The organism is Marinobacter sp. ES-1, from assembly GCF_000475255.1.
Lineage (GTDB): Bacteria > Pseudomonadota > Gammaproteobacteria > Pseudomonadales > Oleiphilaceae > Marinobacter > Marinobacter vinifirmus.
In genome coordinates this window covers 1-57,671 of the sequence record NZ_AXBV01000063.1, presented here as the reverse complement: position 1 = coordinate 57,671, position 57,671 = coordinate 1, and the positions used below count along the sequence as shown (strand labels likewise).

General features: G+C 57.8%; 54 protein-coding genes, 1 tRNA gene and 1 pseudogene (1 of these 56 running past the window's edge). 13 read left to right on the top strand and 43 right to left on the bottom strand.

The features are described 5' to 3' along the window. Nucleotides 1-601 carry the 3' portion of an ArsA family ATPase gene (locus tag Q668_RS12145; RefSeq protein ID WP_022989879.1) on the top strand. 434 nt of this gene lie to the left of the window's left edge, so 601 of the gene's 1,035 nt are visible here — the last part of the coding sequence; the start codon falls outside the window, past its left edge; the stop codon is at nt 599-601. A gap of 81 nt (nt 602-682) precedes the next feature. Then, a tRNA-Met gene (locus Q668_RS12140) sits at nt 683-759 on the top strand. Nucleotides 760-956: 197 nt separating this feature from the next. Here Q668_RS12140 and Q668_RS12135 read toward each other — a convergent pair. The 16 genes from Q668_RS12135 to rpsB form a co-directional block, all read right to left on the bottom strand. Beyond that, on the bottom strand, nt 957-1,835 hold the full coding sequence (locus tag Q668_RS12135) for a DMT family transporter (protein WP_022989878.1): 879 nt from the start codon (nt 1,833-1,835) through the stop codon (nt 957-959). 1 nt (nt 1,836) lies between these two features. After that, nucleotides 1,837-2,439 (bottom strand): ribonuclease HII, encoded by a 603-nt coding sequence (gene rnhB, locus Q668_RS12130; RefSeq protein ID WP_022989877.1) that lies wholly within the window; start codon nt 2,437-2,439, stop codon nt 1,837-1,839. Further along, complete coding sequence (gene lpxB / locus Q668_RS12125) at nt 2,439-3,617, bottom strand: lipid-A-disaccharide synthase (protein WP_022989876.1); 1,179 nt, start codon at nt 3,615-3,617, stop codon at nt 2,439-2,441. Before lpxB ends, rnhB begins: the two co-directional genes overlap by 1 nt. Before the next feature lie 14 nt (nt 3,618-3,631). Beyond that, nucleotides 3,632-4,423 (bottom strand): acyl-ACP--UDP-N-acetylglucosamine O-acyltransferase, encoded by a 792-nt coding sequence (gene lpxA, locus Q668_RS12120; protein WP_022989875.1) that lies wholly within the window; start codon nt 4,421-4,423, stop codon nt 3,632-3,634. Beyond that, nucleotides 4,423-4,857 carry a 3-hydroxyacyl-ACP dehydratase FabZ gene (fabZ, locus tag Q668_RS12115; RefSeq protein WP_200861362.1) on the bottom strand — a complete coding sequence of 145 codons (435 nt, stop codon included), beginning with the start codon at nt 4,855-4,857 and terminating at the stop codon, nt 4,423-4,425. The genes lpxA and fabZ overlap by 1 nt, the downstream gene beginning before the upstream one ends. A gap of 17 nt (nt 4,858-4,874) precedes the next feature. Beyond that, nucleotides 4,875-5,900, bottom strand: a complete 1,026-nt coding sequence (lpxD, locus tag Q668_RS12110; protein WP_036219878.1) for a UDP-3-O-(3-hydroxymyristoyl)glucosamine N-acyltransferase — start codon at nt 5,898-5,900, stop codon at nt 4,875-4,877. A 39-nt stretch (nt 5,901-5,939) separates the two neighbouring features. Beyond that, the gene (locus tag Q668_RS12105) at nt 5,940-6,437 is read right to left on the bottom strand and encodes an OmpH family outer membrane protein (protein ID WP_022989872.1); all 498 of its coding nucleotides are present in this window, start codon (nt 6,435-6,437) and stop codon (nt 5,940-5,942) included. Between the two features lie 42 nt (nt 6,438-6,479). Continuing rightward, nucleotides 6,480-8,798, bottom strand: a complete 2,319-nt coding sequence (gene bamA / locus Q668_RS12100; protein ID WP_036219876.1) for an outer membrane protein assembly factor BamA — start codon at nt 8,796-8,798, stop codon at nt 6,480-6,482. Between the two features lie 45 nt (nt 8,799-8,843). Then, nucleotides 8,844-10,193, bottom strand: coding sequence for an RIP metalloprotease RseP (rseP, locus tag Q668_RS12095; RefSeq protein WP_022989870.1), 1,350 nt, complete (start codon nt 10,191-10,193; stop codon nt 8,844-8,846). A gap of 49 nt (nt 10,194-10,242) precedes the next feature. Further along, nucleotides 10,243-11,427 (bottom strand): 1-deoxy-D-xylulose-5-phosphate reductoisomerase, encoded by a 1,185-nt coding sequence (ispC, locus tag Q668_RS12090; protein WP_022989869.1) that lies wholly within the window; start codon nt 11,425-11,427, stop codon nt 10,243-10,245. Further along, on the bottom strand, nt 11,424-12,275 hold the full coding sequence (locus Q668_RS12085; RefSeq protein ID WP_036219900.1) for a phosphatidate cytidylyltransferase: 852 nt from the start codon (nt 12,273-12,275) through the stop codon (nt 11,424-11,426). Before Q668_RS12085 ends, ispC begins: the two co-directional genes overlap by 4 nt. Before the next feature lie 19 nt (nt 12,276-12,294). Beyond that, nucleotides 12,295-13,065, bottom strand: a complete 771-nt coding sequence (uppS, locus tag Q668_RS12080) for a polyprenyl diphosphate synthase (protein WP_022989867.1) — start codon at nt 13,063-13,065, stop codon at nt 12,295-12,297. A gap of 62 nt (nt 13,066-13,127) precedes the next feature. After that, nucleotides 13,128-13,685 (bottom strand): ribosome recycling factor, encoded by a 558-nt coding sequence (gene frr / locus Q668_RS12075; protein ID WP_022989866.1) that lies wholly within the window; start codon nt 13,683-13,685, stop codon nt 13,128-13,130. Between the two features lie 18 nt (nt 13,686-13,703). After that, the gene (gene pyrH / locus Q668_RS12070; RefSeq protein WP_022989865.1) at nt 13,704-14,432 is read right to left on the bottom strand and encodes a UMP kinase; all 729 of its coding nucleotides are present in this window, start codon (nt 14,430-14,432) and stop codon (nt 13,704-13,706) included. 181 nt (nt 14,433-14,613) lie between these two features. After that, entirely contained in the window at nt 14,614-15,483 is an 870-nt protein-coding gene (tsf, locus tag Q668_RS12065; RefSeq protein ID WP_022989864.1) for a translation elongation factor Ts, read from the bottom strand. 95 nt (nt 15,484-15,578) lie between these two features. Beyond that, entirely contained in the window at nt 15,579-16,328 is a 750-nt protein-coding gene (rpsB, locus tag Q668_RS12060) for a 30S ribosomal protein S2 (protein ID WP_022989863.1), read from the bottom strand. A gap of 303 nt (nt 16,329-16,631) precedes the next feature. Here rpsB and map point away from each other — a divergent pair, with 303 nt between their 5' ends. From map to dapE, 6 genes are all read left to right on the top strand, one after another. Beyond that, nucleotides 16,632-17,402 carry a type I methionyl aminopeptidase gene (gene map / locus Q668_RS12055; protein ID WP_022989862.1) on the top strand — a complete coding sequence of 257 codons (771 nt, stop codon included), beginning with the start codon at nt 16,632-16,634 and terminating at the stop codon, nt 17,400-17,402. Next, nucleotides 17,403-20,048, top strand: a complete 2,646-nt coding sequence (locus Q668_RS12050) for a [protein-PII] uridylyltransferase (RefSeq protein ID WP_022989861.1) — start codon at nt 17,403-17,405, stop codon at nt 20,046-20,048. Next, nucleotides 20,045-21,241 (top strand): succinyldiaminopimelate transaminase, encoded by a 1,197-nt coding sequence (gene dapC, locus Q668_RS12045; protein WP_022989860.1) that lies wholly within the window; start codon nt 20,045-20,047, stop codon nt 21,239-21,241. Before Q668_RS12050 ends, dapC begins: the two co-directional genes overlap by 4 nt. Nucleotides 21,242-21,461: 220 nt before the next feature. Continuing rightward, on the top strand, nt 21,462-21,803 hold the full coding sequence (locus Q668_RS12040) for an ArsC family reductase (RefSeq protein WP_022989859.1): 342 nt from the start codon (nt 21,462-21,464) through the stop codon (nt 21,801-21,803). A 136-nt stretch (nt 21,804-21,939) separates the two neighbouring features. Beyond that, the gene (gene dapD / locus Q668_RS12035; protein ID WP_022989858.1) at nt 21,940-22,968 is read left to right on the top strand and encodes a 2,3,4,5-tetrahydropyridine-2,6-dicarboxylate N-succinyltransferase; all 1,029 of its coding nucleotides are present in this window, start codon (nt 21,940-21,942) and stop codon (nt 22,966-22,968) included. Nucleotides 22,969-22,978: 10 nt separating this feature from the next. Further along, complete coding sequence (dapE, locus tag Q668_RS12030; protein ID WP_036219873.1) at nt 22,979-24,109, top strand: succinyl-diaminopimelate desuccinylase; 1,131 nt, start codon at nt 22,979-22,981, stop codon at nt 24,107-24,109. Between the two features lie 92 nt (nt 24,110-24,201). Here the strand turns inward: dapE and Q668_RS12025 are convergent, their stop codons facing one another. Further along, nucleotides 24,202-24,420 (bottom strand): SlyX family protein, encoded by a 219-nt coding sequence (locus Q668_RS12025; RefSeq protein WP_022989856.1) that lies wholly within the window; start codon nt 24,418-24,420, stop codon nt 24,202-24,204. Between the two features lie 156 nt (nt 24,421-24,576). On the opposite strand from Q668_RS12025, the gene Q668_RS17680 reads away from it, so the two are divergent. After that, nucleotides 24,577-25,119 carry a cold-shock protein gene (locus Q668_RS17680; protein ID WP_022989855.1) on the top strand — a complete coding sequence of 181 codons (543 nt, stop codon included), beginning with the start codon at nt 24,577-24,579 and terminating at the stop codon, nt 25,117-25,119. A 69-nt stretch (nt 25,120-25,188) separates the two neighbouring features. On the opposite strand, the gene Q668_RS12015 is transcribed toward Q668_RS17680, so the two are convergent. The 3 genes from Q668_RS12015 to Q668_RS12005 form a co-directional block, all read right to left on the bottom strand. Further along, on the bottom strand, nt 25,189-25,563 hold the full coding sequence (locus tag Q668_RS12015; protein WP_022989854.1) for a hypothetical protein: 375 nt from the start codon (nt 25,561-25,563) through the stop codon (nt 25,189-25,191). Beyond that, nucleotides 25,535-26,941 carry a hypothetical protein gene (locus Q668_RS12010; RefSeq protein ID WP_022989853.1) on the bottom strand — a complete coding sequence of 469 codons (1,407 nt, stop codon included), beginning with the start codon at nt 26,939-26,941 and terminating at the stop codon, nt 25,535-25,537. Before Q668_RS12010 ends, Q668_RS12015 begins: the two co-directional genes overlap by 29 nt. A 163-nt stretch (nt 26,942-27,104) precedes the next feature. Beyond that, complete coding sequence (locus tag Q668_RS12005; protein WP_022989852.1) at nt 27,105-27,545, bottom strand: VOC family protein; 441 nt, start codon at nt 27,543-27,545, stop codon at nt 27,105-27,107. 58 nt (nt 27,546-27,603) lie between these two features. Between Q668_RS12005 and Q668_RS12000 the strand changes: the two genes are divergently transcribed. After that, complete coding sequence (locus tag Q668_RS12000) at nt 27,604-28,503, top strand: DUF1853 family protein (protein ID WP_022989851.1); 900 nt, start codon at nt 27,604-27,606, stop codon at nt 28,501-28,503. Between the two features lie 63 nt (nt 28,504-28,566). Here the strand turns inward: Q668_RS12000 and Q668_RS17240 are convergent, their stop codons facing one another. From Q668_RS17240 to Q668_RS11980, 4 genes are all read right to left on the bottom strand, one after another. Further along, on the bottom strand, nt 28,567-29,643 hold the full coding sequence (locus Q668_RS17240; protein WP_022989850.1) for a hypothetical protein: 1,077 nt from the start codon (nt 29,641-29,643) through the stop codon (nt 28,567-28,569). Continuing rightward, nucleotides 29,640-32,960 carry a toxin VasX gene (locus Q668_RS11990; RefSeq protein ID WP_022989849.1) on the bottom strand — a complete coding sequence of 1,107 codons (3,321 nt, stop codon included), beginning with the start codon at nt 32,958-32,960 and terminating at the stop codon, nt 29,640-29,642. The genes Q668_RS17240 and Q668_RS11990 overlap by 4 nt, the downstream gene beginning before the upstream one ends. Beyond that, on the bottom strand, nt 32,957-35,077 hold the full coding sequence (locus tag Q668_RS11985) for a type VI secretion system Vgr family protein (RefSeq protein ID WP_022989848.1): 2,121 nt from the start codon (nt 35,075-35,077) through the stop codon (nt 32,957-32,959). Before Q668_RS11985 ends, Q668_RS11990 begins: the two co-directional genes overlap by 4 nt. Nucleotides 35,078-35,258: 181 nt before the next feature. After that, on the bottom strand, nt 35,259-37,274 hold the full coding sequence (locus Q668_RS11980; protein ID WP_022989847.1) for a CocE/NonD family hydrolase: 2,016 nt from the start codon (nt 37,272-37,274) through the stop codon (nt 35,259-35,261). A gap of 193 nt (nt 37,275-37,467) precedes the next feature. Here Q668_RS11980 and Q668_RS11975 point away from each other — a divergent pair, with 193 nt between their 5' ends. Then, nucleotides 37,468-38,352, top strand: coding sequence for an EAL domain-containing protein (locus Q668_RS11975; RefSeq protein WP_022989846.1), 885 nt, complete (start codon nt 37,468-37,470; stop codon nt 38,350-38,352). Here the strand turns inward: Q668_RS11975 and Q668_RS17120 are convergent. The 18 genes from Q668_RS17120 to Q668_RS11885 all read right to left on the bottom strand — a co-directional run bounded on the left by Q668_RS17120 (nt 38,285) and on the right by Q668_RS11885 (nt 54,999). Further along, on the bottom strand, nt 38,285-38,566 hold the full coding sequence (locus tag Q668_RS17120) for a hypothetical protein (RefSeq protein WP_152521785.1): 282 nt from the start codon (nt 38,564-38,566) through the stop codon (nt 38,285-38,287). The two genes, Q668_RS11975 and Q668_RS17120, sit on opposite strands and share 68 nt — an antisense overlap. Before the next feature lie 35 nt (nt 38,567-38,601). Then, nucleotides 38,602-39,000, bottom strand: coding sequence for a hypothetical protein (locus tag Q668_RS11970; RefSeq protein ID WP_022989845.1), 399 nt, complete (start codon nt 38,998-39,000; stop codon nt 38,602-38,604). 2 nt (nt 39,001-39,002) lie between these two features. Then, the gene (locus tag Q668_RS11965) at nt 39,003-39,377 is read right to left on the bottom strand and encodes an STAS domain-containing protein (protein WP_022989844.1); all 375 of its coding nucleotides are present in this window, start codon (nt 39,375-39,377) and stop codon (nt 39,003-39,005) included. Beyond that, nucleotides 39,368-39,796: an ATP-binding protein gene (locus Q668_RS11960; RefSeq protein WP_022989843.1), complete on the bottom strand. Its 429-nt coding sequence runs from the start codon at nt 39,794-39,796 to the stop codon at nt 39,368-39,370. The genes Q668_RS11965 and Q668_RS11960 overlap by 10 nt, the downstream gene beginning before the upstream one ends. Nucleotides 39,797-39,798: 2 nt before the next feature. Beyond that, entirely contained in the window at nt 39,799-42,042 is a 2,244-nt protein-coding gene (locus Q668_RS16635) for a GAF domain-containing SpoIIE family protein phosphatase (protein WP_227498353.1), read from the bottom strand. Nucleotides 42,043-42,128: 86 nt separating this feature from the next. Continuing rightward, the gene (locus Q668_RS11945) at nt 42,129-43,244 is read right to left on the bottom strand and encodes a peptidoglycan-binding domain-containing protein (RefSeq protein ID WP_161628528.1); all 1,116 of its coding nucleotides are present in this window, start codon (nt 43,242-43,244) and stop codon (nt 42,129-42,131) included. A 206-nt stretch (nt 43,245-43,450) separates the two neighbouring features. Then, a complete protein-coding gene (locus Q668_RS11940) occupies nt 43,451-45,244 on the bottom strand; it encodes a hypothetical protein (protein ID WP_022989839.1) in 1,794 nt (597 codons plus the stop codon). Next, entirely contained in the window at nt 45,237-45,506 is a 270-nt protein-coding gene (locus Q668_RS11935) for a hypothetical protein (protein ID WP_022989838.1), read from the bottom strand. Before Q668_RS11935 ends, Q668_RS11940 begins: the two co-directional genes overlap by 8 nt. Then, nucleotides 45,503-46,213, bottom strand: coding sequence for a tetratricopeptide repeat protein (locus tag Q668_RS11930; protein ID WP_022989837.1), 711 nt, complete (start codon nt 46,211-46,213; stop codon nt 45,503-45,505). The genes Q668_RS11935 and Q668_RS11930 overlap by 4 nt, the downstream gene beginning before the upstream one ends. 40 nt (nt 46,214-46,253) lie before the next feature. Then, nucleotides 46,254-47,126: a type II secretion system F family protein gene (locus Q668_RS11925; RefSeq protein ID WP_022989836.1), complete on the bottom strand. Its 873-nt coding sequence runs from the start codon at nt 47,124-47,126 to the stop codon at nt 46,254-46,256. Beyond that, a complete protein-coding gene (locus tag Q668_RS11920; RefSeq protein WP_022989835.1) occupies nt 47,119-48,036 on the bottom strand; it encodes a type II secretion system F family protein in 918 nt (305 codons plus the stop codon). The genes Q668_RS11925 and Q668_RS11920 overlap by 8 nt, the downstream gene beginning before the upstream one ends. Continuing rightward, a complete protein-coding gene (locus tag Q668_RS11915; protein WP_022989834.1) occupies nt 48,033-49,226 on the bottom strand; it encodes a CpaF family protein in 1,194 nt (397 codons plus the stop codon). The genes Q668_RS11920 and Q668_RS11915 overlap by 4 nt, the downstream gene beginning before the upstream one ends. Before the next feature lie 3 nt (nt 49,227-49,229). Beyond that, on the bottom strand, nt 49,230-50,420 hold the full coding sequence (locus tag Q668_RS11910; protein WP_022989833.1) for an AAA family ATPase: 1,191 nt from the start codon (nt 50,418-50,420) through the stop codon (nt 49,230-49,232). Nucleotides 50,421-50,433: 13 nt separating this feature from the next. Next, on the bottom strand, nt 50,434-51,612 hold the full coding sequence (locus Q668_RS11905) for a type II and III secretion system protein family protein (protein WP_022989832.1): 1,179 nt from the start codon (nt 51,610-51,612) through the stop codon (nt 50,434-50,436). Continuing rightward, complete coding sequence (gene cpaB / locus Q668_RS16630) at nt 51,602-52,546, bottom strand: Flp pilus assembly protein CpaB (RefSeq protein WP_081697598.1); 945 nt, start codon at nt 52,544-52,546, stop codon at nt 51,602-51,604. Before cpaB ends, Q668_RS11905 begins: the two co-directional genes overlap by 11 nt. A 56-nt stretch (nt 52,547-52,602) precedes the next feature. Next, complete coding sequence (locus tag Q668_RS16625) at nt 52,603-53,088, bottom strand: TadE/TadG family type IV pilus assembly protein (protein ID WP_022989830.1); 486 nt, start codon at nt 53,086-53,088, stop codon at nt 52,603-52,605. 55 nt (nt 53,089-53,143) lie between these two features. Next, nucleotides 53,144-53,368: a Flp family type IVb pilin gene (locus Q668_RS11890; RefSeq protein ID WP_022989829.1), complete on the bottom strand. Its 225-nt coding sequence runs from the start codon at nt 53,366-53,368 to the stop codon at nt 53,144-53,146. A 269-nt stretch (nt 53,369-53,637) separates the two neighbouring features. After that, nucleotides 53,638-54,999 (bottom strand): hypothetical protein, encoded by a 1,362-nt coding sequence (locus tag Q668_RS11885; protein ID WP_022989828.1) that lies wholly within the window; start codon nt 54,997-54,999, stop codon nt 53,638-53,640. 133 nt (nt 55,000-55,132) lie between these two features. Here Q668_RS11885 and Q668_RS11880 point away from each other — a divergent pair, with 133 nt between their 5' ends. Further along, nucleotides 55,133-55,750 (top strand): hypothetical protein, encoded by a 618-nt coding sequence (locus tag Q668_RS11880; protein WP_022989827.1) that lies wholly within the window; start codon nt 55,133-55,135, stop codon nt 55,748-55,750. Here Q668_RS11880 and Q668_RS16620 read toward each other — a convergent pair. Next, on the bottom strand, nt 55,729-57,252 hold the full coding sequence (locus tag Q668_RS16620; RefSeq protein ID WP_161628527.1) for a GGDEF domain-containing protein: 1,524 nt from the start codon (nt 57,250-57,252) through the stop codon (nt 55,729-55,731). The genes Q668_RS11880 and Q668_RS16620 overlap by 22 nt on opposite strands. A gap of 238 nt (nt 57,253-57,490) precedes the next feature. Here Q668_RS16620 and Q668_RS17115 point away from each other — a divergent pair. Beyond that, nucleotides 57,491-57,671, top strand: a pseudogene (locus tag Q668_RS17115) (hypothetical protein); the annotation flags it as partial.

Below are 57,671 nucleotides of genomic sequence, written 5' to 3'. Positions count from 1 at the left end.
CCTGCTGATCTTCGACACCGCACCTACCGGCCATACCCTGCGCCTGTTGACCCTGCCGGAAATCATGGCGGCCTGGACCGATGGCCTGCTCAAGCACAACAAGCGTTCGGAAAAACTCGGCAAGGCGCTGTCCCACCTGACCCCCGGCCGCAGCCTGGACAACCCTCTCAAAAGCCCGGAAGAAAATCCGGTGGAAGACATGGACCAACGCAGCAAGGAACTGACCGAGACCCTGCTACGCCGCCAGCGTCTGTTTCAGCGCACCCGCCGCAGGCTGAACGACGCTGATCACACCGCCTTTCTGTTTGTGATGACCCCGGAGAAACTGCCGATCCTGGAAACCGGCCGCGCCATCGCTGCCCTGGGCGATGCCGACATCCCGGTTGCCGGCGTGATCGTTAACCGGGTGATGCCGGAGACCGACAACAACAGCTTCTGGCAAGCCCGATACGAGCGTCAGAAACGCCATCTGGATGGGATAAACACCCTACTGGCAGACCGCCCACAGCTCAGGCTGCCCTTGATGGAAGATGATGTAAGCGGGCTGGACGCCCTGGGGGCCTTCGCCGGGGTAATGATAAACAACGAAGGCCGCAAATAAGATTTGACAAGCATCCTACCCAGCTGTATTATGCGCACCTCGTTGATCGGGGCCAACCCCGAAGCCAATAACCAGTTTTGATGCGGGGTGGAGCAGTCTGGTAGCTCGTCGGGCTCATAACCCGAAGGTCGTAGGTTCGAATCCTGCCCCCGCTACCATAAAAAAGAAAGGCAGATCAGTCACTTACTGGTCTGCCTTTTTTGCGTCTGGGGCAACCAAATTTCCCTGTGACGTATATGTGACATATCCTTGTAACCCCTATTTGGGTGGCTAGGTGACATTGACCGTAAGTCTGCCACGCTTGCCACATCCTCGATCACCGCAATGCTGATCGTTTACTCCGCCTTACCGGTCTTCACGTCCGCACTGGCTCAGGAGGCGCCTCCCGCTGGGACCAGACCGCCTGCACCACGCCCGAGACGATGATCAACGCACCACCGGACATTTGCAGCAAGTTCAGGCTTTGGTCAAACAGCAGCCAACCCAGGATAATCACCGTAATCGGCTCCAGGTATGCGAGAGTGCCGTAGGTGGCCGCCGGCAATGCCTTTAACGCCACCACCGCCAGCATAATCGCCAGGAAGCCGGGCAGCACGCCGGCCGCCGCCAACCAGCCCCATTGCCCGGCCTGAATGGCCTCATCCTGCATGAGCATCAGCGGCAGCATGCAAAGCGCCCCGGCCAGCATCTGGTACCCGCTTCGGGTCAGTACATGCACCCGTTCGTGAATCAAGCGGTTGGTCAGGATAAACGCGGCGTAGCAGAGCATGGCGCACAGGGCATAAAACAGGCCTGCTGCCTCTTCCGCCCGGCCGGAGAGGTTAAAGTTGAATTCCATCATCATGGCAAAGCCGAACAGCGCCAAGGCGATCAAGGCTGCACCCAGGCCCGACAGCCGCTCCCCCATGAAAAAATGCGCCACTATCGACGCGGCAGCCGGGGCCAGGTACAGCAGCATCACGGCGTTGGCCATGCTGGTGTAATTCATGGCCATTACGTAGAACACCACAAAACCGGCCAGGAATGCCCCGGTTACCAGAACCTTGAAACCGGGCCAGGTGAATACCTTTGCTCGCTGTCCAGTCAGCAGGAGAAACGCGGCCATTAATGCCGCGCCTATAAACAAGCGATAGAAGGTGACAGTTTCCGCGCTGACACCGGCATACACCGAGATGGCGCCAATGGTGCCCATAAAAACTGCGGCAAACACGGCGGCAAGTATGTGCGAATTCATTTTACAAACACTCCCGGACGGGACGAAACGACCGCCGGTGCTCCGGTGTTGCACCTAACCGCTTCAGCGCTTCCAGATGCACGGGTGTGGGATAACCTTTGTGCTGGGCCAGTCCGTAGCCGGGATATTGCTGCTCCAGCATCTCCATTTCCCGGTCGCGGGTGACTTTGGCGAGGATAGACGCGGCGCTGATGGCCTCTACCCGGGCATCGCCCTTCACCACCGGCTCGGAGGGCCAGCGCCAATCCGGGCAACGGTTGCCGTCTACTAATACGTATTCAGGCTCGATAACCAGGCCTTCCACCGCACGGGTCATAGCCAGCATGGTGGCCTGGTAGATATTGATCTGGTCAATTTCCGCTGCCTCACACCGGCCCAGGCTCCAGGCGGCGGCCTTTTCGAGGATCTCGTCGTAAAGCTTCAAGCGGCGTTTTTCAGTGAGCTTCTTGGAATCGGCCAGGCCCTCGATGGGCCGTTCCGGGTCCAGTATCACGGCCGCAGTCACCACTGCACCAATCAGCGGGCCGCGGCCCACTTCATCAACCCCTGCCAGTAACCGACCCTTGTAGCTGCACTCAAATGGTGGAAGGTCTTTTGCGGCCATCAGCGCCGGCGCTCCATTAATTCGGAAATAGCGGTTGCAGCGCGTTCGTCCGCATTCTGGCGCAGGCTTTCGTGCAACTCGGTGAAGGCTTGCTGCAACTGCTCGCGCTCTTCGGTGTTTTCCATGCGCTCCAGCACGGCGGCGCCCAGGGCCTCCGGTGTGGCGCCATCCTGCAGCAACTCCGGCACCAGGCCTTGTTGCGCCAGCAGGTTCGGCAGGGCCACCCAGGGCACCTTCACCAGACGGGACAGCAGTTTGTAGCTGAGATCGCTCAACCGGTAGCCCACCACCATAGGGCGCTTGAGCAGCATGGCTTCCAGGGTTGCCGTGCCGGATGCCAGCAACACCACATCGCTGGCGGCCATCACTTCCCGGGAACGACCGCGTACCAGGGTAACCGGCAGCTTCACTTCCAGCGCCTCTACCAGCCCCTCTACCTGCTTCTCCCGATCACGGTTGACGCAGGGAATCACCAGCTGGATATCCGGGCGGCGCTCCTGCAGCCAGCGGGAGGCCTCCAGAAACAGGGTGCCAAGGCGCTCAACTTCCCCACCCCGGCTGCCGGGCAATACCGCCAGAACCGGCTGGTCGGGCTTCAGCCCAAGTGCCTTGCGGGCCGCCCCTGTATCTGGCTGCATGGGAATTCTGTCAGCCAGCGGGTGCCCCACAAAGGCCACCGGCACATTGTGCTCTTCGTAGAAACGGGCTTCGAAGGGAAACAGGGTGAGCATCAGGTCGACAGACTTGGCAATCTTGAAGATTCGCTTCTGGCGCCAGGCCCAGACCGAGGGGCTTACGTAATGAACCGAGGGAATACCGGCTTCCCGGCAGCGGCGTTCAATCGCCAGGGTGAAATCCGGGGAATCGATACCGATGACCACATCCGGCGGTGTGGTGAAGAAGTATTCCAGCAGGCGGGCACGGATACTGAACAGCTCGCGAATGCGCCCGAGCACTTCCACCAGCCCCATCACGGAAAGCCGTTCCATGGGCACCAGAGAGTGAAAGCCTTCGGCGATCATTTCGTCGCCACCGATGCCCACAAAGCGGGCTTTCGGATAGCGTTTGCGCAACGAGCGAATCAGCCCGGCACCGAGGATATCCCCCGATGCCTCGCCGGCGATGATTGCAATGGTTACCTTGCGGGAGCTGACCTGCCCGGTTTCAGCGGTTGCCACCAGGGCCTCCTGGCTCAGCGAATGATGCCGCGATCCGCTCCCCGGAGCGAGTCAATCAGCGGGCGGACTTCCGGCACGTCATTAAAGGACTTCTCAAGCTCGTCAATCGCCTGCTCGGTGGTCAGGCCCTGACGGTAAATCACCTTGTAAGCGCGGCGCAGGGCCATCAGCACGTCTTTGCTGAAGCCACGACGCTTCAGGCCTTCCACATTCATGCCATGGGGCTGGGCAGACTGGCCAGACGCCATCACATAGGCGGGAATGTCTTTGAGTACGATGCTGCCGCCAGCCGCCATGCTGTGGGGGCCGATGTGGCAGAACTGGTGCACCATGGTGCCACCGCCGAGAATAGCGTGGTCGCCTACGGAAACGTGGCCGGCCAGGGTGGCGCAGTTGGCCAGGATGGTGTTGTCGCCTACGATGCAATCATGGGCCACGTGCACATAGGCCATCAGCAGGTTGCCGCTGCCAATGCGGGTTTCGCCCCGGTCCTGAACCGTGCCACGGTGAATCGTGCAGTTTTCGCGGATAACATTGTTATCGCCAATCACCAGCGTGGTGGGCTCGCCGGCGTATTTCTTGTCCTGGCACTCTTCACCGATGCTGGAAAACTGAAAAATGCGGTTATTGCGACCGATTACCGTTGGGCCCTTGACCACCACGTGGGAGAGAATCTCGGTACCTTCGCCGATCTCCACACCGGGGCCGATGTAACTCCAGGGGCCTACGGTTACGTTGTCTGCCAGTTTGGCTGACGGGTCTACAATCGCCTGAGGATGGACACCCGACCAGTCATTTGTCGCCATCAAGCTTCTCTCTCAGCGGTCATGATTTCTGCCACGCACACCACTTCGCCATCAACGAGTGCCCGGCAATTGAATTTCCAGATACCGCGCTTGGCGGAGACAAATTCAGCCTCCATATCCATGCGGTCTCCCGGCACCACGGGGCGCTTGAAGCGCGCTTTGCTGGAGCCAGCCAAATATTGTATCACGCCATCAGAGGGTTTCCGTTCTACAGTCACAAAACCGAGAATGCCCGCCAACTGGGCCATGGCTTCGATAATCAGCACGCCGGGCATAATCGGGTTATCCGGGAAGTGCCCGGTAAAGAACGGCTCGTTGAAGGAGATGTTCTTGTAGCCTTTGATCGACTTACCTTTCTCCACATCGGTAACCCGGTCTACCAGCAGAAACGGGTATCTGTGTGGCAGGTACTCAAGAATCTCATCAATCTTCATCTGCATGTTGATCGGCCTCAGCCCTCTGATTTCTTTTCCAGTTCTTTTATGCGCCGGGCCAGGCTGTCCAGTTGCCTGAAACGCACGGCGTTCTTGCGCCAGTTCCGGTTAGTGTCGGCACTGGTGCCGGAAGAATACACGCCCGGCTCTCGGATATCACCCGTTACCAGCGTCATGCCGGTAAGATGTACCTGATCCCCGATCTCCAGGTGCCCTGCCACCCCGGAGGCGCCACCAAACACACAGTGTTTGCCGATGCGGGTACTGCCGGCGATACCGACCATGGCAGCCATGGCGCTGTGATCACCGATATGAACGTTATGGGCGATCTGGATCAGGTTATCCAGCTTCACACCGTTGCCAATGACTGTGCTGTCGAGCGCGCCACGGTCGATGGTGGTGTTGGCGCCCACTTCCACATCATCACCCAGCACCACACCGCCAAGTTGGGCAATGCGGTGCCACTGGCCCCGCTCGTTGGCAAAGCCGAAACCGTCTGAACCGATCACCGCACCACTGAGGATATGGCAACGCTGCCCCACTACAATGTCGTGGGCCAGGGTAACCCGGGGGCGGATAATCGTGTGGTCTCCGATGCGGCTGCGTGCGCCGATGACGGTGCCGGCGCCTATTACAACGTGGGCTCCAAGATACACACCGGCTTCGATGACCGCGTGGGGCCCCACGCTGGCAGTGTTGTCTATGCTGGCGCTCTCATCTACCACAGCGGTGGGATGAACACCGGCTGAGGCCACCGGCGCAGGGTCAAACCAGTGACTGAGGCGAGCATAGCCCATGTACGGGTTGTCCAGTAACAGGACATTGGTAGGGCAATCATCCGCGGCTACAGGTGAGAGGATAACCGCACCGGCCCGGGTATCTTGCAGGTATTTGCCGTAGGCCGGATTGGCCAGAAAGCTGATCTGATCCGGGCCGGCGGCCTGCAAGGTGGCCAGGCCGCTGACCATGATATCGGGGTCTCCCCGGAGACTGGCTCCCAACGCATCGGCTATTTCCTGGAGCCGATAGGACTTCTGTGACATTGCCTTCTCCAAACACCGGGGCGGGGAGCCCCTTGTTCTTTACTTGTTCAGTTTGTCCAGCAGCTGGGACGTCAGATTCATTTCCGGCTTCACGTACACCACCGCTTCGCTGGGCAGGATCAGGTCCAGGTCATGCTCTTCCAGCAGTTCTTTGACAGCCACATCCACTTCCGGGCGGGCATTTTCAAGGAACTGCTGTTTGCGCTGGTTAACCGTGGCATCGAGGCGTTGCTTGAGGAAGTTGAACTCCTGCACCTTCTCCTGGAATTCACCCGCCACCTTGTTACGCTCGCTTTCGTTCATCATGGAGCCGTCTTTTTCCAGGCGGTCTTTCAGCTTGCGGGCTTCTTCCTGGGCCTGGCGAACCTTTTCTTCATCTCCGGCGAAGTCCCGCTGCAGCTGCTGGCTGAAGGTCTGGGCATCATCCGAGGCAAACAGGGCCTGGCGCAGATCCACCACACCAATGCGGGTTTCGGCAGCTGCCTGGGCCGAAAAGGCCAGCAAGGCGGCACCAATCAAAGCAGTCACACGGTTCATCTTCAATCTCCTTTGTTTCATCCTTTATTTTTTATAGTGGCGTCAGAACGTCTGGCCCAGAGAGAACTGGAATACCTGGGTATCATCACCTGATTTGTCATTAAGCGGCTTGGCCAGACTGAATGCAAGCGGGCCCACCGCGGTAATCCACTGGAAGCTGACACCAGCGGCGGTGCGCACTTCTGTCAGTTCCGGATCAAATCCACGCTCGGTGTCGAACACCTGCCCGGCATCCAGGAAGAACGAGGTTCTCATGGAGCGGGAATCCCCGGCGAACGGTGTCGGGAAGATCAGCTCAAGGCCCGCCTCGGTGAGCAGGTTACCGCCGAACGGATCTTCATCGGAATAGTCGTTTGTTGCATTCTCGGCCAGGTTACCCAGCGAGTTCGCGCGGTAACCGCGCACCGAGCCATAACCACCGGAGTAGAAATGCTCGAAGAACGGCATCTGGGTGCGGTCACCATAACCGTCCCCGTATCCGATTTCTGTTCGGGCCCTCACAATCCAGTCCTGTGCATCAGTCACCGGGAAGTAGAAGTCGGTACGGTGTGAAGCCTTGTAGAAGGTCAGGTCACTGCCCGGTACCGCGACATCCAGCGACAGCGAATGGCTGTAACCGTCGGTTGGCAACACGCCCCGGTTGAGGGTGCTGCGGCGCCAGTTACCAAACAGGAAGTAGTTGGTAAAGGAGTCACCTTCCTCCGCCACGAAGTCACGGACTTCCTGGGCAGAGAACACCCCGGGCTTGATATCGGAACGAGTAATGCCGGCGCCAAAACTCAGGCGGGTGATAGAATCTGTCGGATAACCGAAGGTCAGGCGGCCGCCATATTCATCCAACAGGTAGGAGGAGATATCCTCTTCCTCGTAGTCGGTTTCCCGGGCAAACAGGCTGAAGCCGCGGCTTACGCCATCGACGGTGAAGTAAGGGTCCAGGTAGGAAACGTTGGCGCTCTTGACCGAGTCACTCACGTTTACACCGAACGACACCCGTTTGCCGCTGCCGAAGAAATTGTTTTCAGACACCGAGGCACCAAGGATCACACCGGAGTTCTGGGAGAAACCCACAGACGCCGACAGGCTGCCGGTCGGCTGTTCCTGCACGCTGTAGTTCACATCCACCAGGTCATCGGTGCCGGGTACCGGGACGGTTTCCACATCCACCGTCTGGAAGAAGCCGAGGCGCTCAAGGCGGGTCTTGGAAAACTCGATGCGGTCAGACGATGCCACGCCACCTTCCATCTGGGTCATTTCCTGGCGCAGCACTTCGTCCTTGGTGGATACGTTGCCTTCGAAATTGACCCGGCGCACGTAGGCCCGCTTGCCCGGCTCGATGAAGAAGGTCACCGCGGCGGTATTGTCCTCGCCCGGTTCCGGCACGGCGTTCACGTTGGCAAAGGCATAGCCCTCACGCCCAAGGCGGAACGACAGGGCTTCGGAAATGGCGGTCATCTGGGCCCGGGAGAACACATCGCCCTCTTTAACCGGGATCAGCTTGCGCAATTCCTCTTCTTCAACAATCAGGTTACCGCGCAGGCGGATGTCAGAGATGGTGTACTGGGGGCCTTCATCCAGGGCGATGGCGATAAACACCTGCTTCTTGTCCGGTGAAATGGACACCTGGCTGGATTCGACGCTGAAATCCAGGTAACCGCGGTTCAGGTAGAACGACCGCAGAGATTCCAAATCACCACTCAGGCGTTCCCGGGCGTACTTGTCTTTGTTGGTCAGTGAATTCCACCAGCTGCTGGTGCGCAGCTCGAACAGGTCGATCAGCTCTTCGTCGCTGAAATCCTTGTTGCCGATGATGTTGATGTGCTGGATGGCGGCTACCGAGCCTTCGTTGATATCCAGGCGCACCGCTACCCGGTTGCGGGGCAACTCTTCTGCGGTCGCCTTGACCCGGGCGTTGTATCGGCCCTGGGCAATGTAGGAGCGCAGAATTTCCAGCTCCAGGCGCTCCAGCGTAGCCCGGCGGAACACCTGCCCTTCTTCCAGGCCCGCCCCGGCCAGGGCGTCCATCAGCATATCGGTTTCGATGTTCTTGTTGCCTTCGATCTCGATCGAGGAAATCGATGGCCGCTCCTTCACCGTCAGAATCAGCACGCCACCATCACGGCTGGCCTGGATATCGGTAAACAATCCGGTGCCGAACAGATCCTTGATGGCGCCCGCCAGGCGGGTTTCGTCAATCTGCTCACCAATATTGACCGGGAATCCGGCAAATACGGAACCGGCGGATACCCGCTGCAGGCCTTCTACCTCGATGTCCGCAACCGTAAATTCATCCGCCAGCGCTGGCTTCATACCGGTTGCGGTAATGGCGAGGCCAACGGCTACAGCTAGAAGGGAACGTCTCATTCAGTTTTATCGCCTGGTTAATGTGCGGTAAGGAGCCCGCAATTCTCACAACCGCATCAGGTCGTTGTAAAGAGCAAACACCATTAAACTCAGAATCAAAGCCATACCAATTCGTAATCCCAGCGCCTGCGCGTGCTCCGACACCGGCTTCCGGCGGATGGCTTCGATGGTGTAATACACGATGTGGCCACCGTCCAGAACCGGAACCGGCAGCAAGTTCAAAACCCCGAGGCTGACACTCAGATACGCCAGGAACCGGACAAAATCCTCGAATCCGGAACTGACACTGGCTTCCGCCACCCGGGCAATGGTGATCGGCCCGCTCAGATTAGTGGGCGACAACAGGCCGGTGACCATCTTCTTGATGGCCACCAGTGTCAGCCGGGTGTCGGCCCAGGTTTCTTCAAGCGCATTGGGAATCGCCGCCAGCGGGCCGTAGCTGATCTCACGAAGCACACTATCCGGCCAGCTTATGGCCTGCACCCCGGCGCCCACAAAACCGATGTCCTGGCCGTCTTCCAGCGTTCTGGTGGCCGGCGTTACCGGAACATCCAGAGTCTGCCCGTTCCGCTCCACGGTTAACTGCAGCTGCTGCTCCGGGGACTCGCGAATGATATCTACCAGCGCGAACCAGTCCGCCACCGGCTCACCGTCTACAGCGGTAACCCGGTCATCGGGCTGCAACCCCGCCATGGAGGCGCGGCCGTCTTCACTGATCTGACCCAGCACCGCCGGTACGTCCGGGCGCCAGGGGGTGATGCCGAATTCCGCCAGCGGATTGGGCTCATCGTTGCTGAGGTTCCAGCCGTTCAGCGGGGCTGAAAAGGTACCACGGGCACCATCACGGGAAACTTCCAGCGAAATGGGGCCCTGCTCCCCCGCCCGCTCCAGCAGGCGCATGTTCACGTCGCGCCAGGACGTCACCTGGCGGCCATCCACCCCCAGAATTTCCATACCTTCCTGCAGGCCCGCGCGCTCGGCCACGCTGTCTGGCGCCACTTCGCCAACAATCGGCGCCACCGTGGTCACTCCCACAACACTGATCAGCCAGTAGGCGAAGATAGCGAAAATAAAGTTGGCGACGGGCCCTGCTGCCGCAATGGCAATGCGCTGGGACGGTGGCTTGGAGGTGAAGGCCTGGTCTTCGAGTTCGGCCGGCACAGGGCCTTCCCGGGCGTCCAGCATTTTCACGTAGCCGCCAAGAGGGATGGCGGCTACGGCAAATTCGGTGCCGTGACGGTCGTACCAGGAAAACAGCGGCTTGCCGAAACCCACAGAGAAACGCAGCACTTTGACTCCGCAGCGGCGAGCGACCCAGAAATGGCCGAACTCGTGCAGCGTCACCAGAATACCGAGGGTTAGTGCAAGTGCCAGTACGCTTTGAATAATCTGCATAGACTGTCCGGTTGATAACTGAAAGCCGGCGCAACACGCCCCGCCGGAATCAGACCGATAAAAGGCAAATCTGTTCCATTGCCCGTTCGCGGGCTTCGGCGTCTTTCCGGAAGATGGTATCGAAACTGTCCGCCGATACCACTTCGGTGGCCGCCAGTGTTCGCTCTATGATAGCGGGGATGTCCGCAAAGCACAGCCCGCCTTCAAGGAATGCCGCCACGGCCACTTCGTTAGCGGCGTTGAGGACAGCTGGCGCGGTGCCACCGGTGGCGAAGGCTTCAGCAGCCAGCCTCAGGCACGGAAAACGCTGCAAATCCGGGCGCTCGAAGTGAAAGCGGCCGATGGCGAACAGGTCCAGGGGAGCGACCCCGGCTTCAATGCGCTCGGGCCAGGCCAGGCCATTGGCGATCGGAGTTCGCATATCCGGGCTACCCAACTGCGCCAGCACCGAGCCGTCTGCATACTCCACCATGGAATGGATGATGCTTTCGGGGTGAACGTGCACCTCCACCTTGTCCGGCGAGGTATTGAACAGCCAGCAGGCCTCGATGAGCTCCAGGCCCTTGTTCATCAGGGTGGCGGAATCGACGGAAATCTTCTGGCCCATGGACCAGTTGGGGTGGGCACAGGCCTGGGCAGGCGTTACCGAGCGCAACTGTTCGGCCGGCAAAGTGCGGAACGGCCCGCCGGAGGCGGTGAGCAGAATGCGGGTAATGCCAGCCGCTTGCGGATCACGCACCTTGTCTGCCGGCATGCACTGGAAGATGGCATTGTGTTCCGAATCGATAGGCAGCAATTCAGCACCGGATTCAGCCACGGCATCCATAAAGAGCTGGCCGGACATCACCAGGGCTTCTTTATTGGCCAGCAGTACTCGTTTGCCAGCGCGCACCGCCGCCAGTGTCGGCGCCAGCCCGGCAGCCCCGACAATCGAAGCCATTACGGTGTCGGCCTGTTCGGCTGCTGCCACGTCGATAAGCCCTTGCTCGCCACTGAGCACGTCAATGTCAGGGCAATCAGCGAGCAGGCCAGCCAGTTCCTCTGCCGCCCGAGCATCCGCCATCACCGCTACCCGGGGGCGGAATTCACGGCAAAGCGCGGCTAATTCCGGTGCACGAGTGCCCGCCGTGAGGGCGTGAACCGAGAAACGCTCCGGGTGCCGCCGAATAACATCCAGGGTACTCAGGCCAATTGAGCCTGTTGCTCCCAGTACCGTAATGCTGCGTGTGATCATAGATTCCAGACACCCGTAGACAACCAGCCCAGCAGCGTGATCATCAGGGCAAAGACGGGAATCGCGGCAGTAAGGCTGTCAATACGGTCCATAATGCCACCGTGCCCGGGCAGCAACTGGCTGCTGTCTTTGATACCACGGAAGCGCTTGAGCATGCTTTCCAGCAAATCCCCCAGCACCGATACCAGGCCGGTAACGAGGCTTGCCAGCACCAGCAGAACGGTTTGCACGGCACCAGCACCGGCAACCAGGCTGGCCGCCACTGCCAGGGCAGCAACCGCCGCCAGGCCGCCCCACACGCCAGCCCAGGATTTACCGGGGCTCACTTTCGGCGCCAGCTTCGCCTTGCCGAAGGCCCGGCCGGCAAAATAGGCGCCGATATCCGCTACCCAGACCACCAGGAAGATATAGAGAATGGCCAGCAGGTTATTGGTCAGCTCACCGAACTGAAAGCTGCCGGTACGCAGATGGTTCAGCCCTACCCAGGCGGGAACCAGCACAAACAGCCCCATCAGGGCCCGTAGCGGCACGGCACCCCAGCGATCGGAGCCCGCCGGGTAACGGCTTACCAGCCCGAAGCACACCAGCCACCAGAGCAGGGCGAGCCAGAGAACTGTTATGGCCGGCACCTGCAACTGCCAGATCACGGCCAGAAGCCCCGCCATGATCAGGGCATAAATCACGCGCCCCGGCTGGCCTTCGATACCGGACATATTGGCCCACTCCCAGGCGCCAAGGGAGATAATGGCACCAGTAAACAGGGCGAAGCTCGCCGGAGGCAGGAAGAAAATTCCGCCAATCGCGATAGGAGCCAGGATAAGCGCGGTAATAATTCGGGTTTTTAACACGGTGTTGGTCGCTATATCGTTATTGTTTTGTGGCGCGGGCGGCGATCTGGTCATCGGTTTGCCCGAACCGGCGCTTGCGCCCGGCGTAGGCTTCCAGTGCCTTCTGCATTTGATCGGCCTTGAAGTCCGGCCAGAACACCTCAGAGAAATAGAACTCGGTGTACGCCAGGTGCCACAACAGGAAATTGCTGATGCGCTGCTCGCCAGCTGTACGGATCAGCAAGTCAGGCATGGGCAGGTCACCGATACTCAGGTGCTGCTGGATCAGGTCATCAGTGATATCTGAAGCTTCCAGCTCGCCAGCGCGCACTTTTTGGGCCACTTGCCGGGTGGCCTCGGTGATATCCCAGTGGCCGCCGTAATTGGCGGCGATCACCAGGGTCATGGCGGTATTGTCACGGGTGAGCGTTTCGGCCCGCTCCATGTGTTCCTGGAGGGTCGAATTAAACGCGGAGCGGTCGCCGATAATGCGAAGGCGAATGTTATTCCGGTGCAGCTTGCGGACTTCCCGTTCCAGGGCAATCAGGAACAGGCGCATCAGCGCCGAAACCTCGTCTTTCGGACGACGCCAGTTCTCACTGGAAAACGCAAACAGGGTGAGCACTTCCACACCTTGCCGGGCACAGGTTTCTACCACGGCTTTCACCGCATCCACGCCGGCCTTGTGGCCTGCCACTCCCTTGAGCCGGTGCGCCTTGGCCCAGCGGTTATTGCCATCCATGATAATGGCCACGTGCCGGGGGCGGCTGTCTGCCTCCACCGGAATTTCTGCGGTTACTTGTCCCGTCATGAAATCCTCTGCGCGGCGGACATCCAGCCGCCGCTCATTCTGCTCTGAACAGACCCGGGCGATTATACCGCCATCAGGTCCTCTTCCTTCACCTTCAGCAGCTTGTCGACTTCAGCGATGTGCTTGTCGGTCAGCTTCTGGATTTCTTCTTCGCCGCGGCGCTGGTCGTCTTCACTGATGTCCTTGTCCTTCAGCAAATCCTTCAGCATGCTGTTGGCGTCCCGACGGGCGTTACGGATAGAAACCCGGCCGTGCTCGGCATCGGCCCTGGCCTGCTTGACCATTTCCTTACGGGTTTCTTCGGTCAGCATGGGCATGGGTACGCGAATGGCGTCGCCATTGGTGGACGGGTTCAGGCCCAGGTCAGACATCATGATGGCTTTTTCGATGGTCGGTACCAGGTTCTTTTCCCAGGGCGCCACCAACAGGGTACGGTTATCTTCTACGTTCACGCTTGCCACCTGCTTCAGGGGCGTTTCCTGGCCGTAGTAGTTCACCATTACGCTGTCGAGAATGGCCGGATGGGCACGGCCGGTACGGATTTTGTTAAACGCCGAACCCAGAGCCTCCAGGCTCTTTTTCATTTTCTTTTCGGCTTCTGCTTTGATGTCGTTAATCACGTAAAAATCCTCAATTCGTTATTCAATCAGTGTGCCTTCTCTCTCACCCGTCACAATGCGGGTAAGAACGCCGGGCTGGTTCATGTTGAAAACCCGCAGCGGCATACCGTGGTCCTGGGCGAGGACGATGGCTGTCAGATCCATCACACCCAATTTCTTTTCCAGAACCTCATCGTAGGTCAGGTGGTCATATTTTACTGCGGTAGGATCAAGATTGGGATCGGCAGAGTATACGCCATCCACCTTGGTGGCCTTGAGCACCGCATCTGCTTCGATCTCGATACCGCGCAGGCAGGCCGCCGAATCCGTGGTAAAGAACGGGTTACCGGTGCCGGCGCTGAAGATCACCACGTCGCCTTCTTTCAGGTCGCGCACGGCGCGGCGGCGGTCGTAATGTTCAACAATACCACTCATGGGGATGGCAGACATAACGCGGGTACGAATGTTGGAGCGTTCCAGGGCGTCACGCATGGCCAGGCCGTTCATCACCGTGGCCAGCATACCCATGTGGTCGCCGGTTACGCGGTCCAGGCCGGCAGCGCTCAGTGCGGCGCCACGGAACAGGTTACCACCACCAATCACCAGCCCCACCTGAACACCAATGCCTATCAGGGCACCGATTTCCAGGGCCATGCGGTCAAGAACTTTGGGATCAATACCGAAATCGTGCTCGCCCATCAGGGCTTCACCACTGAGTTTGAGCAGAACGCGCTTGTATCTGGGCTGGGTTTTTGAAGATGTCGACATGGTGATCCCCTTCTCGTCTGTTGGCTATCCGGTATCAAACCCGCTGCAGGCTTGTATCTGACATACTCCTCGAAAAAGGGGTATCTCAGATACAAGCCCGCCACGAAAGCCGGGAAAACCCGGCTGACGTGGCAGACTCAGGTAGCCCTGCCGCTTTGCGCGACCGGGCCGGGAAGAGGGATCAGGCCTTGCCTGTGCCAGCGGCAGCAGCCACTTCAGCGGCGAAATCCACTTCTTCTTTCTCGATGCCTTCACCCACTTCCAGGCGAACGAAGCCAACCAGGTCGCCACCGGCGGCCTTGATCAGATCACCCACTTTCTGGTCAGGGTTCTTGACGAACGGCTGCTCAACCAGGCTGTTCTCAGCCAGGAACTTCTTGATACGGCCACCCATCATCTTTTCAATGATCTCTGCAGGCTTGCCTTCCATGTCCGGCTGGGCCTTAATGATTTCCTTCTCTTTTTCCAGCTCTTCGGCAGGCATTTCGTCCGGCTTGCCAACGCGCGGGTTAACAGCAGCAACGTGCATGGCGATGTCGCGGGCCAGCTCTTCGTTACCGGCGCTCAGAGCTACAACAGAAGCAATCTTGTTGTTGCTGTGAACGTAGCCACCTACAACCGGGCCTTCAACCTTGATGATACGACGAACAGTGATGTTCTCGCCGATCTTCTGAACCAGCGCTTCACGCTTGGCTTCCAGATCGCCAGCCATCAGGGCTGCAACGTCGGTTTCGCCTTTTTCGAAAGCAACGTTCAGAACGTCGTTAGCGAAGCCCATGAAGTTGTCGTCACGAGCAACGAAGTCAGTCTCGGAGTTCACTTCCAGAATGTAGGCAACGGTGTTGTCGTCAGACACTTTTACCAGAGACACGCCTTCAGCAGCGGTACGGCCAGCCTTCTTGGCGGCTTTCAGGCCGGAAGACTTACGCAGCTCTTCGATTGCAGCGTCAACGTCGCCACCCGCTTCAACCAGTGCCTTTTTGCATTCCATCATGCCAAGGCCGGTACGCTCACGCAGCTCTTTGACCATTGCAGCGGTAATTGCAGCCATGTTCAATCCTCTTAAATCGTTTCCGAATTCGGTGGGGAGGTATGCCCGGATAAACAGGCGGGCATACCTTACAACTCAAACGTGAAGTTTAAGTGTTACTCGGCAGCCGGAGCAGCGCCTTCGGCGTTCTCGCTGACTTCAACAAACTCGTCAGCACCGCCTGCAGACTGGGAAGCTTCCAGACAGGTATCAGCAACAGCCTTCACGTAGATCTGGATGGCGCGGATGGCGTCATCGTTACCCGGGATCACGTAGTCAACGCCGTCCGGATCGCTGTTGGTATCAACAACGCCGATTACAGGAATGCCCAGCTTGTTGGCTTCCTTGATGGCGATACGCTCGTGGTCTACGTCGATAACGAACAGCGCGTCAGGCAGGCCGCCCATATCCTTGATACCACCAATGGAACGCTCGAGCTTGTCCATTTCACGGGTACGCTCAAGGGCTTCTTTCTTGGTCAGCTTGTCGAAAGTACCGTCTTTGCTCTGGGCTTCCAGGTCACGGTAGCGACGGATAGACTGACGGATGGTCTTGTAGTTGGTCAGCATGCCACCCAACCAGCGGTGGTTAACGAACGGCTGGCCGGAACGCTCGGCTTCTTCCTTGATGATCTTGGCGGCAGCACGCTTGGTGCCAACGAACAGGATCTTGTTCTTGTTCTCAGCCAGGGACTGAATGAAGTTCAGGGCTTCATTCATGGCCGGAACAGTCTGCTCCAGGTTGATGATGTGAATCTTGTTGCGGGCACCGAAAATGAACTTGCCCATTTTCGGGTTCCAGTAACGAGTCTGGTGACCAAAGTGAGCACCTGCTTTCAGCAGGTCACGCATATTTACCTGAGCCATGATATTTACCTTTTAGCTTCGGGTTAGACCTCCACGCGTCCGATTGCCCCAACCAGTCTCTGCAAGCGCATTATGTGAGCTGCTAGCAGGTACCGGCACCCTGGGACAACGTGCTGACACGTGTGTGAATTTGCCGGATTCGTTTCCAGCGGGCGCGTTTATACCACAAAGCACCTGCCGCACGCCATTATTTTTGCCCCGCAACTTAACCGGGAGCTATGGCATCCATAGCACCACCCCGCCTTGTACCTTACCCCCATGCCCCTTAAAATGGCTGTTTGACGCAAATCAACAGGAAGTCCGATGCAGGTATCTATCAAGACCCCCGAAGAAATCGAAAAGATGCGCGTAGCCGGCCGCCTGGCTGCTGAAGTTCTGGAGATGATCGGCGAGCACGTGAAGCCCGGCGTAACCACCGAAGAACTCGACCGCATCTGCCACGACTACATTGTGAACGAGCAGAAAGCCATTCCGGCCCCGCTCAATTACAAGGGATTTCCGAAGTCTATCTGCACCTCGGTCAACCACGTTGTCTGCCACGGCATCCCTTCAGACAAGAAAGTACTGAAAGACGGCGACATCATTAATATCGACGTGACGGTTATTAAAGATGGCTACCACGGCGACACCAGCAAGATGTGGGTTGTCGGCAAGCCCAAGCCCGGCACCGAGCGACTGATCCAGATTACCCAGGAGTGCCTCTATAAAGGTATCGAACTGGTCAAGCCGGGCGCACGCCTGGGCGACATCGGCCATGTGATCCAGCAGCACGCCGAGAAACACCGTTACTCGATCGTTCGGGATTACTGCGGCCATGGCATTGGCGCGGTATTCCACGAAGAGCCACAGGTGATGCATTACGGTAAGCCCGGAACCGGCCTGGAACTGAAAGAAGGCATGACCTTCACCATCGAACCCATGCTAAACCAGGGCAAGTACCACACCAAGATGCTGGCCGACGGCTGGACCGCCGTGACCAAGGACCACAAACTGTCTGCCCAGTGGGAACACACCATCCTGGTAACTGCCGATGGCCACGAAGTACTGACCAAGCGATCGGAAGAGTCCTTCTAAGTGGACCGGAGTGAGCTGGAGTCCCGCATCAGCAACGACCGCTCACCGGTCTCCGCGGCCCGGCAATTACTGCGGGAGAGTTACGACGCCGATGCCGATGCATTCCGCGAGGGCGCAGACGTCCGGGCCCTGGTTCGCTCAAGGGCCGACACCGTAGACACCGTACTCCGGCTGATCTGGAATCGATATCCGTTCGCCCGCTCCGAAGACATCGCCCTGATTGCCGTAGGTGGCTACGGCCGGGGCGAACTGCACCCCCACTCCGATATTGACCTGCTGATCCTCACCCGCGAGGGCATGGCGCCCGAGTGGCAGGACGATCTGGGCGCCTTCATTACCCTGCTGTGGGACCTGAAACTCGATATCGGCCACAGCGTGCGCAGCATGGACGAATCCATCTCCGCCGCACGGGAAGATATCTCGATACTTACCAACCTGCTGGAAACCCGTACCATTGCCGGGCCAGACAGCCTGCGGCAAGCCTTGAGCGAACAGGCCTACTCCGACGAGGTGAGTTCCGACAAGGCCTACTTTGTGGCCAAGCGGGAAGAGCAGCAGCAACGCCACAAGAAATACGGCGACACCGAGTACAACCTGGAGCCCAACGTAAAAGGCTCCCCGGGCGCCCTGCGGGACATCCAGACCATCGGCTGGATTACCAAACGCCACTTCGGCCTGCAAAGCATCGCGGACCTGACCCGCTTCAGCATCCTCACCGAGGAAGAGCACCAGATTCTGCACGAAGGCGAAACCTTCCTGTGGCGCCTGCGCTATGGCTTGCAGCTGATTGCCGACCGCAACGAGAACCGCCTGCTGTTCGACCACCAGCGGGCACTGGCCCAGATGCTGGGCTACCAGGACCAGGGCAAGCGGCTGGGCGTCGAACTGATGATGCAACAGTACTACCGTACGGTGCTGGCCCTGGCTGAAATCACCGATGTGCTTTTGCAGTATTACGACGAAGCGATTATCGGCAGCGGCACGGAAGACGAAATCCGCCCGCTCAACAAGCGCTTCCAGATGCGCAACCTGTATATAGAAGCCATCAACAACCAGGTGTTCGCCTACGCCCCCTACGCCATCATGGAAATCTTTGTGCTGATGGCGCAGCATCCGGAGATCAAGGGCATTCGCGCCACCACCATCCGTTCACTGCGGGCGCACCGGCACCTGATTGACGACGCCTTCCGTAACGACCTGGCTGTCACTACCCTGTTCATGGAACTGATGCGCACGCCCCATGCGCTGGACCAGACCCTGTCCGCCATGAAAAAGTACAACGTGCTGGGCCGCTACCTGCCGGAGTTTGGCCAGATCATCGGCCAGATGCAGCACGACCTGTTCCATATTTATACCGTGGACGCCCACACCATGCGGGTAATCCGCAACATGGTGCGAGTGACCGGCACCGAGGCCCAGAGCGAATACCCCCTGGCCTCGCGCCTGATTCATCGGCTGCCCAAGCTGGATACCCTTTACATTGCCGGCCTGTACCACGATGTGGCCAAGGGCCGGGGCGGTGACCATTCCGAACTGGGCGCTATTGATGCCGAGGCCTTCTGCCAGCGTCATCACCTGAGCGAACGGGATACCCAGCTGATTTCCTGGCTGGTGGAGAACCACCTGTTCATGTCCATGACCGCCCAGCGCAAGGACATTTCCGATCCGGATATCATCCAGGCCTTCGCCCGGGCCATGCCCAGCCAGGCGCACCTGGATTACCTGTACATCCTCACGGTGTGCGACATCAGTGCCACCAACCCGAAACTCTGGAACACCTGGCGCGCCTCGCTGTTGCGCCAACTGTATATCGAAGCCAAGCGAGCCCTGCGCCGGGGTATCGATACCCCGGTAGACCGCCAGGCCTGGATAGACGCCACCCGCGAAGAGGCCCGGGAAATCCTGCGCGCCCAGAACATGACTAACGAACAGATCGACAAAATCTGGGACACGGTCGATGAGGAATATTTCCTGCAGGATTCCACCGTGGATATCGCCTGGCAAACCGCCGCGATTATCCGCCACGGCGACAACCCGGACCCGCTGGTACTGATCCGCGACACCCGGGGTGGCCCCACAGACGGCTATTCGCAAATCATCATCTATATGAAAGACCGGGTCGCCCTGTTTGCCGCCACCACCGCGGTACTGGAACAGCTGAACCTGAACATTGTCGACGCCCGCATCAACTCCAGTGAAGGCCCCTACTCCATCAGCTCCTACGTGGTGCTGGACGAGCAGGGCCAGCCGTTGGGTGTTGACCCGGCCCGCAAAGAGCGGGTTCGCAAGCGGCTGATCGAAGAACTGGACGATCCGGAAGACTACCCCGACATCATCCACCGGCGCACTCCGCGCCAGTTGAAGCACTTCGCATTTCCTACCGAAGTGACTTTCTCCAACGACACCATTAATCAGCGCACGGTGATGGAAGTCATCACCCCCGACCGTCCGGGCCTGCTGGCACGGATTGGCCAGGTATTACTGGAACACCGGGTGCGCCTGACCAACGCCAAGATTGCCACCCTGGGCGAACGGGTAGAGGACGTTTTCTTTATTACCGACGAACACGGTAAACCCCTGAGCGACCCGAACGTATGCCAGGCCCTACAACAGCACATGAGTAAAATGCTGGACGATATTCAATGAATCCAAACCTGGAAAGACTGCACCCCTACCCCTTTGAAAAGCTGGCCAAACTGAAAGCCGGCATCAGCGTGCCGGAGCACCTTGCACCGATTTCACTGGGCATCGGCGAACCCAAACACCCGTCACCCGCCTTTGTTAAACAGGTGATTGCCGACAACCTGGACAAACTCGCCAACTACCCGACCACCAAAGGCCTGGACGAGCTACGCCAAGCCATCGCCAACTGGGCCAGCCGCCGGTTCCAGCTGGCCGAGGGCACACTGGACCCGGCAAAACACGTGGTGCCAGTTAACGGTACCCGCGAGGGTATCTTTGCCCTGGTGCAGGCGGTTGCAGATTCCAGCAAGCCAGCAACCGTGGTCAGCCCAAACCCGTTTTACCAGATTTATGAAGGCGCAGCGTTCCTGGCCGGTGCCGATCCGGTCTACCTGCCCTGCGACGCAAGCAACGGCTTTATTCCGGACTTCGATGCGGTTCCGGAATCGGTCTGGAAGGACTGCCAGATCCTGTTCCTGTGCTCCCCCGGCAACCCCAGCGGTGCCGTGATTCCCCGGGAAACCCTGCTGAAAGTGATCGAACTGGCCGACCGCCACGATTTCCTGATCGCCTCCGACGAATGCTACTCCGAACTCTACCCGGACGAAGCCAACCCGCCCGAAGGCCTGCTGCAAACCTGCGCCGCCATCGGCCGGCACGACTTCAAACGCTGCGTGGTGTTCCATAGCCTGTCCAAGCGCAGCAACCTGCCGGGCCTCCGCTCCGGATTTGTGGCTGGCGACGCCGAGGTACTGGCCAGCTACCTGAAATACCGCACCTACCACGGCTGCGCCATGCCCGTTCACAACCAGCTAGCCAGCATCGCTGCCTGGAACGACGAAGACCACGTACGGGAGAACCGTGCCGCCTACCGGGCCAAGTTCGAGGCCGTGGTGCCCATCCTGCGCGAAGTGATGAACGTAGACTTCCCGGATGCCGGTTTTTATCTATGGCCGGAAACGCCCATGAGCGACGAAACCTTCGCCCGTGAACTATCCGCCCGGCAGAACGTACACGTACTGCCCGGGCGCTACCTCTCCCGCACCGTAGATGGCCACAACCCCGGCGAAAACCGCGTACGCATGGCCCTGGTGGCACCGCTGGAGGAGTGTGTGGAGGCGGCTCGGCGGATTGTGGAGTTTGTTAAACAGAATTGATTAGCCACGGAATACACGGAAGGACACGGAAAAATGAAAAGATAAAGACTGTTTTGCCACGAAATCCACGAAAGAACACGAAAGGAAAGACAAAGAATTTTTTAGTTTTTATCCGTCATCTTTGTTCGTGTTTTTTAGTGGATTTCGTGGCAAAAATAATCTTTTCGTCTTTTCTTTCCGTGCCCTTCCGTGGATTCCGTGGCAAAAAAGGCCCTAAACCATGAAACTATACGGCATCAAAAACTGCGACACCGTCAAAAAAGCCCGCAAGTGGCTGGACGAAAACGGCATCGCCTACGAGTTCCACGACTTCAAGAAAGACGGCCTCTCCAGCGAGAAGCTGAGCCAGTGGGAACAGGCCCTAGGTTGGGAAGCGCTGATCAACAAACGCGGCACCACCTGGCGGAAACTTCCGGATGAGGTTCGTGATACCATTAGCGCCCAAAGTGCCCACCAGATCATGCTGGAGAACACCTCCATCATCAAACGCCCGGTAGTTGAGCGGGGCGACGAGGTAAGCGTGGGCTTTAACGCAGACCAGTGGGCTGCGTGGACAGACTGACTTTTTTCAGCCACGGAAAAACACGGAAAAATGAAAAGATAAGGACTGCCCGTGGCAGAAAATCTTTTCTTTCCGTGTCCTTCCGTGGATTCCGTGGCAAAAACTCTATTAATTTTTTTGTACAGGAGCAGATCAGATGAGTTTTGCATTCGGCATTGGCATCGGCAGCCAGAACAACCAGGGCGAGTGGCTGGAGGTTTACTACCAGCAGCCGATCATGACCCCAGGCAAAGACCTGATCGACGTGGTTGAAACCGCGCTGGACTACAAAGGCGGCAACCAGGCCATCGAAGCCGGCGCAGAGCAGCTGAGCCAGTTTGCTAACGCCCTGCGCCAGCTGGGCCAGACCGAGCAGGCCAGGCTGGCCGAGCAGGCCGCCAACAGCAAGCGCCCGGTGGTGGTTACCGTACTGGCGACAGACGACACCGCCTCCAGCACCCCCGAGGTGTACCTGAAGCTGCACCTGATTTCCCATCGCCTGGCCAGGCCACACACCCTGAAGCTGGACGGTATTTTCGGCCTGCTGCCGAACCTGGCCTGGACCAACGAAGGTGCCATCGACCTGAATGAGCTGCCGGAGCGCCAGCTGCAAGCCCGTATTGAAGGCCGCACCCTGGAAGTGAAATCTGTAGACAAGTTCCCGCAGATGACCGACTACGTGGTACCCAAGGGCGTGCGCATCGCCGACACCTCCCGGGTTCGTCTGGGCGCCTACGTGGGCGAAGGCACTACCGTAATGCACGAAGGTTTCATCAACTTCAACGCCGGCACCGAAGGCACCAGCATGATCGAAGGCCGCATCTCCGCCGGCGTGATCATCGGCAAGGGCTCCGACCTGGGTGGCGGCTGCTCCACGATGGGCACCCTGTCTGGCGGCGGTAACATCATTATCTCCGTAGGCGAAAACTGCCTGCTGGGCGCCAACGCCGGCATCGGTATCCCCCTGGGCGACCGCTGCACGGTTGAAGCTGGCCTGTACATCACCGCCGGCACCAAGGTGAACCTGCTGGACGACAACAACGATCTGGTAGAAGTCATCAAAGCCCGCGACCTGGCCGGCAAGAACGACCTGCTGTTCCGCCGCAACAGCCTGACCGGCGCGGTCGAGTGCAAGACCAACAAAACCGCGATTGAACTGAACGAAGAACTGCACGCTAACAACTAAAGGCCGTCACATGTCCCTGTCCCCCACCCTCGAACTCGCCATGGACCTCATCAGCCGTCCGTCGGTTACTCCAGACGATGCTGGCTGTCAGGAGTTGATGATGTCACGCCTGGCACCTCTGGGCTTTGCTGGCGAGAACATGCGGTTTGGTGACACCGACAACCTCTGGGCTCGCAAGGGTTCAGAGGGGCCTGTGCTGGCCTTTGCCGGCCATACTGATGTGGTTCCGACCGGCCCGGAGAAGAACTGGGCCCACGCGCCGTTTGAGCCGGTGATCAAAGACGGTTACCTGTACGGCCGGGGCGCTGCGGATATGAAAGGCAGCCTGGCCGCCTTCGTAACCGCCTGCGAACGCTTTGTGGCGAACAACCCGAACCACCGGGGCTCTATCGCGTTGCTGATCACCAGCGACGAAGAAGGCCCGGCCCAGGACGGTACGGTAAAGGTGGTGGAAACCCTGGAAGCCCGAAACGAGAAAATGGACTGGTGCCTGATCGGCGAGCCGTCGAGTACGCACCAGGTGGGCGACGTCATCAAGAACGGCCGCCGTGGCTCGCTGCACGGCTACCTGACCGTACACGGGGTACAGGGCCACGTAGCCTACCCGCACATGGCGGAAAACCCGGTGCACACCGTGGCACCGGCACTGGATGCCCTGGCAAAGGAATTCTGGGACAACGGCAACGATTTCTTCCCGCCGACCACGTTCCAGATAACCCGCATTGAGTCCGGTGTCGGCAGCAACATCATCCCCGGGGAATGCCTGGTGCACTTCAACTTCCGCTACTGCACGGAGAACACCGCAGAAAGCCTGGAAGAGCGGGTAGTGGCCGTGCTGGACCGCCATAACCTGAAGTACGACCTGCAGTGGCACCTCAGCGGTCGCCCCTTCCTGACTGACAAAGGCGCCCTCGTGTCTGCCAGCCAGAACGCCATCCGCACCGTCACCGGCTGCGAAACCGAGCTTTCCACCTCCGGCGGTACCTCAGACGGCCGCTTCATCGCCCCCACCGGCGCCCAGGTCGTCGAACTCGGCCCCATCAACGCCACCATCCACAAAGTGGACGAATGCGTGAAGGCTGACGATCTGGATACCCTGTCAGAGATTTACGAGCAGATACTGGTGGAACTGCTGGGGTGATTTCGTGCCACAAAGGGGTCAGACCCACGCGCGTCTTTGGGCCTTAGGGCCGCGCGGGGGTCTGACCCCGGAGCCGGCAGCCGACTCCGGAATTAGTAGTGAGGAGGCGGCACCTCCTGCTCCTCTGGCCGGATATTGGACGGCGAAATATCCTTCAGCTGCTTGTGCAGCGTCTTCTTGGCATCCCACAGCTCCCGAATATCCATTTCCTGCCTGGCCACCTGCTCACTCAGGGTATTAATCACGTCATCCTGGAACGCAAGTCGCATTTCCAGTTCCGCAATTCTGTCTTCGAGGGTGTTTTTGCTCATGAGGTTTGGTCAGCCCTTTCAGTAATCTGGTATCATGCCGCCTTTTACCGCCACAGCCGGGTTTCTGGCCAGGCGGCGCTCATCGGCCGGACATGCCATGTTACCTGATGCCCGGCTTTTTATCGTTACTGTAAAATCATGGAGAATAATCAGCCAATGCGTAATCCAGCCAAGGCGATCCTCGTTGCTGTTCTGATCGCGATTCCGGCACCGTTTATACTGGGCCTTCTGCTTACCACCACTCCGGACCCCCTGCGCCTGCTCGCCATTGGCGAAGGCCTTGAGGCCCTGGGCGCCAGCGGTGGCATTGCCGCCTACATCATTGCCTTCGTTCTTTTCGCCGTTGCCGGCTTCCTGGCAATTGCACTGGCCGGCAAGCAGCCTGCAACCGCAAACAATGCCCGCAGCCAAAGCCGTCCGGCCCGTGCCAGCCAGCCTGCCAACAACTACGATGACGACGAAGACGATTTTGACGACAGCACCCCGGAAGGCAACGAAGAGGGCACCGTCAAATGGTTCAACGTGAAGAAGGGCTTCGGCTTTATCGTTCGTGACAGCGGCGACGAAATCTTCGTACATTTCCGCGCCATCCGCGGCCGTGGCCGTCGTGTTCTGCGCCAGGGCCAGCTGGTTCGCTTCAACGTGGTTGAAGCTGACAAAGGCCTGCAAGCCGACAACGTGTCTATCCTGAGCGAATAATTCTGCTCTGAAGACAGCAAAAAGGCAGCCAACTGGCTGCCTTTTTGCGTTATATGGGTGGTCGAACTGTCAGTTCCACACCACCTGCTGCTCACCCCGGTGATCCAACCGCCACCACTTTTCATCCTCTACCGGATCGCCTTCTTTCCAGTCACCCAGGCTGCAACGGATCTCACCCTCCATCGCCCGCCAGGCACTTCGGGCGCATTCCAGATCACTGTTCCAGGGCAGGTCTTCACCCTCCAGTACCAGAGAGGTAAATCGTTTGCCAAAGGCACCGGGGTACAAACTGATGCGAAGGCGAGCGCCGTTGAAGGAAGCCGTACCCTTCGCCACCGATGACACGTCAGAATCGTCCAGCTGTAACTGGTCAAGCTGGCCTTCCAGCCAGCGCGATACCGCGCCCGACTCAAGGTCACGAATATAGATTTCCAGATCCTGCACCCGAGGATTCTCCATGCTGTTGTTCACAATGCAGCACATAGTGAACCGGCCCGGGCTTGCCTGCAACCCATCGTTCGAGTTCCTCACGCAGATCTTCCGCCAGAAGGCGCCGCAGGGTTCCAGAACGCTGACGTTCATGCCAGCCGACTTCGGCGGCCGCCTGCTGGATCGATAACCGGGCCAGTTCCTGCTCGGAAACCGCCCAGTCATCCCCCCTCGCCAGCGCCACCAACGACTGGCGCCGAAGCGCATCCTGCTGGCCTGCAACCGCCAGGGCGCCCAATGGCCCCCGACTGGCAAACAGGTCAAGCCGCGCTGCCGCCCGGCGCACCCATTCCAGCATGCCACCGGGCCGCGCAACCATCCGGCTGTTCCGGGAGCTGGCATAGTCCACTGCGGCCGAAGACAGCTGGATGTTCCATCGTTTCTCAATTGCCGGCTGGTGCGCCATCAGGATGGCCTTGCGCTGGGTTGCACTCATCTCCGGCATCATAAGCGAATCGATGGCCCGGCCCAGCGACTGAGCCAATCGCTCCGGCGCACCTGAATCGCCGTTATCTTCAGACAACAGAAGCACCGGGCCCTGCCAGCCAGTAACCAGCTCATGCACAACACCATCCGGCTGCTGAATCAGCTCCAGCAACCCGGCAGGAGACACATTGTCCAGCATCAGGGCAGGCCAGTGCAGCGGGCCGGCTTCAGCTGTTGGTGCAACAGGCTGGTCTGACGCCATAATCTCGGCCTGCCGTCGGGGGTCCACCTGAACCCAGAGAAAACCGGGCATAGACTTCAGCACGCTCAACCAACTGGTTTTACCGGACCCGGCATCGCCCTTCAGCCAGATCAGCGCCCGGGAGTTGGCTGCGGTGATGACCACCACTTCTTCTGCCAACTCGAGCCAGGCCGGATCGGTAACCGTTAAGGGAGTAATGTCCTGATCCACGCCGACAACCGGTGCCGGTGGCTCCTCATGCTGCGCCGGCCAATGGCTGACCAGTTCCAGCACCGCCACATAGGCTTTGTCCTGCAGCCGTTCGGCACCCGACGCCAACTGCCTGAGCAGATGCGGCCATTCGAGCCAGGACACCCCATGAGTCTCCCGGGCTCCGGAAATCCAGTAAATCAGCTGGGAAGACAGGTCGCCATCACCCCGGACTTCGGTAACGATCGGCTGTTCGCCCTGAATGGTGCGCACCAGTTCGTCCAGGTCGACACCCTGGCGCTTGAGAAACGGGGTGATGTCCGGAATCGCGTCCAGCAACGCCAACAGGAAATCTTCTGCAGTGATTACCGAACCGCCGCGGCGGTCGACGCTGTCCCGGGCCTGAACCAATGCACTCTGGCAGGCCGGAGACAGGCAAGCTTGCCAATCATCCATTCGGCAACTCCTTCCTTGGTCATGAGAGGCGCATCATCCTGATGCGATTGTGAAAACGGTCGCAAATTCTAGAGGCCCGGGAGAACCGGAGCAACGACAAGCCGGCAGTTTTGATGACTGACGCAAGGATTTGTCGTTGCTCCGGGGGTTTATGTACCCAGACTTACCAGGTACCAGTATTACCCATGCTGGCCCACGGCTCCTGGGGCTCCAGTGCATCACCTTTCTGCAACAGTTCAATGGAGATATTATCCGGCGTGCGGATAAAGGCCATATGACCATCACGGGGTGGGCGATTGATGGTTACGCCATTGGCCTGGAGCTTGTCGCACAGCTCGTAGATGTTCTCCACCCGGAACGCCAGGTGCCCGAAATTACGGCCGCCGGTGTATTCCTCCGGATCCCAGTTGTAGGTCAACTCCACCATCGGTGCCTGATTTTCCCGGGCACGGGCTTCGTCTTCCGGAGCGGCCAGGAACACCAGGGTAAAGCGGCCCTGCTCGCTGTCTTTACGGGAGATTTCCACCATACCCAGCAGGTCGCAGAAGAAGTGGAGAGTGTCGTCCAGATTGCTGACTCGAATCATCGTATGCAGGTATTGCATGGTTGGCTCCTGAATTTAATGGCTCTTAAACCGCCACAGTTTACGTTATTCTCGGGCCATGACGAAAAACGCAGATACCGAAACCCCACTCACCTTTCAGACACCGGCGGTGCGCCACCTGGCGTGGCTGTGCTCTGCACCGCAGTTGCTCGAAGCGCCTGTGTCTTTCTATCCGCAGCAATGGTTACCTGACAACTACCAGGAAAGATTGCAGCACTGGGACCAACAACCGGAAGCCATGCCCGCAAGGCTAGCCCAGCCCGCCGAGCGCCGGTTAGGCCATTACTTTGAACGTTTGTATGAAGTGCTTCTGAAAGAATTGCTGGGGTGGGAGCTATTACTGAAGAACCAGCAAATCAAAGCCGATAACCGAACCATTGGCGAGCTGGACTTCGTAGTGCGTAACCGCCAGACCGGTTGCCTGGAACACCACGAGATCGCCATTAAATACTATCTGGGCGTGAACGAAGGCGAAACCGGCACTCGATGGTACGGCCCCAACGCAAAGGACCGGCTGGACCTGAAAGCAGACCGTATACTGAACCACCAAAGCCCCATGGCGCAGCGGGTGGAGGCTCGGGCATTGCTGGCAGAGCTGGGGATTTCAGAGGCCATTACCCCGAAAGTGTATATGCCGGGTTACCTGTTCTATCCCGGTGATCGGGTGGAACTGCCGGATTACGTGCCGACGGAGCATTTGCAAGGGCGCTGGTGCTATGCCCGCGATTTGGAGAACTCAGACCTGACCGGCTGGGTGCCGTTGAAAAAGCCCCATTGGATTGGGCCCTGGAGGCAGAGTGAGCAGCCTGATGTTCGAGCTGCCCGGGAGGCGCTGGAGTTTGTGGAGGCTAAGGGCGTGCCGGTGTTGTTTGCTCGGGTGGAGTGGCAACCGGGGCTTGGGTGTTGGGTTGAGCGGGGGCGGTGGTTTGTGGTGCCGGGGGAGTGGCCTGCGCAATAGCGACAGGCCCGAGGCCCACACCCCAGCTGCTACCCCCTCAAATTGTGGGCAGAGGCCAAGGTATCAAATCGGCCAAGCATCAGCCGGGCGCAGTTTTCTGTATTCACCCATCGAGATCTTGCCCAGTTGCGGGGTGAGCTTGCAGGTTCTCTCACCCCAAGGATAACTCTCCTGACGTCGATGAACCTCGGTCCAGCCTTCCCCCTCTTTCCATGCTTCCAGATCCAAATCGCGCCAATATCTCGGATTTCGCCCAGTTTTCTTGTCGTGTTCTGCAGTTATCGGATCCAGGTGCCGAAAGGGCTCCAGGCGCGGGGTATCGGGCAAGGGTTGCGTTACATCCATGTAGGTCTGCAGCATGTCCCAGGTGGCCAGCACCTCTGATTTGCTGGACTCGATGGAGCTGAACGCCATCTTATGAAAGGACTTCTGGGTGTAACGATGCACCAGAATCAGACGGTAGAAGACACCGCTTTGCTGGATAACACGGTCAACATAGGCATCAAACTCCACGAACGGCGCCTGGAAAAAGCGCCCTCCCCCCATGGCTAAGCGAACTTGGCCAGTGATTCGGTTAAATTCGCTGCAGCCGTCTTCAAGGGTCTTGTCCAGCCTTTTGTTGATGGCTTCTTCGAAGGGTTTAAGAACAAAGCCCATGCCGGTACTCATTAGCCAGTTTGTAGTGATGGGTGTCGCCCAGACTGCGAAAGCAAACCATGCCAATATAAAGAAAATGATAAACACTCCGACCACGAGGGCTGGAAGTTCAGCAACAAACTGCATCTCCCCCGAGGCCCAGATCATTAATGCTGGCCCCCCAATCCATAATGTAATCACCCAAGTCATTGGTACAACCAGGATCAGAAATTTAAAACCCAATTTGTCGTTCAGGAACCTGATTTTTTGGTGATCCCACCACCAATCCTTGGATGTAAATTCGGGGTCGGACCTTTCATGATCCTGAAGGGCTTCAACGTCTTGAATCGTCCCAAGGTAGGGGATCGTGCCTGCATAGTTACCAACAGGCTGGAGTTCCTCTCCAACCCTTGCTCGCTCTTTGGGTGATTTTGGCAAGGGCCCAATCTCAGTTGCCCGAAATGCAGTGTCTGTAACATCGGGTCCATACTGCTTTTCGTTCATACGCCGACCTCAGTGAAGAACCAGTATGGTGATTCCGGCTGTGCAAAGGGGTTAAAGAAGTTTCTTTCCTTTGGTGGAGGATTGTCGTGTTTAGACAAATCAAAAGGTTCATAGTCTCCAAATACGGGAGTGGGAAACACCAACGGTCCCAGCTCTGAGCCAAGGGTAGCCTGCAATCCTACTCGAATTTGTGTAGTCAAAGATTCCCGGTAATGAGGGGCCTCATCCACATTCTCGTCAATCTCCCGCTTAACCAAAAAGCGAACTCCGGATTCCTGAGGTAGAGACTGCCTGGCGGTGACCTTGGTGAGTGGTGTCGCTTTGTACATCTGTGTGCTAGTGCTTTCCCCCATTACACCTTTAGAGGGAACGTTGGTGGTCGTAGTTTGATACGCCACTTCTTGGACCACCAATCTAAACGGGCTTACTGGAAGATCTCCCTCGCACTCATGATGCAATTTAATGCGACTTACCAACGGTAGTTGAACAGTGATCACGTAGTCATCCGGCGCGGGAGGAAAATCGGGGTGTACTAACGCGGGGTCGGGTTCTACGTCGACATAGCGCTGAGCGGTGACTTGCACGGGAGAGAGCATTGTGAGCAGTTGACTGTAGTATGCCTTGTCATTCATTCCCGGCAGAGAACTGTCGGATAAAGTTCCCCAAGGACCGCGTTTGATCAGTTGTTCGAAAGTATCGTCGGTAACAGATGCCGCATAGATCCCACCGCCAACGGCCATCGCCAAGCCAAAAATTGCCCATCCCCAACCTGGGATCGCCAAGAGTGTATGCATAAGGGGAGAAGCGAGCACAATTAAACTACCAGTCATTGCCACTGCGTGCCCAATCGCCGCGTCAAAATCCTTGTTCGCCAGGCTGATGCGCATCTCCCAATAGCTCAACCCAGCGCCAACAGCTCCAGCGAGGAACGTTGCTAATCCTGCAACCTTAACCAAAGTCGCTGACCCTACTGCTTTTAACCGTTCGCCGATCAGGACCCAGTTTTTCATATCAAACAAAGGACGCGTCGACACTTTATAAATTCTAGTCTTGTTACCTTGAGACCCAGACTCTACTCTACCCAACACCTCGCTCAACTTAAGAGATGCAGCGATCAAATCGGCTGTCGCCCCAGCCAATTTGCCTCTGTTTAGATTAATCAAGCCATCATCTTGCCAAGACGTCTTCATCAAGTTGTTCAACTCGATAAAGATATTAAACGCCGCCAGCGCCACCAAACCCCGAGACACCGCAGGCCCGTCAACCACTTCATTTGCACGCTTGGCAAGATCAACCTTCAACAAGCTCAACTTTCGAGCCTCTGGATGATCATCTGGAGCGGCGAATACCGAGCTTGTGCCAGCGACCCTTTGGATCGCTTCCTCGATCTCGTCAGACATCCGCGCCGGGCTTGTGGACGCTACCATCCGGCCAGAATCATCCATCAAGTCGGCGTACAGGTAATCCTTGGCTCTTGTGAGAACGCCCTCGGTTCGATCAAAGTCGGTCAGGCCGCGTTTCATTCCATTGCTGTTAACACCGATGATCGAGCCGGAAACTATCGCGCCCTCCCGCGTCATTACATCAATCCGCCTGAGGCTGGGGTCCCCGAGTGCGAAGTTTGAGTGGGCTCCCTGCATGATTCTTGGGAGCTCAACTTCCTGAATATGCCCGCCTTCCATCAGGCGTTTGCCAACGGCAAGCAGTGCCGAACTCCACTCGTTGAGTGAGCCTGCGATCATACCGCTGACTTTGCCCGCATTAGCGACGCCTCTGATCCCGGACTCAGTCTCACTGTTCTGCTCGTTTAATTGTTTCTCAAGGTAAACCAAAGACTGCATATTCAGCCGATTCAACCGCTCTTCGTCGATGTCTGCAGTGTCCTGAACCAGCTTTTCAAGGCTTTGCATCAAAGGCTCGGCACCGTCCTCTGCAGTTTCAGGAGCCCACTTACTCAAAAATGCGCCCTCAAGAACCCAACGGCGGAGCTCTTGCAGAATCCAGTCCCTACCGACAACGCCCTGAGCTTGGAGCACGCCCGGAATCTGCTGAAGCAGGTTGAGATTATCCGCAACCAGCAAGTATCCCTCGCAAATTGCTACATCCTGACAGGTCCGGTAATCCTCGAGCACTGCATCATAATCGCCGCTGCTAAGCAGTCGGCGGAGCGTATCGAGGTGCCGGTCAATCACAGCGATAGCATGCTGCTTTTCTACCGTTTTAAGAGTCTGATCCAGTTTGGAGCGGTCAACGGCCGATGCGTATTGGGCGAAGGGGTTTTGGCCATTGGGTCGAGGGTCGAAAATTGCCTGGCGGATGAGCATTGCAGAGTGCGCCATCGGATTGTCCCGAATGGAAGCATCCACGGCATCCAGATAATGCAGGGCAAGATGAAGCTGCGACATGGAATGCCGGGCCTTGAACAAAGGATCCGGCAGTGCCAGGCAGGCAATGCCCGGTTGCTGCCTCAACGCAACCAACTGGTCCTCGCCTGGCTCACAACTCAGGTCGAACGGTGCTTCAAGCAGCCGGCCGAGTTTGACGCAAAGTTCAGCGTCTGCCGGACCGTCAAAACCCAAGGCAAAATCACTGGGCTTTTCCAGCATTAGCTCAATACCAAGGTCCCTCTCCCGAAGTTCCGATACATCCTCAACCCGCGAAGCCACAAAGCCGCTTTCGAAGCTCAGGCCCTCTACACTGGATGTAGCCCAGGCAGGACCAACGCCGGTTGTTCTGGCATTCCGAGCTGGCCCATTTTTCTCAAGATGCTCAATGTAGGACCAATCCCATTGCACCTCACTGTAGGCCATACGGAAGTCGTGCATCACTGCCTGACCCTGAAGGAAAACCGGGATCAACACATCATCAAGCCATTCCCCGCTGGACGTTCGGGTAATCCGCAGTTCAGAGTCGGGATCGGCCAAGTCTGGCCGGATTGTTTCAAAGTCGATATCACTGAATCGGGAATCCTCGCCAATCTCCAGCTCTCTCCAGAGCCTGTCATTGCGGAAGACATACAAATACCCCGGTCGAAGGAGCGCAACCCCCTTACCCTGATAAACCGTGACACCGCCGCTTTTGACTGGCAAATTGCTTTCAATTTCGGCCAGAGGTTTTACCCGGAGCAGGGTGTTTTCCTGATAATCCTCTCTCTCGATATTGGAGCGCGCCTGTTTCAACAATGGCACCTTGATCTGGCCGCCGTTGCGGGACGGTATGGTCAGTACAAGATCTTTCGGATCGGCATCATCGTATTCGGCCTTGCGAACAACGGAGCGGTCTCGCGTTTCATCTGAAAAATTCACGGTATCGGTCATCCGTTTTTCTCCCCTTCGGTCCCTTTCACCGCTTCTACCGAGTCGCGTTCGAGGCGCCCTCCAATCACATCAACAATCAGTTTTCGGTCAGTGCCGGGCAGTTGGGCGAACTCCATATGCTGCGGCGATGCGGATTGGCGTTGACCTACGCTGGCAAGTGCCGAAGATTTGGGCATAGACGTCCCATGTTTATCGAGCACAGCCGGCAACTCTGGATCAGCGGCGCTTTGCCCTCGCCCACGCCCCGGACTCCCCCCAGAATTTATCTTGATCCCCGGCCCACTCAAGGTCACGCCACTGGGATCCAGCTTGATAAAGCTGCCACCGCCAGAAATCGTCAGCTCCGCCCCTGCATCCAGTACCACCTTCGCACCGGCCTTGTGGTGCACTTCGGTACCTGCTTCGGATGCCATCACACGGCCGGTTTTCTGATGGTAAGTGCCACCCACGATCTGGCTGCAGTCTGCGCCCACAGAAAGCCGGCTTTCACCGTCGGTCGTGCAGTGTTCAGCGGCTTTTACATGACTGAACTGGTGGCTCTCCACCGTCAAGTGGCTGTCGTTCTTGATGACTTCGGTGCGGTTGTGTTCGGTGAGCAGGTCCAGGTCTTTCTGGGCGTGCACGTAGATCTGTTCTTCGCCGGCTTCGTCTTCAAAGCGCAGTTCGTTGCTACCCTCACCTTTATGGGTTTTGGTTTTTAATGTGGTCCGGGTTTTGTGTTCTGGCAGCGCGTACGGCGGTGTGTTGGTGGCGTGATAGGTTCGGCCGGTGATGATCGGCTGGTCCGGGTCGCCGTCCAGGAAGGAGACAATCACTTCATGGCCGATTCTGGGCAGGGCCATGAAGCCGTATTGACCACCGGCCCAGCCCTGGGCCACGCGCAGCCAGGCGCTGCTGTGTTCGTCGTTCTTCGAGTATCTATCCCACGGGAATCTTACTTTCACCCGGCCATACTGGTCGCAGTGGATCTCTTCACCCTCGGGACCGGTGACGATCGCCATCTGGGGGCCGTCCATCATGGGTTTGTGGTCGCACACTGGCCGCCAGGTTTTGTCCGCCGGGATGGCGGTGAAGTCGTTGTGGTAACTGGTGGGTTCGCTGCCGCCTTCTTCTTCCACCGCCTGGGGCTGTTTGCCGGTGTGGGTGATGGCGGTCAGCAGCCATTCCCGGTTCAGGGTCTGGCTGTCGTGGTCCTGCAGTTCTACCTTTGCACCGGGAGCGAAGTCCGGGCGGTTGCTTTTGCCCTTGGCGAGGGAGGCGTCGTTTCTCAGGGCGTCCAGTCTGGCCTGGGTGAACGGTTGGCCACTGGCGTCGGCTTTGTAGCGGCCGGGGTAGTCGTAGTGTTGATAATCTTCTCTGTGATTCACACCGCCCGCGCTGTGTTCGTGCATCAGGGCGTAGGCCGGGTTCTTGAAGGTGTAGTCCTTCATCGCCACGGAGGACACACGCACCCGCTCTTCATAGGCAAAGCTGAATACGCAGGCTTGTTGGGTGCTACCGCCGGCTTTGGTGTTGCAGGTCACAGGTTCCAGTTTCGGGGCATCGCCGTGGTGGTCGGCGATGATTAACGCCGGTTGTTCTTCGCCATCCACGCTGCCGTGCTGGTAGCGGTAGTGCCAGCCTTCTTCGGCGGCCAGGCGTTCCAGGAACTGCAGGTCGCTTTCCCGGTGCTGGACACAGTATTCCCGTTCTTCAGGGGGGCGTTTGAAGTCAAACACGGTTTCGATGATGCCCCGCTCTTCCAGCAAGGTTCGCACAATGGCGTCGGTAGTCTGGGTCTGGAAGATGCGGCTGTTGTGCATCAGGCCCAGGCGCCACATCGGGGGCTGAATCACCAATTCGTAGCGGGTGCGGCGGTGGCCGGTGTTGCCACGGACAAACTCGTTCACCACACCGGTGAAACGGCGCAACGGTTGCCCATCCTGCCAAACCACCAGGTCGACCGGTTGTTCCAGAATGTCGGCAGCGGCCACGTCTGGGTCAGTACTGGCCAGCTCTAACCGGCCATGAAACAAGGAAGACAGCTGTTCGGTCAGCGCGAAGCCAACTACCGAAAAGTGATCAGAGGGGAATTCGCCTACACGGGCGGTGAACTGCAATCCGCTTGCCTGGGGCATGACTTCGGTCCCTGAAGTTTAGATGGTTATAACTCACTCGTCCTGAGCAGCGCCGATTATAACCACCCGTCCCGCGATTACAAACCGCCGGGGATTGCCCGCGTGCAGTTCGTCACAGCGGGTCAGACCCCCGGTACATTGCGAGTGGTGAAATGTATCGGGGGTCTGACCCCGCCGGGGGTTAAAGGTTGGCTGCGGGGACTACCGGGAGCACCAGGCTGGAGGGTGTTTCCGGGCCGGTGTGCAGGGTCATCACGCCGAGGGCGGATTTGAGGGTGGTGATCAGTGGCGGTATGCCCTGAGCCATGTTGCTGGTGTTCACTGACACTCTCAGGCTGGAACCCGGTGGTATGTAGGCACTGCTCGGGAAGATTTCTACGGAAACCTTGCGAATCTCGCCGGGGTCGTGCTGCTGAACACCTTCCTGGCTGTAGGTGTGCCAGGGCTGGATCATTTCGCCGTTTACGAAACGGGAGCGGCTTTCATCGACGGTGCTCATGCTGGCTGTCAGCAAGCCGTTAGTGATGGGGCTGGTGGAGCCGTCCGGGTGCACGGTGTCCAGCCGCACGGAAAGCTGCACATCAAAAGCGGTGGTAGAAACCCACAAATCGGCCTGCATGGGGCCATTCAGGTATAGCCCGTCTTCCCCTGCGGGCAGTTCGAACTTGATGGCCTCTGCCTCTGCATAGCTGTTGTCCTCAGCGCAGGGAATCGGCATCAGGCCGACAAAGCCTGCCGTCCACTGGTTCAGGCTGAACGAACACAGCCCGTTAAGCGGGTACTGGATGGTACTTTGTTCACCCACGGCTTCAGGAGCTTCTTGCACAAGGCTGCCCATGGCCGGAACGGTTTCCTCAGACGGGGCCAGGTAGAATCGCTCCGCCCGCATGTCCGGGTGTGGCCAATGGCTGGTAGTTTCATAACGCTCCAGGCCCAGCACGTATTGGGTCACATCCGGCTGGCTCGCCACAGCGGTATCCAGACCCATCACGTATTCGTCGAACCACTGCAGCCGCAGGGTGTCGAGATCTGGCACGCCATCCTTCGGCAAACCGTTGTCCGGAATTCTCGCGGCCTGAATGTGACTCCAGGGGCCAATCAGCAGCTTGGTGTCCACCCGGCCGCTAAGCTGCTCAAACCACAGGGGCTCGCTGCGCTGGAACAGGTCGAACAGGCCGCCAACAATAAATGTGGGTACATTCACCTTGTCGGCATTTTCCAGCGGCGAACGAATTGCCCAGAAGTCATCGTCATAGGCGGTTTTCGGCTCCCCCAGCAGTGCCTTCAGAATAGTGGGCAACTGGAAGTCCAGGGCAGCTCCAAACAACCGCTCCGGCAGAGCCTTGAAGAATGCGAACGGATCCGTTGGAGCCATCTCGAGGGGCACTGCACCCAACCCCGTCACCAGCCCCATCCACATGGGAATGAAGGTGGCATTCACGTTGCCACCGGTGAACACAATATCCCGGTAACCGTCACCGATGGGCACAATCGGAAACGCTGCCTTTACCGCCGGGTGATTCTGCTGGGCGGTCAGAATAGCGGTGATGCCCAGATAGGAAATCCCCTCAACGCCAATCCGGGGCTGGGCCCAGGGCTGCTGCACAATCCAGTCCACTACTTCGCCGTAATCCTGCTGCTCACGCTCCCCGAAGGCTTCCCAGTTACCACCCGAGTTGCCGGTACCACGAACATCCACCACTACGTGGGCATAACCCCGGCTCACCAGAAACTTATTTGCCCCGCCAACCGCAGTCGCAAAGCTACCCAGAGACGTGTTGTACGAGGTCTGGGTTAACACCACCGGAAACGGGCCTGTCGCGGCTTCATCAGCACTGTTGCCCGGCAAGGTCACCTTCGCAAACAGCTGGGCACCGTCAGACATGGTGATCACCTGGTTGGGCAAGGCCACCATATGGCTGAACTCCGGCGCCCTTTCGTATGGCTGCCATTGGCGCGACTCACTGGTGGCCACCAGAACCTGGCCAGCCTCCTGTTGCCGGGTTCCCAGCGTCATCATCTGCTGAACTGCGCGGGGCTGCTCAACCTCCCCGGGCTGTTCCTTCATGGGAGCTTCCGGAGTGGTCTCGGCAATGGGTGCAGGGCTTTCGGATGAATCGCCGCCACAACCGGCCAGGGACAGGCCAAGGGCACCCAGCATTGCTAACCGAAATCGTATTTTTTTGTTACGGGCCATGACGGGCTCCTTATTATCATTCCAGGCCGGGGTCTGACCCCGATTTTTGATTAATATAGCATGACTATCTATATTTTTACCTTGACTCTAATGACAACAAGGACTGCCCCTACCGCCATTTGACGCAATTGACATTAAAGTATTATTCAGGTATAGAATATGTCATTCGATAATACATAACAAAGGCCGAATCATGACATCAGTCGCCAATTCAGAACCATCCGGGCAGGCACAGGCAGGTTTTCTTCGTGATGTAATCGATACCGAAGGGCTGGCACTGGTGTATCAGCCCAAGTTCTCCGTGGCGACCGGAGCGGCCTGCGGTGTAGAGGTGCTGGCCCGATGGCCCGGCCCGCGCAGCGCAAAACCCTGGCAACAGCCAGACCACTTTATTCGATGCGCAGAACAGCAGGGGCTTGCGCCGAAGCTGGACTGCCATGTGCTTTCGAAGGCCTTGGGGCAAATCAGCCAATGGCCGGCATGGTTGCGGCTCAACCTGGAGCCGGTATCGGTAAACGTGTCCGCCAGCAGCGTGGGGAACGAAGGTTTTCTGCGCTCGGTTAAGCGCATTCTGTCGTCTACCCTGCACCCGCGCATTATGTTCGAGCTCACCGAAACCGCCCCGCTGGACAATACCGAGCAGGCCATAAAGGCCTTCAAAGACCTTGCCCGTTACGGTGTTGAGGTGTCGCTGGATGATTTTGGCCAGGGCCACAACCAGCCCTCAAGAATGGAGCTGTTTCGGGCAAGGGAACTGAAAATAGACAAGAAAGACACCGCCGGAATCGACAGTCATGCCGGCCGCCGACATGTGCAGGAGTTGATCGGGCTGGCGCGCAAGGCAGGGTTAAGCGTTACCGCAGAAGGCGTGGAATGCCGTGAACAATGGCAACTGCTCCAGGCTCTCGGTTGTGACTATGCCCAGGGATTCTGGTTATCGCCGCCCCTGCCATCCGCCGCAACCGTTGAGTTCGTGCAACAGCACTCTCCGGAAATACTGAAGCCCGGAGTCAGCTCTCCACTTCATGGCCCGCGCCAGTTGTGGTCCGGGCTGGCGATGCGTCAGCACTACGGCTAGTACGGCTAGCCAGCTGCTCGGCACTGAATTCGCTCAGCTCCAGGGTGCACTCAGCAAGGCGCGATACGTCAGTACGAAGCTCTGCGGGCATCGCACCGGCCGTCTGCCCGGTTTTACGTCGCAGGCTGTCACCCACCACCAGGCGTATTTCCATACCGGCCCGGGCCATACCTTTTACGGTTTCCAGATACTGCTGATCGTAGACTGTGGCCACATTATGTCTCCAGACAAATTTATTGACCGAAAATATCAGGCCGGGTGCGACAACTTATTGACCATCGTCACATAGTCATCAAAGTATTGAACAGGAACCAGCCATTCTTTCTTTTTCGGTTTATCGCTTAGACTATTGGATTCCAACAGCCCCGACAACAGTATATATCCGTACTCTTTATAAAATTGCCGCACAGACACGGCATTGGCCCGGTCAGCCACGGATTGCCAGTCTGCATAAACCGCATACTCTTCGCCTTCCAGCGTAAAGCTCACCATCTGCGGCGAGTCTGTACCGAAGGATTCATTCAGGAACACCACGTCTTCCGGCGCGGCCTCTGTGTCCGGCAAGCCGTACAGGAACCATTCAATATTCGCGATTTGCTGTTCTTCATCACGCTGAATACCGAGCGACCCGTCCAGAATTATTGCCATGCCTACCCCTCGTCGCTTTCGCGCTGTTGAATCACTGCCAGATAGTCGTCCATTTCCTGGTGACTGGCGAATATCGACAGGTCCGGAATCATTTTTACAATCTCGAAGACTTTTTCCACGCGGGGGCTCATCTCCGTTACCAGTAGCTGGCCCTCCCGCGCCTTCATCTGCTTGAGCACCTTGAACACCACCCTCAAGCCGGCAGAACTGATAAAGGTTACCCCGGCCATGTTCAGGCCCACATAGGAAATCTGCGGGTGCACCATGTCTGCCAGTGTGGCTTCAAGCTCAGGTGCGGTATCGCTGTCTATTGACCCTGTCAGCATCAGGGCCAGCGCTTCGTCGCTTTCCTGGGCCACCTTGATGTTTAGCGGCATAACGAATGTTCCTTGTAGTTACTGCCAAGTTCCTTTCGGATAGTCAGGGTATTCACGCCCCGATGGTACGTGTGCTTTAGATCATCACTGAGTTCCGACATCAGATACAACCCCATACCGCCTTCCGGGCGCACGGCCGGCTGCCTGTAGCCCACAGGTAATGGCCGGGTTGGATCAAAAAAAGGGCCCGGGTATTCCACCACCAGCTCCAGGTGGTCTTCGGCAGGATTGAGGGTGATGGCCCAGGTGAGGTCCGGGTTATCAGGAAGCACATGGGCCCGGAGGTTGGCGTAGATTTCGTCTATGATTACCTGGCAATCATGTACAACGCCAGCACCCACGTTATGCCTCTCAAACTCACCCGCCATGTTTACCAGCACATAACTGACGGGGTCTGCCGGATGAACGTTGAGTCTCATACCTAAAAGCCGTGATGGTTGATGGTCATTATCGTTATGTCATCTGACTGCTCGGCGCCCTCTGTAAATTCAGACAACTGCCCGCGCATATGGGCCAGAAAGCTGTCGCCCGAACCATCGGCCCTGTGGCCGAGGTTGAGCAACCGGTCTTCACCGAACTCTGAACCGTCCTTGTTGAAGGCCTCGGTTACACCATCCGAGTATAGTACAAGACTGCTGCCGTCCGGGATGTCCAGCGGTGCGGCGGTGAATGGCACATCGTCATAAAGGCCCAGCGGGGCACTCACTTCCCCTCGCCACAACAGCGGCAGACGGCCCCGAAATCGTTGAAGCGGTGCAGTATGGCCGGCACTCAGCATGTCCGCCTTACCCGAAGCCAGGTCCACCAGGACCAGCACCAGCGTTACAAACATGCAGGCATCATTGCCCCGGCACAGCTCCCGGTTAAGGCCCTCGGCAATATCCCGGAGGTTACCATCTTTACTACGGGCCAGAAAATTCAACAGGCTCACCGTTCTGGCCATAAACAGGGCCGCCGGCACACCCTTGTCGGACACATCCCCTACCGCCGCCAGCAACCGACCCTGGGGCAAGGCAATCAACTCATAGAAATCGCCGCCTACCGCCTTTGCAGGGCTGAGCCAGGCTTCAATGTTCCAGGCCCGAAACTGCTGCAGGTAAGAACCCGAACCCGGCACCATCGACATCTGGATATTCCTCGCCACATCCAGTTCACCCTCCAGCTTCTGCCGTGCCCGGCGCTCAGTATCGGCGGCATCAGACAGTCTGGTCATCAAACGGCGATTGATCAGACTGGTTTTGATAACCGAACCAATCACACTCAGGTATTCGATACTGGATTTCTTCACATACTGGTGGCGGGACTCCACCGTAAGAAGTCCCAACAAAGGGCCACGGGCGGCATCGCTATAGAGCGGCACCACCAGCACCGGCCTGGGCGGCCCGCTATGGCGGATACGGGCATACAGCTCATCCTGGGGAATGACATACTTAGGCTCCCGGCTGCGGAAGACACCTTCAAACCAGTCAACCGGCACCTGCAGGGTGCTGGCGCCACTCTCTCCGGGCTGCGGCCCCGCTGTTCCGGCCACAGGCACCAGAAGGTTCTCATCCGGCTCTACCTGCCAGATATTCAGGGCACCAAGGCCATAGTGTGCCTGGATGCGACGAGCCACCTCCTGAAGGCCAGGGGCATAATCGTCGGCACGCACATTCACAATCTCGACACCGATTTCGCGAACGAAGCGCTCGTGGGCAGACGAAGCCTCCAACGCCAGCTTCCACTGCTCCCGCTCAATCCCCAGCCCCAACAAAGACACCACCGATGAGAACTGCTGGATGACCGCACTATCCGGTTTTCGGGGCGCCGGGCTGAACAGGGTGATCACCGCCTGCAGGTTTCCGTGCTGATCCTGCACCGGCTCAGACCACGCTGCGTCTACGTTGAGCTCCTGACAAAGCTGACTGTAGCCCTGCCACTGGTGGTCGCCAGAGATGGATTCCGTGGTCACCCTTGCGCGGGTATGGGCGGCCGAACCAATGGAGGTAGCACCGAAACGAGCCGGCACAGACGGTATCTGGGTACAGAACTCTTTGGCAAAACCGGAATTACCCTGGGAAACCAGAACGTCACGCTGCTCGTCGTAAAGGGAAACAATGCAGCGGGTACCGGGAATCTGAACTTCCAGCAACTTGGACGCGGCTTCAATAAGGCGATCCAGGGGGCGGCCGGCATTGATCCCGAACAGCGCCCGTTCACGCAGGTTATCGGCGATGCTCTCCATCTTGCGATGGTGGATGTTCACCCCGGAAAACAACCGTGCCGGCTGCCCGGCAAAGATGGTATTGCCCACCTCGCAATCCAGCCAGAGGCTTTCATCCGGCCCGGTGGAAAAACACCACTCCCGCCGGGCCATACCGAAATCCCGGGCGCTGGCCAGCCAATCTTCAAAATCCACCAGGCTGTGGGGGCCGAGCAACCAGGCATCCGGCTTGCTAAACAACCGGTCCATCAGCTGCTCTTCGGTCTGGCACCCGAAAACCTCCCTGGCGAGGCGGTTAGCGAAGAGAAGTTTCGGCCATTGGCGATCAAAAATCAGAATAACGGCGGGAAGCTGATCAAGCTGTGCGCGGGAATCCTCCTGGGCGGAGGCGTATTGCCTGCGAAGGTCGTAGAACTCGTGCTGGAGCTCACGGTGTCGGCGCTGATGCTTGCGTCTTTGCATCAGCGCCAAAAGAAGCACTCCCCCTGCGAGGGCGGCCAAAAGGCCCGTCAGGGGTAAATGCAGTGCTTCAGAAATCATGATAGCGCTCAGTCAAGAACGCCCAGGCGTTCGGCGGTCTCAATGGTTATAGCGCCAGAGGCGAGGCCGTTATCCACCTGGTATAGGGTTAGTGCATCAATGGTATCCGGGCCCGGCAAGCCATCAATCTCGCCAACGTCGTAACCAAGCTCCACCAGTGCTTCCTGCATTTCCCTGACCATGTCCCGGGTAAGGTTGCGGTCGCACACGGCTTGTCGGGCAACAATCCTCGGCTTACCTTCGTAGCGTTTCACGTTCATTTGCAGGGTTTCTGCAGGAATCGCAGTCTCCCGGGTTTGCGGCTGCTCCACCACTTCAGAAACCTCAAAGGCTTCAATCTCATCATCCGTTTTCACCGGAATCACCTGCGCCGGCTGATCAACCACCCAACGGGTCACCGTTTTATATTCGGCGGGGATGACTTCGGTGCGGGTGGTCTCCGGCTTCACCAGCTTGGTGACGTTCACGGTCTTGGTTCGGGCAGGAATCTCTACCGCACAAAACCCGAAGGCCGGTGAGGCATTTCCGTAAGCCACAGCACCGGAGGTCCGGCAGGGCTCCAGTTCGGTTCGGGCGGCTTCCAGAACCACCTCTTCCTCAACCTCTTCATACACTGCAGGCTCAATCACCAGCCTGGTGGTTTCCGGCTTGACCAGCACTTCTTCAGTGACTTCCTTATAAGTGGCGGGCTTCACACGATAGGTTTTGGTGCCTTCCCGGGTTACCACCTTTTTCACGCCACGGCGAAACTCCGCAGGGGTCACATCCAGGCGCACCTCGGAATCCCGAACCTTAACCTGAACACTTTCCTGCACCGGCCGGGGCTGGATCTGAGCGTAGACCCAGCACTGGCCCGGCTGAATATCGATTTCACCTGTCTCTGCCTGGGCAGACAGCAACGCAGCAGGCGAAACGGATTGTCCGGCCACCGCTTGTGAGGCAGACTGCGGTGGTTCAAGGCTGGGCTCGGCTACGGTCTCCGATGGAGCGGTTGCCGCCTTGACGCTCTCACGAGCCGGAGACGCATCTACGGCTTCCGGCTCTGACAGTTCCGGCTCCTGCCGGATGCTGGATGGTTTTGGCTCCGATCCAGAACCAACTTCATAAGCGTATACACCCGTCACTTTCTGCCCGGGTGTATGAGAACTTACCGCACAACCGGATGCAATCGCGGCAACCATTGGCAACCAAACTAATTTGCGCACTGCGCCCTGCCCTATTTTCGGTTTAGTAAAAGCTGACGATGCCGGCTTTCGTAATATGTTGATGATTTCGAGCCCACGAGGATACTCGCTCCTACTCATGGTGTGCAATGCAAGCGCTTGTGGCTTTACATTTCTACATTCTCTATGAGTTGATTACCTAACTGATCCGCTCCAACCACAGCCACGTTAAGGCCTGATAAATCCACACCGAGGAGCATCAACAACGGAGAAATAATTCCTTGCAGCACGACCGTGGTAACGATATTCAACAACGTTTCAATAACCGGCTTCAATAGGTCAATCACCGGATTCAAAATACTCAAAAGACTCGTTTCCCCGCAATCCAAAGCCAAGTTATCCAATTGCACATCCAACCCTTTAACCCAAGTCGGCCCGCTACTCTCTAACACACGACTACAGTCGCCATCTGGACAACGAAGAGGGTAGCCTTGAACGTATCGCTCATCTTCAACAACGGGGAGTTTTGCTCCAAGGTCCGCATCCACACAAACGTTCAACAAAGGCTGCTCAGCAATACTAAGCTTTAGTATGGTCGCATGAATTGGCTCTCGCACAAGATCCCCAACAGCTGATAACGTACCGGTTTCAACATTTGCAACTGCAGGCTTCGCGTAAACCGCCAAATCGACTTCATTGGAGCCACCTCGGGCGCACTGGGCTCCAGTAAACTCAGCCGACCCTCCACCCACTTGAACAACTAGCGGTATGCGGATGTCATTTAACGTCTCTGCTTTAACTATATTCAACGTCAAAGCACTGATGAGATCCCCTATGTATCCGATGGACAGCTCGAGATCTACTAAGGCTTCGAGAGAAATGTCCGTCGCCGAAACTTCAGTCAGCCATTCATTGTTCTTACCTTGACGAGCAGGCCCAATTACTACCGGAGCCGGATTATCAATACCTAGCCTTAGCTGGATATCAATACTCCCAAGCAAGGAGTTATTAAGCAGTGTTTCTAACACTGGTGACTCTGACGGATCAACAGATAAATTAATCAGTCCCTGGCCATCATCAGAAAGCGCCTTTGCACTATTCAACACGACGCTTACAATAAAGTCATATAATGGGAATTCTGCGTTCTTGGCAGCATCAGCGTCTCCCGCAACCGCCAAAACCGCCCCCGTATCAAGCCCGGAGAGACCCCCGCTTTCCGCTAACTCACTAACCAACGTTCCTACAGGGGTAGTCACTCCACCAACCAAATCTACGGTCGCATCTAGCACGTCTACCAGTGGAGCATTCAGCAGAGCTGTAACATCCGCCAAGCCTAACAACGTCAACAGATCCCCAACTCCCAAAAGAGTTGACTCAAGGCTTTGAAGACTTGTCGGATCAAGTGAATAGTTACTCTGACCGAGGACTGCACCCAGCAGGTTACCAAGCAGCCCCCCCTCAAGGTTTAGCGTCGATGCACTCGCGCTCAGGGCAGCATAGAGCTCCTTGCGGGACCCAGCGTTAACAGACAACTCTACTGGTGGAAACAACCATTCTGGCAACAACCATGACAATCGCTCCTGGCGCTTATAACGAACAACCGCTGCGTTTGTTTTATCAATGTCACTCTGGGGAGTAAAACTCAACGTACTTGAGCCATCACCAGCAGGCTCAAATACGCCTGCAAAAACTTCCAGCTCTTCGGCATTACCGTTAAAGCCTACCTGCCTAGCTGCAACAAGCGCTCTAGCTTTCATCAAGCCGATATCTGCATTCATGCTACAAGCTTGAGCCTCATCTGCAGCAGCCGTAGCCGCCGCATTCACCACACGCTGCATGTCTGCCTTCACCGAATACAGGCGGGCAGCGTCCATGGCCAGCACGGCGACTACGGCCAGTGCCACCATCAAAAACGGGGTCAGGAAAACCAGCACCCCGGATTGACGACGGATCTTATTCACTGGTGGTCTCGCCAATCTTGTCCCGGATTGGCTGTTCGAAAGACTTCGCCAGCCGCTCCTGGGTTTTGATATAAATAGTGGAGCTCAGCTCACCACCACGGGCAGGCCGCTGCGCCTGTTCGTCCATGGCTTTACGCGCCTCTGTCCGGTCATCCTGGTCAAAGCTTACGCCCGCCAGCCCAAGATCATTATCCGGCGGGTTTGCCAGCGCGGACGTGGCAGCCAGCGCCAGTGCGCCAGCCAGGCAGGTCATGCGGATCATCGTGAACCTCCTGCAAAGCGTTTGGAGAATTCCTTACCGGCGGCAAGCAGCTGGTCACTCAACCCCAGGTCCTGCTGCAACCGGGCCAGGGAGCTGTTTCCGCCCTGAAGGTAATAAGCCGCCACCATATTGCGGCCGGTGGTCTCGCTGCCGCCAGACAACTCGTAGGCCGTGCGTAGTTCGAACGCTGCCTGGCCATAGAAACCGGTCTGCATCAGCACCACGCCAAAATCGTTGCGGATATCGGAGGAGGCCGGCGCCTTGGCCTTGGCGGTACCCAGTGCGGTCAGGGACTCTTCCAGCTTGTTGCCCTTTACATACACCACTCCAAGGCCATGATAGGCCTGTGCACTGTCACAGCTTTCGGCAATCTGCTGGTAAACCTCTTCGGAATAATCCAGCTGCTCCACTTTGGCAAGCAGCTGGGCCCAGCGCAGCCAGTGGTGCTGGGTCTGGAAGGGCAGCTCTTCCAGCCTTGCCAATGCCGCGTAGTTTCTGGACCGCTCCATCATGGAATCGATCGCTTCCAATTCCACCCGGTGCTCCGGCGTCATGTTGGTCTTGCAGCTCACATGGAGCAGCACTCCCTGATCCCGGTCTGCCCTGTCAGCGGAACCGTCTGTCTCAGGTGTCATGGCGCAGCCAGACACCAGGGTCGCGGCAAAAACCGCCATCGCTGGTAACCGGGCAACTTTCTTGAACTTCATCTATGGCTCCTTTCCGGAAAGCTTGGTGATCACTCGTCGATTACCGCTGCAGCGCATCCATAATGGAAAGCACTGCCGGCCCGCCAATCAATATGAACAGTGACGGCAACATAAATACCATCATGATGATGGTCATCCTGGCCCCCACACGGTTGGTTTCTTCTTTCAGTTTGCTGCGTTCTTCGTGGTGGGCCTCGGCAATAATCTGTTCAAGGGCGCTGGACACCCCAGCCCCCAGGCTACCGGCCTGCTTCAGAATGGTTACATAGTTACGCAGCACAGTGAGGTTGCGGTTGTGGCCCAACTCATCCAGCGCCCGGGTTCGGTCTGCGCCGCTTTCCATCACTCGATTAAATCGGTCAATACGGCGCACCAGTAATGGCATCAGGTCCCGGGCCTGGTGGGCAATCAGCTTCAGGGTCCGCTCCGGGCTGAGGCCCGCCTGCATCAGCATGCGGGTCATCTGGCACAGCTCGATGGCTTCACGGTTCTGCTGCTTTTCCGCCGTGCGGCCAGCCGCACGAATCAGCTGCCGTGAAATATAAAAGGCCAGCACAAACGCAATCAGTAAGGTCAGCAAGTCGCTGGTGATATAGCCAATCACCCCCACCACAACCGGAACCACCCAGCACATCAACACATAATGGCCCCGGGCCTGTAGCGGTGTTTTCCCTGTGGCATCCAGTGCCGGCTCCAGCTCTCGGAAATCCCCGGCAAACAGCGGTTTCTCTACCAGCCAGTACAGAAAACCTGCCAGCGGGGAATCCTCGCGGGCATCATCTGCCGACAGATGCCGGCGCTGTAACCGAGCCGTCACCCGCGCTCGCATGGCCCAGGCAGGCGCCCAGACCAGGGCATACAGCACAGACGCCATGGCAAACACGATAGCCGCCGCAAACCAAAGGTTATCCACGGCCCACCCCCCGGATAAGGTTCCAGATCAACAGGGTGCCCAGTACCTGCAGCACACCGGCGGTTATCATCATGGTGTGGCCGGTACTGGTGTGCAGCAGCGCCTCCGAGAACTCTTCGTTCATCAAAACGATGTAAGCCCCCATAGCAGGCGGCAAGATGGCGAAGACCACGGCCGTGAAACGGGTTTCTGACGTTGCTGCCATAAACTCCCGGCGCAGTTCCTGCCGTGCACGAATGGCCTTGGAGACTTCCTGAAGAACCGGGCGAACCGACGAGCCGAAACGGGCAGACGTGCGCAGGGCAATGGCAATCTGGGTAAACGGAGGAACACTGTACAACTCGGCGAAGTCGTCAAAGATGCGGGTGTAGTCCCGGCCCTGGCTGACCGCGCCCCGCAAGCGGAAGCTCAGGGGCTGGAATACATCGGAGGCATCGGCAAAGGCTACCAGAAGGCTCTGTTCCACCGAGCGACCGGCCACTAAAGAACGAAGTACCGCATCCACAATGCCCGGCAGCTCTTCGAAGATCTGCCGGCGAAGGCGCTCGAACTTCACCCGCCACAGGGTAACGCCAATCAGCACAACGGCCACCAGGGCCACCAGGGCTTCAATGGGCCCACGGTAGACATAAACACCGATCAGGGAACCAAAGAAAAGTACCGCAACCACAACCACTTTGGTTACCGACATGCGGATACCGGCGCGAATCAGCAGCTGCTCCAGCGGCCCGATGTCGATACCGGCTTTCTTTTGGTCTTCTGTGACAATCTGCGGATAGAGCCGGTTCTTACTGAGCTTTTTCAGGTTGCTGTCATGGCGGACCTGGCCGATCACCAGCTGCAGCAGCATAACCACAACCGCGAGGGCGCCAAAGAACAGCGCTGCCAGCCAGATCACCTGAACACTCACAGCTGGGCTCCCGCCATTTCCTGGGCATCCAGCTCCTTGGCCCGGTACAGGGTTTCCATCTGGTACGGATCATCGCGGGTCGGCGTCATGGCGACGACTTCACTCACCAGGCGCCGGCCATTTGGCAGGCGCGCAAGCTGCACAATCACATCCAGCGACGAACCGATAAGCCGGCCAATGGCCCGCTCGCCGGCATCATAGCCATTCACCGCCAGCAGGGTTTCAATCCGGATCAGCGCGTCTTTCGAGGAGTTGGCGTGAATGGTACTCATGGAGCCTTCATGCCCGGTATTCATGGCCTGAAGCAGCTCGATAATTTCGCCGGAACGCACCTCGCCCACGATGACCCTGTCTGGCCGCATACGCAGGGCGTTGACTACCAGATCCCGGGCGGCCACTTTACCGGTTCCTTCCGCGTTTGCGGGCCGAGTTTCCAGACGGACAATATGGGGGTGGTTAAGCTGCAGCTCTGCCGAGTCCTCAATGGTCACAATCCGTTCATCCTTGGGGATGAACTGGCTGAGCAGGTTCAGAATGGTGGTTTTACCAGTACCGGTACCACCACTGACCAGAAGGTTGCGGCGATTCTGGACAATCCCGGTAAGCAGCTCCAGGCATTCCCGGGTCATGGAACCCAGGTTGACCAGGTCGCTGGCAGTGAGGTGTTTCTGGGTAAACTTCCGGATGGAAATAGACGGGCCATCCAGGGCAATAGGCGGAATAATCGCATTCACCCGGGAGCCGTCCGGCAAGCGGGCATCCACCATCGGGCTGCTTTCATCCAGGCGCCGGCCCAGCGGGGCCAGAACCCGGCGGATAATGCGCATGACGTGGTCGTCGTCGATGAAGCGGGTCTGGGCTTTTTGCAGTACCCCGGCCACTTCCACGAAGATGCTGTTGGGCCCGTTCACCAGGATGTCGTTCACCTGCGGGTCATCCAGCAGCGGTTCCAGCGGGCCAAAACCGACGATCTCATCCAGGGTTTCCCGGGCCAGCATGGACTGATCTGCGGTAGCCAGAGGAATTCGCTGGCTTGCTACGTACTGGCCCACATTGGCCTGCACAAAGTGCTCCAGCTGGGCTTTTTCAGCCAGCTCTACTTCGATGCCCTCTTCTTCCAGCCGCTCGATCAGATGACTGTGCACCTGCTTTTTCAGCTGCTGGTACTCTTCATCGATACGAGTAGCCACGGTTTACTCCTTGCCCGCCGCACGTTTTTTGAAGAAGCCGAGAGCACCGGCACCAGACGACTGCTCGCTGTACTGTCGCTTCGCAAACTCGGCAAGGCCTTTCTGGTAGGACGAGCGCCGCAGCAAGGCCGACAAGGGTACGCCAGCGTTGATGGTGTCCAGCCGGTTGAGCCAGTCCAGGGGCAGCTTCAGGCTTGCCTGGGTGCCCATCCGTTTTTCCATATCGGCCAGCGCCAGCGTGGCTTTCTTGTCGAAGCCGTCGATCACCACGTTGGTCTGGCAATTACTGCCCAGCAACTGGGTTGTGCCCGCCAGCATGGTCTCCACGTACTGCACATGCTCAACCATGGGATTGGCCACAATCATCAGCCGTGAAAGGTCAGCCCCGAGAATTTTCAGCCAATCTGCAGACTGGTGTTCCACTACCCGGATAATCAGGTGATCAAACAACTCAGCCAGCCGGGAGATCGCAATGAACAGGTCCGCTGCCGTGTCACCGGAGAGCTGGTCCGCCATAATCTGGCCAGACAACAGCCGGAGCCCCGGCCTGCATTCTTCCAGTGCGGTATTAACGAAGGATTCGTCAATGGAATCCGTGCGGTTGACCAGATCGTTCAGCGACAACCGGCTGAGGCTGTCGAAGTAGAAAGCGTGATTCTCTGTGGCCATGGTGTCTACCGCCAGCACCCGCTGCTCCGGATACAGGTCGTTCAACTCGCTCGCCAGGTTCTGGGCAAAGAAACGGGTATCCACCACCGAAGACGCACCAACCACCAGGGTAATGCTTCGGCGTTTTTGCTCACCGTTTTGCTGGCGCTCGGCGGCCGCCTCATTGACCAGGCTCTGGACCCGCTCCCTCGCCCGGTCTGAATCCACGGCGGTGATCAGGCAATCCCGGGCACCTGCCCTCATTACCTGTAGCAGCGCGTCCTGGGAAATATGCCGGGCAACCCCAACCAGGGTAACCCCCGGGTTGGACTGGTGCAGGGCCGAAAACAGCTTTACCGCTTTTTCCGGGTCATCCTCGCTGATGGCCACCAGGGCCAGTTTGGCACCGCTTGCCGAAGCCAGCCGGCTTACCCGGGAAAGGTCAGAGGCGGAAACAAATTCCAGGCTCCATTCATCTTCCATGACACGCTCAAGCCAGACACGCACTCCGACATCTTCAACAACGCAAATCAGGGTTTCACTCATGGTGTCGGGCTCCTTACCAGCTCAGGCCATGTTCCAGAGGTTCGGTTCCTTCTCTGGGGTTGATGACCATATCGCCCCACTCCGTGCTGCTGTACTCGTACTTCTTGCCAAAATTCTTCGCCGATTCCGGAAGCTCCCGCACGGCGCTGACCAGCCTGGGGGTAACCACCATGATGAGCTCGCGCTCTTCGTTGGAAATGCGGTCAGAGCGGAACAGTGCGCCCAGAATCGGGATGTTACCCAGCCCCGGCAGACGGTCGCTGTTGTTGAAGGTGCTGCGGCTAACCAGGCCACTGATGATAAAACTCTCACCCGGGGCCATGGACACCATGGTTTCTGTTCTGCGAACCCGAAGCCCGGGAACAGACACTCCGCCGGAGGATACGCCGGAGGTGAAATCAAGGTCGCTTACTTCCGGCGCGACTTTCAGGATGATCTGGTTTTCGTCTACCACGGTGGGCGTCAAAGACAAGCTAACACCGAATTCCTTGTATTCGATTTCCACCTCGCCGTTATCACCGGAGATAGGCACCGGGAACTCACCGCCAGACAGGAAGGTTGCGTTCTGGCCGCTCAGGCTGACCAGCGATGGCTCGGCCAGGGTGTAGGCGAAACCGCCGGATTCCAGGGCGTTGATGACCGTCAGTGAACTGGGGCCAAAGCTGAAAAGGTTAAAGCCCTCAGATCCCAGCCCGGGAGCGGTTCCGGGGACGCCACCAGGGCTGGTGAACCCGCCACCATTGGGAGACAGGCCAAACGCATTCTCCCCACCGTTAAGTAGTTTGGAGTAATGAAAGCCAAGGGTATTCAGTTCCTGGCGGTTCACTTCCACTACCCGGATGTCTGTTTGCACCTGCATCGGCACCGGCTGACGCTTGCCCGCCATGGCAGACACCGCGTAGTCCGTCACCCGAGGGGTGTCATCACCCTTTAGCCATACACGGACCGTTGTTTCACCCGCTGCCTTCGCGGTTACCAACACCTCTCTTTCGGCACTGGCCTGAACGGACGCCACATCCGGGCTGGACACAGCGACTTTCTCCAGTTCTTTTGCAAACACCAGCACATGCTGTTGTCCGGGGCTGAGCGCAATCGGGGCTTCGTCCCGGGCATGGGCGGTGAAAGACAGCAACCCCGCCAGCATCAGACAAGCCAGCCCCCGAAGGGCCATTTTCGTTTTATCAGCGAACATAGACTGTCCTTGTGTCGGAACCTTCAAAGATCTGGACCTTCAGCCCGTTGTCTTTCTCTTTCTGCTTTTCCTGACGCCGGGCTTTTTCCTCCGCTTCTTTCTTGGCCTTTGCTTCCGGAGAAAGAGGGCGAATGTCGGCCAGGAAGATGGCTTCCGGCTCTTGCGGTTTCTGATCAGTCTGGGCGATCACTTCGGTTTCGCCGTCACCCTCCACAGGCTCCGCCATGGATACTCCGCGCCGGGTGGCAACAAAACGCAGGTTTGCCTCCGCAGAGGCTAGGGCGAGGCGGTTCACTTCGGCTTCCGGCACTGCCAGCACCATGGTGCTGTTACGCCGACGGTCATCGTCATCAGCACCACCGGACGGATCGGTTGTTCCACGCATGGCCAGCACTTCGACTTCCCGCAGCAACACGGTGCTCAGGGCACTGTCTGCGGAGTTACCTTTGAAGGTAGCCACCACATCAACCAGATCACCAGGGCGCAACAGGCCACCGATGCCAGACAAGGGGTTCAGATCGAAGGCCACGGCACGGATGCCTTCCGGCAGCTCGCGCTGCAGAATGCTGGCGTCTTCCATGGCGTAATCGGTCAGCGGGGCACCCGCTTTGAGGGGATTGGGGATAGCTTCGCCGAAGGTCGCTGAGTCTTTAGCGAGGGCGCCCGGCAGCTCAACCGTGGTGGTTACTTCAGAGAACAACTCCGGCTTCAGCTCGGTGCCGGCTTCGATATCCTCTTTAGCGAACAGGTAGGTGAATGTCGGCTTTTCCGGCTCCTTCTCGCCGGCCGGCTCAGACCGGGCAACCTGACCGGTTGCCGATGATGAGGTAGCTGCAGGCTGATCGTTGTATCTGACCAACCCCACAACCGCCAGAATGATCGCCACCAGAGCCAGCAGCAGGGCTGGCAGGGTGGACACGAGCCTTGTCCTCATAATCGTTGGTCCTGTCCTTGTTATTTCGGGAGCCAAAGCTCCCTGTTATTGGATTATTAAAATGTTACCGCCGCCTTTGCAGACAGAGTGGCTGGTTGCGGAGGGAAGTTGCCCAAGAAGCTCAGGTTGAGCTGGGGCAGGAATGAAGCCTTATCCTTCATGGGAGCTGCAGTGAGACTGCACTCCAACATTACGACCTTTACAGGATCCCCCCCGACCTCCTGGGTGTCACACGCTGCATCGTTCACCGAGAGACGACCAACCAAAGGCACAACCGCTCTGCGTAGCGCCTCATCCGCATGAGCTCGAACTTTCTGCCCAAAATCCTGGTAATGTTCGGGCTCCAAATCACGGCGATCTAAATAGTACACAGAGGTAACTGCAGCGTCTGCAGCCCTCTGCAGCTCTACTTTGGAGAAAAACAACATGCCGTATACAAGGCCTGCGTAAAGCAGTCCCACAAGTAAGGGAAAAACCAAGATAAACTCGAGTGCCACCACGCCGCTTTGCCGACTATTAAAAACACAGCCTATCCCAAACATGACGCGTCACCTTTCAAGCAGCCCCCGGGCTAAAAGCCTACCAAATCATTTGCCGTCATTCAAAGGGTAGGGTATCGGTGGCGGTCTTGGTAGCTTCTGTAAAGAGAGCCGTAAACGCATCCCTAACTGTATTGCCCAGTTGGTTATCACTGGTGAGGATCGCTAACACAGCAACAATCACCGCAGCCAACATAATGTATTCCAGCGACGAAGCCCCCTTCTGCTGCTTCTTAGGCGTAGCATTCTTAATCCGAGCAACTGCTGCTTTATCGAGTTTCATAACTGATCACCTCTGACTTACTGTTGTTGATTGAACTTCAAACCACTAAGCGACAAATTCGCCGCTTAACATCGATCAAGTTATCCAATGTTGACCTGTATCATCTTTATACCCTGATGATATCTACTTATTACAAGTTGTACAGCTCCAAGGGTGCAAAATCTTGTAAAAAAAGTGATCCTTTCTTCATCTATTGTCGTAAGGGGCCAAGCCAGCAACACGACTGACACACGCCGTTACACAAACCTGCATCTTCTAACTTTTGAAACTCAAGGGTTCCACCGCCCGTCACGCCAGAATTCCCTGGAATCGAGCCCCCTGGCTTTCAGCTCGTCTTCCACACACTGCCGCAACTGGGCATAAATCGGCTGACCCCGACGCTTCTGTTCGGCATAAATGGTGGCCAGGCGGCGGGCGAAGAAGGGGCTCGAGTGCTGGTCGGCGGCAAATTCGTAGCTCATCACCCGGGAGGCGCCAAACATCGGGCCCAGCTGGCTGGTGCGGAAGGCGGGATCGTCCTGCTGAATAGTTTGCAGGATGCTTTCGCCACTGGGTGGTGCAGGAATAATGTGGCGGATGTCGTCCGGGTAACGGAATAGGTAGCGAACCAGCAGGGCGGATGGTGCGTCGATGCGCTGTCGGGCGCGCTGGCGGAAACGGTAAAACGCTTTCACCTGCAGCCCCAGCGCCCAGAAAGCTTCAGCACTGGTCAGCCCGAAGCTTTCCCGGAAGATACTGAACAGACTGTCTTCACACCCGAGGATCGGCTGCGTAGCGCGGTCGTAGTTCTGGAGATCTGCCGGCTCTACGTTCTTCCGGTTGGTCCAGTTACCTTTGAGCATCACCTTGTTCGGGTCCAGGTCCCGTGACAACGCCTCGTCGCGAAGTACCGTCAGGTAGCATTCGTTAAACCAGGTGCGCCATTGGCTGAGCAGCTCGGCACTGAATTCCTCGAAAACCACATCCGGCATCCAGTCGGTCAGGGAGTCCCTGGCTCTCAGCAGCTGCCAACCGGCATCGTGCTTCAGGCTTTGCAAGACATAGTCCGGCACGTTCTTGGCGGCCTGCTGTACTTTTGTCAGGCACAGCTCCCGGAACATTTCCCCCAGCCGGCCAACAATCAACAACTGCAAACGGACAACCGGCAAGCTGGTGGATTCCGCCTCGGCCAGCATTTTGTAGGACGACACGTAGGAGCGGCCAAACAGCGGCGCGTACCCCTGCTTGCCGGCCATCTTGCCATTGCTGCCCGTGCCTGGCATCAGCGGAGAAATCAGTTCGAACATCTCGGCATTACCCGGGCGCATGGTCAGCGGCGCGTATTCCGGGCGTTTCAGAAGAAGGCGAACCAGGATGGCCTGGTTGGGGCGAATCGTCGCGGCGGCCGCATCATCCTGCTCGTCATCCGGTTCCGGCGTTTCAGCAGCGCCAGCGGGGGCACCGGCCTTTTTCAGGCGGCCCAGGCGGTTTACCGGCACGTTCAGCAACATGGCAAGGTCAAGGTCCCGGACTTCCCCATCACCAACTACACTTTCGAGAACCAGTTTAAGGTTCATCAGCGTATTACCACTGATCGGTGCCGAGGGGTGGGTCAGCTCATTCCGGGATTGCCGGCTTCTGGATTGCTGCATGCACAGTACCTGTATGGTATAGGGTATGTTTTTCTGAAAATGTGTACGATGTTAACATAACCAATTATTGAGTCTGGCAATTTTGCCGTAGCGCCGCATGGGGCGCACTGAACTGTCACAAGGATTCACTAACGTGTCTGTTATCGGGGCCAAAACGTTCTTCTTTTTTGAGGGTGATTCCCAGCCCGACACACATATTATTTGCAGGCCAGACTACTTCCAGCATGACGGCTTCCGGCTGCCCACCAAGGGCGTTACCCTGCTGTACGGCCACAAAGGCCCAGGCAGCCTGATTGGCGCTGCAGTCCGCCAGAGTGCCAGCTCTGGTGCCGGAGTCTGCTTTGCCGACGTCAAAATCGATATCGGCGAGTGGGATGCCAACAAACAGAAGCTGGATAATTTTGGCCACTGCCGGTTCCTGAACCTGCCCCAGCGGGCTAACCGGGAAGTGCTGGATGATATAAACCAGCACTGGAATCGCTGGCTGGATGAAGAAGGCGCCCCCAACGAAGACTTCCCACGCAAAGCCTCCAACCGGATGGACCTGTTGGACAAGCTGGTTGCCCTGCCGCCCTACAACGAGCTGAATGCCATCGCCTACGATGTGCAAACCCGCTTTGGTGCTGCGAAGTTCCTTACCGTGTTCAATATGGACGCCATTCGTACCGACGAAACCACCGTGATTCCGCCTGGCACAAAAGTCAGCTTCAAGGCGCCGGCAACCGAACATCAAGACGCAGCCTCCCTGTAACCTGAGCCGGTGTGCGCCACCACCCGGTTGCGCCCGGCTTCCTTGGCGGCGTACAAGGCTTCATCCGCTTTTTTAACCAGGGTTTCCGGCGTGTCGCCCAGCTGGTAGCCCGCAACGCCCAGGCTAACGGTAACCACCGGCACCGGGCTGTAGATGCAGTCTTCCACTTTCTTGCGAATGTTTTCAGCCACCAGCATGGCATCTTCCAGGCGGGTTTCCGGAAGCAATAACAGAAACTCTTCACCACCCCAGCGGCCAACTACATCCGCCCCACGAACGGTCTGTCGAACCCTGTTTGCCAGCGACCGGAGCACTTCATCCCCCATGTCGTGGCCCCAGGTATCGTTGATGCGTTTGAACAGGTCGATATCAAACATTGCCAGCGCAAGCGGCTTTTTGTAACGCTGGGCATGGGCAATGGCCTGGCGCATGGCCTCTTCCGTTTTCCCCCGGCTGTACAGGCCGGTGAGATGATCAAACAGGGCCTGCCGCTCCAGGCTTTGCACCCGCGCCTGCACTTCCCTCGCGGCGTGATGGCGCTCCAGCGTGGCGGCAGCCAGGTGAATGGCCAGCGGAACCCGCCCGGATAACCGGTCAATCACCCCCGGCCTGTTACCGTATACATCTAATGTGCCCAGCAACTGGCCGTTGAGCCCACATACCGGCCAGGATGCCCAGAAAGTTACGCCCGCTGCCATCATTTTTGCTGCCAGGGCTCTTGGCACCGAATCGTTCGGTTTGCGCAGGTCTTGCAAAACCGGCCGGTCCAGTATTGCGGCAGTGGCATGCACTCCGTGGCCGTAACCGGCTGCGGCTGTTTTAAGGGGGTCGGTCAGGGCATCCGGCAAATCCCTGCGGGTTGTGAGCTCCAGGCTATCGGTTTCCGGACGGTAAATGCTCACCGACAAGCTAACAGGCTGGCTGGTGGTTTTGGCAAGGGCAGACAAGATAGAGTTCAGGGCCAGCGGCAGGCTGGGCTGGGTGAGCGTGGCGCCAATCAGCTGATAAAACTTCTGAAAGGCGGTGTCATCACCGGTTTCTGACATCACGCCAGACACGAATACCAGCAACTGATCGCCCCGTGTGCAGGCCAGCGGCAGCGAGGTCACGTTGATGGCAAGCCGCCGGGTACGCCCCACATCATCCACCAGTTCAACCTGGTCGATAAAGCTCACCGATTGGCGGTGGCGGAGGCTCAGTTGCTCCTTCAACTCGCGAAAACTCAGGTTCTCGCCGTCGTTATCGGCAAGCTGTCGCTCTATGAAGGTTTCCGGCCGGTAAACTCCCAGGCCCGCCAGCCATTCACGGGCACCGGGGCTGATGCTGAGCACACGGGCCTTCGCGGTATCCAGCAGAATAACCGGCAACATCAACTCGCCGACAAACCAGCTTTGGGTGGAATGGGGGGCTCTCCCCTCACCATCCAGGCCCAGTCTTTCGCCAAGAAGCCTATTGAACCTACGCCGGTAGCGGGTTACTTCCCGGTACTGAAAAATAACCAATAAAAACAATCCAGCAATAACCAACCATGAAATGATCATGCTAGCGTTTACTGTGTGCAGGCTACTGTTCATAGCGCCCTCCCTGGCCACCAGATCAACTCCGGGCGCTACCGGATGCCCCTGGTGGCAGACAATCACCGGGCAACGCCGAAAAATAATATCGGATATACAGTGCTATACTTAGCATCACAAATCGAAAACGACAAGCAACGTCAGTAAACAACAAGGAGTTTCAGCTATGCCAACCTTGAGGACTGCAGTGATTGCCGCAGCGTTAACCCTGCCCTCGCTGGCTCTGGCCTCTCAGGACTTTCCCGTGAAATACAGCAGCCTGGGGCTTGAAGCCAGCTATGTAGATTCAGGGAACTCCGAGAACAAATCCGGCGCAGTGGATGATTTGTGCGTATTCCAGACCAAGG

Excerpts from the sequence above, each read along its gene's own strand:
- rpsB (WP_022989863.1), bottom strand. The coding sequence starts at position 16,328 with ATGGCTCAGGTAAATATGCGTGACCTGCTGAAAGCAGGTGCTCACTTT.
- Q668_RS12005 (WP_022989852.1), bottom strand. The coding sequence starts at position 27,545 with ATGCAATACCTGCATACGATGATTCGAGTCAGCAATCTGGACGACACT.
- rseP (WP_022989870.1), bottom strand. The coding sequence starts at position 10,193 with ATGCAGATTATTCAAAGCGTACTGGCACTTGCACTAACCCTCGGTATT.
- Q668_RS11935 (WP_022989838.1), bottom strand. The coding sequence starts at position 45,506 with ATGATCCGCATGACCTGCCTGGCTGGCGCACTGGCGCTGGCTGCCACG.
- Q668_RS11965 (WP_022989844.1), bottom strand. The coding sequence starts at position 39,377 with ATGCCGCTAAACATCAAGGTGGCCCAGGAAAGCGACGAAGCGCTGGCC.
- Q668_RS11885 (WP_022989828.1), bottom strand. The coding sequence starts at position 54,999 with ATGCAGCAATCCAGAAGCCGGCAATCCCGGAATGAGCTGACCCACCCC.
- lpxA (WP_022989875.1), bottom strand. The coding sequence starts at position 4,423 with ATGGCGACAAATGACTGGTCGGGTGTCCATCCTCAGGCGATTGTAGAC.
- Q668_RS12025 (WP_022989856.1), bottom strand. The coding sequence starts at position 24,420 with ATGAGCAAAAACACCCTCGAAGACAGAATTGCGGAACTGGAAATGCGA.
- cpaB (WP_081697598.1), bottom strand. The coding sequence starts at position 52,546 with ATGAGGACAAGGCTCGTGTCCACCCTGCCAGCCCTGCTGCTGGCTCTG.
- Q668_RS11890 (WP_022989829.1), bottom strand. The coding sequence starts at position 53,368 with ATGAAACTCGATAAAGCAGCAGTTGCTCGGATTAAGAATGCTACGCCT.
- tsf (WP_022989864.1), bottom strand. The coding sequence starts at position 15,483 with ATGGCTGCAATTACCGCTGCAATGGTCAAAGAGCTGCGTGAGCGTACC.
- dapC (WP_022989860.1), top strand. The coding sequence starts at position 20,045 with ATGAATCCAAACCTGGAAAGACTGCACCCCTACCCCTTTGAAAAGCTG.
- Q668_RS17240 (WP_022989850.1), bottom strand. The coding sequence starts at position 29,643 with ATGAACGAAAAGCAGTATGGACCCGATGTTACAGACACTGCATTTCGG.
- bamA (WP_036219876.1), bottom strand. The coding sequence starts at position 8,798 with ATGAGACGTTCCCTTCTAGCTGTAGCCGTTGGCCTCGCCATTACCGCA.
- Q668_RS12040 (WP_022989859.1), top strand. The coding sequence starts at position 21,462 with ATGAAACTATACGGCATCAAAAACTGCGACACCGTCAAAAAAGCCCGC.
- Q668_RS11980 (WP_022989847.1), bottom strand. The coding sequence starts at position 37,274 with ATGGCCCGTAACAAAAAAATACGATTTCGGTTAGCAATGCTGGGTGCC.
- Q668_RS11990 (WP_022989849.1), bottom strand. The coding sequence starts at position 32,960 with ATGACCGATACCGTGAATTTTTCAGATGAAACGCGAGACCGCTCCGTT.
- Q668_RS16635 (WP_227498353.1), bottom strand. The coding sequence starts at position 42,042 with ATGCAAAGACGCAAGCATCAGCGCCGACACCGTGAGCTCCAGCACGAG.
- pyrH (WP_022989865.1), bottom strand. The coding sequence starts at position 14,432 with ATGTCGACATCTTCAAAAACCCAGCCCAGATACAAGCGCGTTCTGCTC.
- lpxD (WP_036219878.1), bottom strand. The coding sequence starts at position 5,900 with ATGTCACAGAAGTCCTATCGGCTCCAGGAAATAGCCGATGCGTTGGGA.
- Q668_RS16625 (WP_022989830.1), bottom strand. The coding sequence starts at position 53,088 with ATGTTTGGGATAGGCTGTGTTTTTAATAGTCGGCAAAGCGGCGTGGTG.
- dapD (WP_022989858.1), top strand. The coding sequence starts at position 21,940 with ATGAGTTTTGCATTCGGCATTGGCATCGGCAGCCAGAACAACCAGGGC.
- rnhB (WP_022989877.1), bottom strand. The coding sequence starts at position 2,439 with ATGGCCGCAAAAGACCTTCCACCATTTGAGTGCAGCTACAAGGGTCGG.
- uppS (WP_022989867.1), bottom strand. The coding sequence starts at position 13,065 with ATGACGGGACAAGTAACCGCAGAAATTCCGGTGGAGGCAGACAGCCGC.
- Q668_RS12010 (WP_022989853.1), bottom strand. The coding sequence starts at position 26,941 with ATGGATGATTGGCAAGCTTGCCTGTCTCCGGCCTGCCAGAGTGCATTG.
- dapE (WP_036219873.1), top strand. The coding sequence starts at position 22,979 with ATGTCCCTGTCCCCCACCCTCGAACTCGCCATGGACCTCATCAGCCGT.
- Q668_RS12105 (WP_022989872.1), bottom strand. The coding sequence starts at position 6,437 with ATGAACCGTGTGACTGCTTTGATTGGTGCCGCCTTGCTGGCCTTTTCG.
- Q668_RS11910 (WP_022989833.1), bottom strand. The coding sequence starts at position 50,420 with ATGAGTGAAACCCTGATTTGCGTTGTTGAAGATGTCGGAGTGCGTGTC.
- map (WP_022989862.1), top strand. The coding sequence starts at position 16,632 with ATGCAGGTATCTATCAAGACCCCCGAAGAAATCGAAAAGATGCGCGTA.
- Q668_RS11905 (WP_022989832.1), bottom strand. The coding sequence starts at position 51,612 with ATGTTCGCTGATAAAACGAAAATGGCCCTTCGGGGGCTGGCTTGTCTG.
- Q668_RS11960 (WP_022989843.1), bottom strand. The coding sequence starts at position 39,796 with ATGAGACTCAACGTTCATCCGGCAGACCCCGTCAGTTATGTGCTGGTA.
- fabZ (WP_200861362.1), bottom strand. The coding sequence starts at position 4,857 with ATGAAGATTGATGAGATTCTTGAGTACCTGCCACACAGATACCCGTTT.
- Q668_RS12000 (WP_022989851.1), top strand. The coding sequence starts at position 27,604 with ATGACGAAAAACGCAGATACCGAAACCCCACTCACCTTTCAGACACCG.
- Q668_RS11930 (WP_022989837.1), bottom strand. The coding sequence starts at position 46,213 with ATGAAGTTCAAGAAAGTTGCCCGGTTACCAGCGATGGCGGTTTTTGCC.
- ispC (WP_022989869.1), bottom strand. The coding sequence starts at position 11,427 with ATGATCACACGCAGCATTACGGTACTGGGAGCAACAGGCTCAATTGGC.
- Q668_RS11985 (WP_022989848.1), bottom strand. The coding sequence starts at position 35,077 with ATGCCCCAGGCAAGCGGATTGCAGTTCACCGCCCGTGTAGGCGAATTC.
- Q668_RS12135 (WP_022989878.1), bottom strand. The coding sequence starts at position 1,835 with ATGAATTCGCACATACTTGCCGCCGTGTTTGCCGCAGTTTTTATGGGC.
- Q668_RS11975 (WP_022989846.1), top strand. The coding sequence starts at position 37,468 with ATGACATCAGTCGCCAATTCAGAACCATCCGGGCAGGCACAGGCAGGT.
- Q668_RS11970 (WP_022989845.1), bottom strand. The coding sequence starts at position 39,000 with ATGGCAATAATTCTGGACGGGTCGCTCGGTATTCAGCGTGATGAAGAA.
- Q668_RS17680 (WP_022989855.1), top strand. The coding sequence starts at position 24,577 with ATGCGTAATCCAGCCAAGGCGATCCTCGTTGCTGTTCTGATCGCGATT.